The organism is Nocardia tengchongensis (assembly GCF_054781395.1).
Map to the genome: position 1 here is coordinate 732910 of NZ_BAAGUM010000015.1, position 56320 is coordinate 789229.

A 56320-nucleotide genomic window follows, 5' to 3' on the forward strand; every position below is an offset into this window, starting at 1 on the left:
TTTTACGTTCCGCCCGCGGTCCGTGCATGGGCCCGAGCCCCCCGGGTGCCGATCACGCAATGACTCGTCGGGTCCGGAACCATCGGCCGTGAATCTATGTGCGCTGCAAGATGCGCAGTGAACCAGTGACCGAAAGCTCGTGGAACATTCCGGAGTCCAGGGCGCGCCGGTAGATGTGGTACGGAGGGCGGCCACCGTCGGCGGGGTCGGGGAAGACGTCGTGGATGGCCAGGATCCCGCCCGGCGCGACTCGGTGAGCCCAGCCGTCGTAGTCGCGCTGTGCCGCTTCCTCGGAGTGGCCGCCGTCGATGAACAACATGCTCAGCGGGATGCCCCAGATCCGGGATGCGGACGCCGAGGAGCTGATGATGCCGATCACGATGTCGGTCAGCCCGGCCCGGACGATGCTGCGCCGGAAGGCGGTCACGGTGTCGAAGGCGCCCGTTTCCGGGTCCACCAGCGAAGCGTCGTGGTATTCCCAGCCGGGCTGATGCTCTTCGGAACCGCTGTGGTGGTCCACGGTGAAGACCATCGCACCGGTCTCCCGGGCAGCCGCACCCAGATAGATCGCGGATTTGCCGCAGTAGGTGCCTATTTCGAGGATCGTGCCCGCGCCGGCGTGCGTTCGCGCGGCCGTGTAGAGCGCGCGACCCTCATCCGGGGGCATGAACCCCGGAACCTGTTCGGCGAATGCGAACAATTCATCGGTCCTGGTGAACAGCTGCGTCACAGCACGACCACCGATCGCAGCACCAGTCCGGACTTCATGGTGGCGAACGCCTTCTCGACCTGATCGAGGCCGATGCCCGCCGCCTCGTGCCCGAGCAGGAACGGGTACTGGTCGTTGATCCCGCCTTCCCGATAGGTCAGGTCGGTGTGGCACACCCCGCACGCCAGCACCCGCACGACAACATCGTGGGGTCCCGGGTCAGGAATGGTGATCTGAGCCAGCTCGACGGGGCTGCCCATCTCGCGTGCGATGACACCACGCACTATCTCGGACATCGTCACCAGCCTTCCGGCATCGTCGTGAAATCGGGTTCGCTTCTTCGCACTCGGAGCCGGGTCAGGAAGTCTTGTGCGGAACCGCCGCCACCAGACCGCCGTCCACGACGAACTCCGAACCCGTCGCATACGACGATTCGTCGCTGGCCAGGAAGAGCACGAAGGTGGCGACCTCGGACGACTGCGCGGGCCGGCCCAGCGGGATGGTGACCAGATCATCGGGAATGCCCGCCGTCATCGGCGTGCGAATCAGCCCCGGGTGCAACGAGTTCACGCGAATGTTGTGCGGTGCGAGCTCGAGCGCGGCGGACTTGGCCAACCCGCGCACGCCCCATTTCGATGCCACATAGCCGTGCGCCCAGGGCGCTCCGCGCAGTCCCTCGATCGAGGAGACATTGATGATCGAACCACTCCCCGCGGCGATCATCGGCTCGACGGCGGCCCGGATGCCCAGGAAGGTACCGGTCAGATTGATATCGATGATCTGACGCCACTTGCCGATATCGAATTTCTGCAGGGGTCCGCCGTTGACGATCCCGGCATTGTTCACCAGGACGTTCAGCTTCCCGAACTCGCTCACCGCGGTGTTGACGGCGGTCTCCCAGTCGGCGGCCTCGGACACATCGAGGTGGACGAAACGTGCTGCGTCACCGAGTGACTCGGCCAGCGCCTTGCCCTCATCGTCGAGGATGTCGCCGATGACGACCTGAGCCCCCTCGGTAACCAGTAATTCGGTATGGGCGGCGCCCATCCCGCGTGCACCGCCACTGATGAGTGCAACTTTGCCGTCTACACGTCCCATGCCGGCCACGCTAACATACCGACTGGACCCATATCCAGACTAGTGTCCAGAAAGCTGGTCAGACGTCTGGACAGTCCATTGGGTCAGATCCAAACCTGCTATACACCAGGAGATTTCATGCCCATACGCGTCGCTCACGTCGGCACCGGAAACGTCGGCCGCCTGGCCCTGGCCGGACTGATCGACAGCCCTCCGTATGAGCTGACCGGGGTGTGCGTCTCGTCGCCCGGCAAGGTCGGCAAGGACGCCGGCGAGCTGGCGGGACTCGATATCAGCACCAGCATCACGGCGGTCGGTGACCTCGACGACCTGCTCGCCACCGAACCTGAAGTTGTCGTGTACTGCGCGATGGGAGACACCCGGCTGCGGGACGCGCTCGAGGACTGCCGCCGGATCCTCGCCGCCGGCGTTGACATCGTCGGTACGGCGCCCGGATTGCTGCAGTACCCCTGGCAGACCCTGCCCGACAAATACATCGCGCCCATCGAAGAGGCGGCGCGCCGAGGCGGCTCGAGCATCTTCATCACCGGTATCGACCCCGGATTCGCCAATGACCTGCTGCCGTTCACCCTGGCCGGGACCTGCCAGATCGTCGAGCGGATCCGCTGTACGGAGATCGCCGACTATGCCACCTACGACGGCGCGACCGTCATGTTCGACGTCATGGGTTTCGGCAAGCCGCTCGACGAGGTCCCGATGCTGCTCCAGCCCGGCGTCCTGAGTCTCGCGTGGGGACCCGCCATCCGGCAGCTGGCCGCCGGACTCGACGTCGAAATCGAGAAGATCACCGAAGACTACGAGCGGATTCCCGCGCCTGAGGCGTTCGAGATCGCCGCGGGGCACATCCCCGCGGGCGGTCTGGCCGCCCTCCGATTCGAGATCCGCGGGATCGTCGACGGACACCCCGCCATCGTCGCCGCGGCCGGCCGCATCGTGAACGCCATCCCCGCGGTCGTGGCTGCGCTGCCCGGAATCCGCACGACGCTCGACCTTCCCCTGGTGACCGCTCCCGGGCGCTTTCTCGCAGCAGCCCCACTGTGACAGCTATTGCGGACGGCCAGCCACTGGAATAGCATTCGGACACATGTCCGATCTCTTGTCTAGCGAAGGGCTCTCGCCGGATCATCGCCCACGCGAGACCGGCAGACTCGACCTGATTCTCGACTCCGCCCGCGCCCTTGTCGCCGCCCGCGGCTTCGAACGCCTCAGCGTGCGCGACGCCGCCGCAGCGGCAGGGGTGACCGCGTCGTCCGCCTACGTCTACTTCGGATCCACCGCCCAACTCCTCTCGGAGTTGTTGTGGCGCGGGCTGATCACGTTGCCGACCACGCGTTCGGCGGCCCGCCGGCGCAGGTCGAAGTCCAAAGCCGACCTGCGCACCGAGACCTTCGAAGTCCTCGGCCTGCGGTCGCGAACCGCCCGCGCCGTCCGTCACCGAATCCACGCCGCCCTCGGCCCCGACGCCGACAGCGCCGTCGTCCAACACCTCGAGGCGCTCTACACAGCCGCCCTGTTCGACGCCGGAGCCGGTTATGCCGCAGACTCATTCGGCGCACGTTCCCCCGAACAGGTAGTGCTCCGGATACTCGGCAGCATTGACCGAACCGACCAGAGACCGTCATGAAGGAGACCCCCATGAAGACCCGCCTCAACTGCCCCTGCGGCGAGTACATCCGTGGAACCGACGAAGACGACCTGGTGGGGAAGACCCAAGCCCACCTGGCCGCGAACCACCCCGATCACGACTACACCCGCGACGAGATCCTCTTCATCGCATACTGATTCACCAAGGGCGCCTCCACAGCTTCCGCCCCGCCGACATGGCGGGGCATCCCGGCGTGCGGGGTGCAGCGGCTACTTCGTGGGCAGCGCGTTCTGCAAGCCGCCCACCTCGGTGATCTTCCAGTCCGAATTGCTGTCGATGGCAAGGGAATAGGTGACGGTGGTCTGGGCGCCGTCGGGGGTCTGAGCGCTGGTCGATGCCACTGTGACGTAGGCGTTGACCTTGTAGATTCCGCCGGATTCGGACACCACCGCCGAGGACAGCGGGGTTGCCTTCGATGTCCATTGCAGTGGTAGCAGGATCTGCTCCAGTTGCGGGCCGGTGGCGTCGAACTTCGCCGAAAGTTGTGGTGAGGTGGAGGTTTTGAGGCGGCCGAGCCAGGCTTTGACGTCACGGTAGTCGATCGTCGATGCGCCGAGTGCGTAGTCCGACGCGATCTGCTCCGCGTGGCGGTTGTCGGTGGCCTTGGCGTCCCGGTCGGCGATCGTGGATCTGGCCGAGGAGTACAGGCTCGCGAAGGTCACCGTCGATGCGACCAGGGCGATCGCGGCGGCAGCGGTGAGCACGGTCGACAGCCTGATCGACAACGTGCGCGGGTCCTCGCCGCGGCGCTCCCGCACGATGCCGCGCGACCCGGCTTCTTCGGTGCCGGTGTCCGTTTGTGTCGTGTTCTCGTCTGTAGCGGTGGTCATTTCCTGTCCTTTCGCCGGATCTGCCTTCCGGGTCCGCTGCGCGGCTACTACTTCATGCCGATTCGGAAATGCAGTGCGCCGTCGGTTCCGGCGCCTTGGAGTGCTTGATCGATGAGAGCGCTGATGTCGAGAACAGGTGCTCGCTGGTCGATACCGGCGGTCAGCGGCGCCAGTGCCGGTCCGAGCGGAGCGAGATCGGGGCCGATCCGGTTCAGCAAGGCGGTCAGGTTGCCAAGGAACGGGACCAGGCCGTCGCCGGTGAAATAGGTTGTCACCGGGCGACTCTCGGCCAGGGTGGACCCTTGTTCGACGATCGCGCTGAGCGTGACACCGAAGTCGCCGAACCGTGGCCCGGCGGCGTCGAGTGAAGGTCCCAGCCAGTCCATGTTGCCGCCCAGCGCCTGGATGTCGCTGAACAGCTGGCGGATCGAGGCGGTGCGGCTGAGGAGGGCGGCCGCGAGCAGCGTCGTCGACCGCTGCAATGTCTGCATGGTGGCGTCGGTGCCGCTCAGCGCATGGTCGAAGGTTTCGACCAGACGTGAGATCGCCTCTGGATGAACCTGATTCAGCAGCTCGACCAGCTTCGCCGCCAGCGTCGAAATGGTCATCGGCATCTGAATCCGGCTCGTCGGAACCGTCTGTCCGTTCGCGATGTAAGGTCCACCGCCCGCCTTGGGGGCGAATTCGATGTAGGGCTCGCCGAGCGCCGACAGCTGCTCGATGCGCACGTCGCTGGCCACGGGAATGCGATACCGGTTGTCGATTCTGAGCCGGACGAGGACGCCGGTAGCCTCTTTGCTCACCGACTGGGTGCGGCCGACCTGCACGCCCGCCAGCAGTACGGGAGAGTTCGGGGCCAGTCCGCCCGAGTTGTCGAGGTGCATGTCGGCGGTGATGTAAGTGCGCCGCGGATCCAGGTGCAGCACGCCGACGGTCATGTAGACGACGCCGAGCACCAATACCGTCACGATGGCCGACAGTGACACGGCCGCACGGATGTTCACCGCACCACCCCGATCATCCGGAGCGTGTCGATGACGCGGCCGGTCTGCTCCTCTGCTGACATCGCCGGGGCCGCGCCGGGGGAGGTCACGCCGACATCCACCACGTTGACCTTGGGACCTCGATCGACGAACGGAATGATCTTGTTCTGAATCAGATCGACCAGCTTCTTCAGGTTCGACGGGGAATCGGTGTCGAGGGGGTGAGCGCCGAACAGCACCGGCACCAGCGACCGGGTCGCGCCGTCGAGCGATTTCAGCAGCGGCCCCAGCCATTCGGCGGCGGGCGCGACCGGGCCCAGCGCGGTCAGTACGAAGATGACGCCGATCTGAGCATTGACCGAGTCGGTCGTGTGTTGCACGCCCTCGTCGGTCAGCAGATCGTCGAGGATCGGCACATTCTTCTTCAGACCGTCGTCCACGGTGGCCTGCAGACCGTCGAGCAGGGAGTCGACGGAGTTCAGATGATCGCCCAGATCGGACAGATCCGCACCGAGGACGCCGGCGATGCGGGCCGTGTCCCGTGGGTCCTGGGGCAGAACAGCATTCATCTTGCGGACGATGCTCTGCATATCGGATATCGCGCCGCCGCCGACGAACGTGGCCAGCCCGGCCAGGATGTCCTCGATCGGCGGCGATTGGGTGGTGTCCGCGAGGGGGATGGTCCCGCCCGGCGCCAGTTCGGCGGCGGCAGCCTTCGCGGGTTCGGTGAGCGCGATATGGACATCGCCCAGCGGAGTCTCCTGACGCAGCTCCGCGGTCGTGCCCACCGGCAATCGAACGGAATCTCGGATAGCGACGTCGGCGATCACAAATCCTCTGTGCACCAACTGATTCGAAGTGCCGATTCCGGGGTCGACGACGGTGACTCCGGTCAGCTGCCCCACCCGGACCCCATCGGCTATCACCTTGGCGCCCTGCGGGAGGTTGAGGACATTGGTGAACTCGATCCGCAGGTGATAGGTCGGACCGCCGACACCGGAGCCGGGCACCGGCAGATCGGCGGGTTGGAGATCGCACCCGCCGACAGCCAGAACCACGGCGGAGATCAGCAGAGCGCGCAGGCCGATTCGGCCGGCCGGCCGGGAACGTCGTGTCATCGTGCGCTCACCGCCGCCAGCAGCATCGGTAGCGCCGGCACTGCCACGGCCCCGCCGTCGGACTTCTGGCATGAGCTCCCGGCCAGACTCTGCAATGCCGCGCAGATCTGGGTCGTATCCTGCTCGGCGAGAGCGAGTTTCGGCGGTGCGTAGCCGATGGTCAGCTGCTTGGACACCGGGTCGATCGCACCGGCGAATCCGGTCGCGACGGCCGGCGCCATGCGGATGACATCCGAGAGCGATCCGACGCCGGCGGCGATCAGATGCGACAGGTCGGCCGTCGAATCCAGCGCTCGCAGCGCGGGCGAACCGAACATCATGATGACGTCGTTGAGCTGCGGCAGCACTTCGGCGAGGGCTCCGACGAGCTGGACGATCGGCGGAAACGCGATCGTATCGATGTCGCCGAAGGTCTGCGGCAGCCCGGTGACGGATTCCTGCACCTGCGGCCATCCGTCGCGGGCCCGGTGGGCGAGCGCCGCCAGCGCGTCGAGAAGCTGCCCGAGATGACCGATCGCCGCGTCGGGCGCGGTGAGGGCCTTGCCGAGTTGCGTGATGAGAGCGTTGATCTGGCCACCGGATCCGGAGGTGGCGCGGTCGAGCGCATCGAGCCCGTCGCCGAGCGCGCTGTGCTGCCCCGGCTCCCCCGCACCGTTGAGCCGGTCGGCCAGGGTGGAGAGAGCGTCGAAGGTCTGCGTCAGGCTCTTGGGTGTCAGGGTCTTGCTGATGCACTGGCCCGCTTCCCATCCGGGGCCGGTCGGTTCAGCACCGATGAGGGCCAGCTTCCGATCGGCGACCAGCGTGTCGCTGACTGTCACCGCGCCGACGTCCGGGGGGAGCTTACGGTCCGCCCGCACGGTGAATCGGACCCGCGCCGACGTGCCCTCGGGCTGGATATCGGTGACCCGCCCGACCTCCACACCCATGATGGTGACCGCGCTGCCTGCGTACAGGCCGATACTGTCGGGCATTTCGGCGCAGTATCCGCGCAGTTGCGGGCTGGGCTTGCTCAATTTCAGTCCGATGGCCGCCCCGAGAACGAGCGTCACGACCACCGCCGCCGACATCGCTCCGCGCGATCCCAGAATCGATTTCAGCATCAACATCCTCCTCCCGGAACCGGAACGCACACCGCGGGAAGCGGGATCGTCGCGGCGGAGTGATCGACGCTCACCCCGCCGCCGGTCGGCAGCAGCGGAAGCAGTCTCTGCTCGAAACCGCGCAATGCATCGAGCAGTGTGCCCAGGCGTCCGCCGAGCTCCTGCAGCCGCGGTATCGCGTCTGCCAGCGGCTGTGCGCGGTCCTTCAGCGATGCGTCCCAGGCGCGCCCCAGTGGCGAGAGATCGTGCAGCACGGCCGCCAGATCGTTGAGGGACTGCGCGACCTGCGTCTTGTTGTTCTGCACGATCGTCTCGAGTGTTCCGAGATTGGTCAGCAACTTCGCCAGTACATCGGAGTTCGCCTGCAGCGCCGTCAGATACTCGTCGGCGATCGACAGGGTCCGCGACACGTCGCTGTTCTGCTTGTCGAGGATTCCGACGAGGTCACCGGCCGCCTTCACCGCGGTGCGGACAGCGTCGGGACTCTTGTCGATCGAGGTGGACAGCGCCGCGAGATCCTGGCGCAGGGTGTCGCCGCTGATCCGGCGAACCGGTTGGACGGCATCCTGGAATGCCTGAGTCAGGTTGTAGGGCAGGACGACTCGCTCTTGCGGGATCACCGTCGCACCGAGTGGCTTCGTTCCGGCCGGCTCGACGGCGACGTAGTAGCCGCCGACAACGGTAAGCATGCGGACGTCGAGCGTGGTCTGGTCGCCGACGAACGTGTTCCCGGCGACGGTGAAGGTCATTCGGACCCGGTCGGGAAGCAAGGTCAGTGACTTCACCTGCCCGACCGGTATTCCCGCGATGCGGACGTCGTCGCCGGTCCGAACAGCTCCGGCCTGCGCCAAGTCCGCGAAATACGTGCTCTCGGAGGATGTTCCGGAAACGTAGACCACACCGATGGCGATCGTGATGACCACCGCGGCGAGTATCCCCGCGATCCCCCAGCGCATGTCGTTCACCGAGGGGTTCGGGAAGACTCGCGCGCCTCTGCTCCCGCCCCGGGGGCGCCGGAGTCCTACGAGTGACATAAGACGATCCCCTGTCCGCCGATCAGCAGTCGGAGCGGCTCCGGCGCCGGTGCGGCGCCGTGCGAGCAGGTCAGTTTTGCGCCGGGACCGGTCTGCGGGACCGCGGCCGTCATCGCCTGGATCAGGCCCGGCAGTCGGTCGAATACCGCCACGGCCGCGTGCGGGTCCGGGAAGGCCTGGCGCAGTATGGCGTCCAGGTCGTGATCCCGGTCGCCGGTCACGCCGATGACGGCCAGCATGCTCCGAAGAGGCTGCAGCACCGGGGGAATCCGATTGGCGAAGTCGACCAGCCCGGGCAGCTTCTCGGTGATGGTGGTGAACAGATTCGTCAGGTTCGTCAGCAGCTTCATCGCGTTGCCGGACTTGCCGCCGAGGTGATCGGAGATCTGGGCGAGATTGCCGACCAGCATCGACAGCACGGCTTGCTGGTCGGACGCGTAGCGGCTCAGCTTGTCGATGGCGTCCAGCGCCGGGCCCAGACCTGTTCCGTCGCCCTGGATCACCGCGAGCATGCTGCTCGCGAACTGATTCAGATCATCGGGCGAGAGCTGTGCGAGCACCGGTTGCAGGCCTTTGAACAGGGTCGTGATGTCGAATGCCGGCACTGTCTCGGTCACGCCGAAGACGGACTTCGGATCGCGGCGCTCACCCGGCTGCTCCGCCTGCCCGATATCGAGATACCGGAAGCCGGTGAGGTTCTGATATCGGATGGCGATCGTGGAGTTGACGAACACCGGCCGGGTCCGGGTCACGGTGAAGCGGACACGCGCGAGCGTGCCGACCAATTCGACGTCGCGGACCTTGCCGACGCCGACCCCGTACATGCGCACGTCGTCGCCGAGTCGGAGCCCATTGGCGTCGGTGAACATCGCGGTGTACGTGGTGGTGTCGCCGCGGACGGGTCGCTCGACCAACCGGAAGACGCCGACGAGTACGAAGCTCATCAGTACGACCGCGATGCCTACACGCAGGAGAAGTGCACGGATCGCCATCAACGCCCTCCCGTCACCGGGCGCTGCCCCAGCAGTGCCGCGAGCGGCGCGGCGAGCCCCGGCACCACCTCGAGATCGACGCGAGCATCGAGCACGGGCCCGGCAGGTGTGTCGTGAAACGCGGCGCCGAGCCGGGTCAGGAGTTCGCTCAGCTGCTCCGCCGAACGCTCCGGCGTGCCGATCGACGCCGACACCTGGTCGAGAATGGCGCTGAGCACGGGCAGTGTTCCGGCGAAGTACTGCTGCGCGGTGCTGAGAGTCTGCGTGGCCACCGGCAGCAATTGGTTCTGCACGTCGGTCCACAGCCGACCGAATCGCTGAAGATGTTCCGGCGACTTCAGATACTGGTTCGTGTAATCCGCCTGCAGCACGGCCAGTCCGCCGGTCAGCATCGGCGGCAGCCCGGTCAGGGTCGAACCGAACTGGTCCAGCAGTACCGACGGCGGCAGCTGCTGCGTTTCGGCGAATGCGCGCGCCGTCGCTCCCAGCGCCTGCAGCAGCGGCGTGAAGGCGCTCAGGTCGCGCGAGGCCTTGCTCAGCAACTCGACGAGTTTCGGTGTGAGCACCCTGTCGGTGAGCTGACCCGTCGATTTCAGCAGAGCCGCCAGCGTCGCGTCCTGGACGCGGCCGGAATCGCGGTCGGTCAGATCGACGATCGATCCGTCGGCGAGCGCCGGACCGCCGGCGCCGGACCGCAGATCCAGCGCACTGATTCCGAAAAGATTGCCCGGCGCGTAGTCGACGCTCAGCGCGGATGTCAATCCGAACAGCTGAGATCCACGCAGTACCAACCGAATTCGCTCCCGACCGGACCCGATCACATCGATCGCGCCGACCGAACCGACGCGGACACCATCGAGGCGGACATCGGTTCCCGGTGCGATTCCTTCGCCGATCCGGTCGACGAGCAATGCGACGCGCATCTCGTCGGCCGGTCGGTTCTCCGGCATGACGCGCCAGCCGATGAGGCCGGCCACCGCGAGTAGAACGGCGGCGGCGCCGAGGATTCGTGCGCGCCGGGGTCCGACTTCGGTTCCCGGCAAAGCGTAAGGAGGCATGGTTTCACCCGGTGAAGGAAATGGGGGACTGAAATCCCCACAGCACGATGGTGGCGAGCATGTCGAGGGCGATGATCGACACCAAGCTCGCGCGTATCGCGCGCCCGGACCCGACTCCGACCCCTTCCGGGCCGCCGGTGGCGAAATACCCTTGGTAGCAATGGATCAGGACGACAGCGATGGCGAACACGATCACTTTGACGGTCGCCGCGATCACGTCCCAGCCGACGACGAACTGATCGAAATAGTGGTTGTAGGTTCCCGAAGGTGTCCCGTGGACGGTCGTGACGATCAGCGCGCAGGAGAAGTAGCTCAGTACCAGCGCGACGACGAATGCCGGCCCCACCGCGACGATTCCGGCGATGACCCGGGTGGTCACGACGAACGGCACCGACCGGATGCCCAGCGACTCGAGCGCGTCGATCTCCTCGGAGATCCGCATCGATCCGATCTCCGCGGTCATGCGGCAACCGGCCTGGGCGGCGAATCCGACGCCCGCGGCGATGGGTGCGAGTTCGCGGGTGACGCCGAATGCCGAGATGAGTCCGGTGAGCTGCCCGAGCGACAGCAGATTCAGCGCGCTGAACGCCTCGATGCCGATCGACGCGCCCATGGCCGCGCCCATCAACAGCATCAGCGGCACCACGCCACCACCGATGATCACCGACCCGCGACCCCAGGTCATGTCCGTGATCACCGAAATCGTCTGTCGGCGATAGTGCACCAGCGTGTACGGCACCGACGCCAGCACCTGCCAGACGAATCCGATCACGAATCCGATCGACTCGATCGGGCGCAGTGGATCCGCGTGGTGGCGCATCCGGCGTGCCCAGCGCAATCCGGCCGGGATGTAGGGGGCGGCCGCCATCATGCGATCCGTACCGGGAGGAACATGGCGACCACCTGGGTGATGACCGTGTTCAGCACGGTGACGGCCGCGACCGACATCACGACCGCGGCGTTCACGCCGTCCGCGACTCCGCGCGGACCGCCTTTGGCTTCCAGACCGCGCTGACAGGCGATCACGACGACGAGGAAACCGAAGATGATCGATTTCACCAACGACACCCAGATGTCGATCGGGGTCGTGAAGGAACCGAACGACTGCCAGTAGCTCCCCGGCGTGACATCCAGGGCGGACACCGCGACAGCGAAACCCGATGCGATACCGATGAAGATGATCAGAACGTTGAGCAAGGGCGCGACCAGCATCATCGCCGCGATGCGCGGCACGACCAGCCGCTGGATCGGATCGACGCCCATGACCCGCATCGCGTCGACTTCTTCACGGATCGTGCGTGCCCCGAGGTCGGCGGCGATCGCGGCGGCACCGGCGCCGCCGAGCAGCATCGCCGTCGCCAACGGTGCACCCTGTTTGATGACGCCCAGGCCGCCGGCGGCGCCGATCATCGAATCCGCACCCAACTGCGACACGATATTGCCGACCTGCGCTGACACGATCACACCGAACGGAATCGCCATCAGCACACTCGGTACCGCGGTGACTCTGATCAAAAACCAAGCCTGGCTGAGGGTTTCGTGGATCTGGAAGCGCAGCCGAAGCGCATCGTCGATGCCCGTGTAGGCCGCGTCGGCGCCCATGCGCAGGGCTCGCCCGAAAGTCGCCAGACTCGACAGGACGGTATCGGCGAAGTTCCTGCGCAGAATCTCTCCCGCGCCTGCCTCGCCATCCCCCGGCCGGGTCGAATTGTCGTCAATCGCCATCGAATCGCGTTGTTCGTCGTCCATGTCATCGCGTTCGGGGGTGTGCTGGGTCGCCGTCACAGGCGCTCCCTCCGCTCCGCACGGTCGCCTTCCGGCCGTGCCCCGCGGGGGACGCTACCATATGACATGGACCACATTCCAGACACCATTCCAGAAAGTTGCTCAGTTCTGCGGGACACGCTGAAATGGTGCACCGTCGCGACTCGGCGGTGCGCTGACAAGGCTCGGATTACCCTCTGTAGCAGTGCAATTCAGAAACTCATGGTGGTCAGAGTTTGAATCGTCCCGCGAAACTGCGCAGAGGTAGGTCGGCGCTGGTGATGATGCCCGGACGTGCCGCGACGACCGAGCGGAGTGCGTTGAGGACCGGCAGCCCGGTGACGGTCATGCCGATCGACGCGAAGTTCTCCGGCCGGGACATGTCGAACCCCTTCGGGGGAAAGATCATGTGTTTGCTGTAGACGCTCGGGTCGCCGGTGATCTGGTCGCCGGTCGTCGCGTCGCCGGTGATCTGGGTGATTTGACGTCCTCTCGGTCGCGGACGGCCGGGATTCCTCCTGAACCTCGCGGTTCTGCGGTGGGTTCCTGTTTCACAGGGACGTGCCTTCCGCTAAGCGGCTGGACTTACCGTCCCTCCGCAGGCGTTTATCCTCTCCGCCCGTCCGGCGGCGAGGATATTGTGTGCCGCGTTCAGATCGCGGTCGTGGATGGTTCCACAAGCGCACGTCCATTCCCGAACGTGCAAGGGTTTCTTCTCGCTCACAGCCCCGCACACCGAGCACATGCGGGTGGACGGGAAGAACCGGTCCACTTTCACGAACGTGCGCCTGTATCGGGCAGCCTTCTCTTCGAGCATGCGAGTGAACATGCTCCACCCGGCGTCATGCGCGGATTTGGCCAACCGGGTACGCGCGAGACCTTTCACGCACAAGTCCTCCACATACACCGCTTGGTTGTCGCGGATGATCCGTGTCGAATGCTTGTGCGCCCAGTCCCGGCGCTTATCGGTCACTTCGGCGTGTGCCTTGGCTACCTTGATCCGGGCCTTGGCCCGGTTGGCGGAACCTTTCTCCTTGCGGGACAACGCTTGCTGCGCCTTGCGCAAGCGGCGTTCGGCCTGCCGCAGGAACTTCGGGGAGGCGATCGTTGTGCCATCGGACAGGACGGCGAAGGTCGCCAACCCAAGGTCGATACCGACCTCGGTGTCGGTCTGCGGCAACGGCCGGTCGTCGACCGCCACGACGAACGACGCGAAGTACCGGCCCGACGCGTCCTTGACGATCGTCACCGACGACGGCTGCGAGGGCAGCTCCCGCGACCACACGACCTTCATGTCACCGATCTTCGGCAAACGCAGCTTCCCACCCGCCGTCACGGCGAAACGTGCGTTCTTCGTGAACCGGATCGTTTGCCGAGGGTCCTTGCGTGACCGGAAACGCGGCCGACCGACTCGGGCACCCTTGCGTTTGCTGGTGATCGAGGCGAAGAAGTTGCGGTAAGCGGTGCTCAAGTCAGCCAGAGCCTGTTGCAGCACCACCGAGGACACCTCACCGAGCCACTCCCGGCCGGGGTTCTTCTTCGCTGCCGTCAACGCCTTCGACAGCTGGCTGTCGCTCACGTAGGGCAATCCGGTCGCACGCGCAGCTTCTCGCGCCGCGAGCCCGTCGTTGTACACCACCCGAGCACAACCGAACGCCTTCGCCAGCGCGATCTGCTGGCCGGGCGTCGGATAGACGCGGAAGTTGTACCGCAGCTGCACACGATCGACCGTACCTAATGGTTTATGGCAGAGCACAACAATTTTCGTACTGGCAGACACGGTGTTTTCATCCGTCATGCTCACTACATGCGGGTGAACTCCGGCACGAACGGCGTCTTGTGCACGAACTTGAAGTGGGCGAAGTCGACACCGTTCTCCAGGACATACTGCGGATGCAGTTCCAGGTTCGGGCGGTAGAGGGTCGCCACCGGGACCGGCGGGTAGTAGTCGGCGGCGGTCTTGCCGTCGCCGAACGCGGCGAACAGATCCGGGACCTCGAAGTGCGGCCCCCGGCCCTCGACGTCGAACCAGATCCACACCGCCTCGTTGCGTTCCACCACCGGGTAGCTGCGGATGCGGCGGCCCTTGTTCGGGTGACTCTCGTAGGGAATGCACACATTTCGGCCCTCGCGGTTCCACTCCCAGCCGTGGAACGGGCACACCAGGTTCTCGCCCTCGACGTGGCCGCCGAAGCCGAGATGCGCGCCCAGATGCTCACAGTAGGCGTCGAATACCGAGATTCGCCCCGACGCCGAACGCCACGCCACCATCTCGCGTCCGAAGTACTTCATCGTGTGCACCGCCCCGACCGGGATCTCGGTACACCAGGCCACCTGGAACCAGCCGGTCGGCTCCATCGACAGGGGTGGTTTCGCCATCTCGATCCTCCATCTCCCCCAGGGGCGAGCTCAGGAGAGCAAGCGACGCAGCAGCCGGTTGCCGAACCCGTAGCGCAGCAGCCCGTCGAGGTCTCGAATCGTCTTCTCCGAGTATGGGTACCAGATGCTTTCGCGTGTGGGCTGCCAGCGGTCCAGCAGGATCGGCTGCGCGTGCGCGAACCCCCGCAGGGCATCGGTCCCGTTGACGTGACCCACCCCGCTTTCCTTCCGGCCGCCGAACGGGGCCTCGGGGACGCCGTAGATCACCGCGGCGTCGTTGTGGACGACCGAGCCCGTGGTGAGCCGGGCGGCGATGCGTCGCGCCTTGGCAGCATCCTTGGTGAAGACCGATCCGCTGAGGCCGTAACGGGAGTCGTTGGCCAGGCGGATGGCCTCCTCCTCGTCGCGAACACGCATGATGGCCGCGACCGGGCCGAAGGTCTCCTCGGTCATCAGGTCCATGCCGTGGTCGGCGTTGACGACCACGGTCGGCTGGAAGAACAACCCCTCCCCGGTGCCGGCGGCGCCACCCACGGGAATCTCGGCGCCTTTCGACTTCGCGTCGTCGACGTGCCGGGCGACGATGTCGAGTTGGCGATCCCAGAACAGCGGGCCCAGATCGGTATCGCCGGGACCGTAGCGGACCTCGGCGGCCTTGCGGGTGACCAGCGCGATGAACTCGTCGGCGACCGCGTCGACCACGTAGATCCGTTCGACGCTCATGCACACCTGACCGGTGTTGAACATCGACAGGTACACCGCACCGGCGGCGGCCCGTTCGAGATCGGCGTCCGCGCAGACGATCATGGCGTCCTTGCCGCCGAGTTCCAGCGTGCACGGCAGCAACCGCTCCGCGCAGGCAGTGGCGATCTTGCGGCCGGTACCGACGCTGCCGGTGAAGCACACCTTGTCGATCCGGGAATTCACCAGGGCGGCACCGGTTTCCCCATCACCCCGCAGCGCCTGCACCACATCCTCGGGCACTCCCGCTTCGTGCAAGACGCGAGCGACCCACGCGCCGGATTCGGGAGTCACCTCGGAGGGCTTGAACACGACGCTGTTTCCCGCGAGCAGTGCCTGCACCACCGGATTGAGCGTGAGGACGAACGGGGCGTTCCACGGCGTGATGACGCCGACCACGCCCAGGGGCTGGTAGTGGATATAGAGCTTCTTCGTCGGACGCAGGTAGCCATGCAGCCGTTGCCGATGCGGGCGCAGGGAGCGGCGGGCCCGCGTCGTCCAGTAGTTGAGAAAGTCGCAGGCGGGAACGATTTCCACACCGAGCGCCTCGACCAGTGGCTTGCCGGTCTCGGCGCGCACGGTTTCGGCGATCTCCGAACGACGGGCGACGATCACTTCGATCGCGGCGCGCAGGATCGCAGCGCGCTCACCGACATCACGAGCGGCCCACCCGGACTGGGCGGCCCGAGCACGGGCCACGGCTATCTCCACCTGCGCCGCTCCATCGACCTCGAACTCGCCGATCGGGTTGCGGTTCTCCGGACTTTCGAGTGCCAGCCGACGTCGTCCGGCCTTGGTGTCCGGGAGTGCGCGAACGATGGCCATGTCTATCTCCTACATCGCGATTCGGCGCCGGCGGCATTGCCGGCCGCCGCCTTCAAGCTCGCTCGGTGCCCGCCCCGGGCTGCGGAGCGTAGTACGTGCGAATGGCGTGCTGCAGCCAGCGTTCCCGCGAGCGGGCGGCGCGGCGGCTCACCTCGGCGGTGGGGACGATGCGGTCGAAGCCGTGCCAGCAGCCGGGGTAGATCTCGAACTCGACCGGCACACCAGAGGATCGGAGCCGCTCGACGTACTGGATCGTCTCGTCGCGGAATGGTTCGAGATCGCCGACATAGGTGAATGCCGGTGGCAATCCACGCAGGTCGCTGGCCCGCGCGGGTGCGGCGTACGCGGGCACGCGGTCGGTGCCGTACCGATCGCCGAGGTAGAGCTTCCACGCCGAGATGAGTGATGTGGTGTCCAGCAGGGGCGCGTCGTTGTCGCGGGCCGAGTCGGTCGCGATCCGGTCGTCGATCATCGGATAGATCGGCATCTGGAACGCGATATTCACCTGTCCCCGGTCGCGCGCCACGAGAGTCAGCGCGGCGGTGAGTCCGCCGCCCGCGCTCTCGCCGGCGACCGCGAGCTGGTCATCACGGATGCCCAGTCGAATCGCATTGTCGCGCAACCAGAGCAGCGCGAGATAGCCGTCATCGAGTGCCGCGGGATACGGCCGGTCCGTACTGAGCCGGTAGTCGGGTGCGACGATGACGCATCCGGTTCGCGCGACCAGTCGCCGATACACGGCGACGTCCTGCTCCGGGCGTCCGATCGCGTATCCGCCCCCGTGCAGCCAGAGCAGGCCGGGGGCGGCGGCGGTCGGTTCGACCGGACTGTAGGTCATCAGCCGCAGGCTGGTGCCGTCGCCTCGATGAACACGAAACTCGTTGATGCGCAGGCTCTTCGGCCGCCTTCTGGCAGGCACTCGCATCGCGAGGTCCAGGATCCGGCTACCGGCGCGCAGTCGCTTCTCCGAATGCCCCGAGAGCAGGCGTCGGATCCACAGGCCGGGACGCCGCAGCTGACTGTCGATCATGTCGCCACTGACGTTCATCACACCCCTTCCGGAGTCGAGGCGAACGTATCACAGAGATGGAATCCATTCCAGACACTAGTCCAGATTGGGTCGGTATTGATTCGATCGCATACCTGGAATACTATCCGGACACGTGTCTAGCGGATGGCTCTTCTGAGATCGTCGCCGAAACCGCACCCCCTGCTTGCCATCCCGAGAGGACGTGTCATGGCCTATGTCATCACCCAGCGATGCTGCAATGACGCCAGCTGCGTCACCGAATGCCCGGTCGACTGCATCCGGCCCCGCCCCGACGATCCCGGCTTCGCCACCGCCGAAATGCTGCACATCGACCCCGCCACCTGCATCGACTGCGGAGCGTGCGTCGAAGCCTGCCCGGTGGACGCGATCTACGCCGACGACGAACTCCCGCCACAGCTGGCCCGTTACGCCGACATCAACGCGGCCTGGTTCCAGCACCATCCGCTCGATATCGGGATAACCCCCGCCCCGGCCATCCAGCGCCTGCCCCGCGACCGCGGCCCGCTGCGCGTGGCCATCGTCGGTGCGGGCCCCTCCGCGTGCTACGCGGCCGAACAGCTGATCGCCCGTGGTGATGTCGAGGTCGAGATGTTCGATCGGTTGCCCACCCCGTGGGGACTGGCCCGGTACGGCGTCGCCCCCGATCATCCCGAAACGCGCGGAGTCACCGAGATGTTCGGGGCTGCGTTCAAACGCGATGCCGTGCGCTTCCACCTGAACGTCGATGTCGGACGCGATATTTCGCATCGCGAGCTGCTCGACTACTGCCACGCGGTCATCTACGCCGTTGGCGCCTCCGGTGACCGCCGATTGAACATCCCCGGTGAGGACCTCGCCGGAAGTCTGTCCGCTACCGAGTTCGTCGCGTGGTACAACGGGCACCCCGACTACGCGGACCTGCGGCCGGACCTGTCCGGAGAACGCGCGGTCATCGTCGGCAACGGCAATGTGGCGCTGGACGTGGCCCGCATCTTGACCGCCGACCCGGACATGTTGGCCCGCACCGACATAGCCGACCACGCGTTGGAGGCGCTGCGCCACAGCGGTATCCGAGAGGTCGTGATCCTCGGCCGCCGCGGCCTGGCACAGGCTGCCTACACCGGGCCCGAATTCCTCGCGCTCGGCCGGCTACTCGACACCGATATCGTCCTCGACCCCGCAGACCTGGATGCGGCCGTGCGTGAGGCGCTGTCGGCTCCGAGCACCGACCCGTCGACCCGATTGAAGCTGACCGTCGCCGAGGAATACGCCGCACGCGCACAGACCGGCGCCGCCAAGCGCATAGTCTTCCGGTTCCTCGCCTCACCCACGGCGCTCGACGGCCACACACAGGTGGAGACCGTGCGCGTGGTCCGCAACGAGCTCCGCGACACCGCGGATGGCGTCATCGCCGCAGCGACCACCGACAGCGAAACGATCGACGCCACACTCGTTCTGCGCGCCGTCGGCTATCGCGGCGCCCCCGTCCCCGACATCCCCTTCGACCCCGCCGCCGCAGTCATCCCGAACGATCGCGGCCGCGTGACCGACGCTGCCGGTCGCACGCTGCCGGGCGTCTACGCCACCGGCTGGATCAAACGCGGCCCCCGAGGCGTGATCGGCACCAACCGGCGCGACGCCGAAGACACCGTCACCGCGCTCGTCGAGGACTTCACCGCCGGACACCTCGACCACCCGAACCACGACCGGGAAGCCTTGGCGGCCCTCCTGCGACATCGCTGCCCGAACCTGGTCGATCGCACCGGTTGGTCGATGATCGACACCGCCGAACGAGCCAACGGAGCGAAGTCGCAGCGTCCCCGGCAGAAATTCACCCGCACGGACCAGATGGTCACGGTTGCCCGCGGCACATAGCTCGCACAGCTGTCGACACCGGTGGAAGGATCAGGACTGCCATGCCGGTCACATCGTGCATCCCGGTGGCACGCTGCCAGCACCTCCACCGGGTGGCGGACCTGCTGGCAGCGTGGGGAGCCGACACCGACGTGCAGTACGCCGCGGACTGTGTCATGCCCTGTACGGGACCGACGGGTTCAAACAGCCACCGGTCGAGCTCTTCGACCGGCCGAGAGCATGCTGCGGGCGTTCGTGGAGATCACCGCCGCGAACGAACTCGACGTCATGATCCACAACGCCGAACTCGCCGCGCAGCACTCGATGGCGCTCTAGCAGCTGTTGGATCGCGCGAAAGACCTACTCTCGCAGCCGGCGTGGCAAGCCTGGCGGAAGCTGGTGGATGGGGATCGTGTGCGGTGACCGTCAGGGGTTGGCGGTGTCTCGGCGGCCGATCATGGCGGCCAGCTCCTCGACCGACCAGGGTTCTTCCTTGGCGTGATCGCGGTAGCCCAGCGGCGACATTGCCGGGCGCAGGAACTTTCCGATGAATCCGCCCGCGGCGATGAAGATTTCGCCGGTGACCTCGCGGGCGGCGTCGGAGGCCAGGTACAGGTAGAGCGCGGCGGCGTGCTCCGGGGGTGGGGCGTCGAGTGACCCGTGCATGGTCGCTGTGTCGAGCAGGCCGCGGCGGTGGAGTTCACGGATGTGGGACTCGTAGTCCGGGCCGGTGGACAGGCGGGTTTTCGCGCCGGGGCACACGGTATTCACGCGGACGCCGGTTTCTCGGAGTTCGGCGGCCAGGGCCAAGGTCAGGCTGGCGACCGCGCCCTTGCCGGCCGGGTAGCCGGTGCCGCCGTAATCGCCGAGGTAGGCGAAGGAACCGGTGTTGATGATGGAACCCGTGCCACGGGCGGCCATCAGGGGCGCGGCGGCGCGGCAGGTGTTGAAGACCGTGGTGAGGTGGGAGTCGAGTTGTCGTCTCCAGTCGGCGGTGCTCACGTTGAGGATGGACGACCCGACCGGCTCGGCGATTCCGGCGCAGTTGATCAGGATGTCGACAGTGCCGAAAGTTGTCGCGCACGTGTCCATCAGGCGATCGGCGATCGTCTCGTCCGCGGCGGTGCCGGGTACGCCGACAGCCTTTCCGCCGGCGCGCACGATCGACTCGGTCGCCTGAGCGACCGAGCCCTCGTCGCGCGAGTTGACCACGACACCGGCGCCGTTGGCGGACAGCAGGTGTGCGACCGCCAGGCCGACTCCGCTGCCGCCACCGACGACGACGGCTCCGCGACCGGCCAGAATCTGTTCGTTGGACATGCCCGGCTCCTCGTTGGCGCTCGCTACCCGCACGGTGGTGAGATTGTCACGGCCATTGCAGATCGGAGAGCTTTCGGCGCAACCGATCGAGATAGTGCAGGACGTCGTCGGTGGATCGATCCGGCAGCCCGTACAGCACGTCGGTGACCCCTGCGGCCTTCCAGCGCACGAGCTTTTCGGGATCCGGTTTGAAATCCAGTGCCACCACGCGTGGGGTCCCGGGGCGTCCCGCGTCGGACCAGACCTTGTGCAGCAGCGCGAGTCTGGCGGTGATATCGGTTTCGGTCGGTGTAGTGATCCAGCCGTCGCCGGTTCGCGCGATCCACTGGAAGGTCTTCTCGGTGCCCGCGGCGCCGATGAGGACCGGGATGTGGGGCTGCGCCGGTTTGGGCCACGCCCAGCTGGGACCGAACTTCACGTGGTCGCCGCTGTAGCCGGCTTCCTCCTCGGTCCACAGCGCCCGCATCGCCTCCACGTACTCGCGCAACACCGTGCGGCGCTTGTTCGGCGGCACGCCGTGATCGGTGAGTTCGTCGGTGTTCCAGCCGAATCCCGCACCCAGAGTGACGCGGCCGCCGGAGAGGTGGTCGAGCGTTGCGATGGTCTTGGCCAGCGTGATCGGGTCGTGTTCGACGGGCAGGGCCACAGCGGTGGACAGTTCGATGCGCTCGGTTACCGCGGCGGCCATCGCCAGCGCCACCCACGGGTCGAGGGTGCGGGTGTAGCGGTCGTCGGGCAGGGAGGCGTCTCCGGTCGACGGATGGGCGGCTTCGCGTTTGACCGGAATGTGGGTGTGCTCCGGCACGAAGAACGACTGGAAGCCGCGATCCTCAGTGGCTTTGGCCGCCGTCGCCGGTGCGATGCCGCGGTCGCTGGTGAACAGTACGATTCCGAATCGCATTCGGGTGCTACCTCTTTCATATCTGTGGGCTCAGCTCAGCGCCGCGGCCCGGCCCGCTCGACGGCCGTAGAAGCTGCTGTCGCCCAGCGAGGCGCCGCTGGCGTAGCCGCCGGTGCAGATGCCGGCGGTACAACGACCCGCCGCGTACAGTCCGTGAATCGGCTTGCGGGTCGAGGCCAGAACGCGCCCGTCGAGGTCGGTTCGCAAGCCGCCCAACGGGAATCCGGCCGTGAATCCGCGCATGTCGAATGCCGCGACAGGCGAGCCGATCGGTTTCAGGAATTCGGGCTTCTTGCCCAGCAGCGGATCCGCTCCGGCGGCGGCATGCTCGTTGTAATACGAGACCGTCTGCTGCAGAGAGCTTTCCGGCAGCCCCATCTCGCCTTCGAGTTCGGCGACCGACTCGGCGACCCAGGTGGGCTGGGCGCGAAAGAACGGCGTCGACGTCACGGTCTTTCGCGCCGCTTCGTTGCTGTCGTCGTCGATGATCAGGAACGCCTGGTTGTCCTGCTCGATCAACGTCGCCTGCCCGATCCGACCCGGGTAGGTGTCCTCGGTGATGTACCGCTGCCCGCGACCGTTGACCACGATGCCCCGAGCCAGCATCTGCGGATCGCCGAAGAAGGCGACTTCGGTGGCGTCCATGGCGTCCACCTGCGCGCCGACCGCCTGTGCGACGCGGATGCCGATGCCGTCGTGCTCTTCGATCGCCGCCGCCGGGCGCCCGATCAGACGAGGCGCGTGGGCGGCGACCATCTCCTCGTTGTAGGCGAAACTTCCAGTGGCCAGCACGATCCCGCGGCGCGCGCGGACCGCCATCTCCTCGCCGTAGCGCCGGGCCGCCACCCCGACCACCCGGCCGGTGTCATCGAGGATCAGACGCTGGATGCGGGTGTCGTATTCGACTCGGACACCGAGCTTCTCGGCGGTCTCGACCAGCGGCTTCATCAGCATGTAGCCGCCGCCCTTCTCGCCGGTGCGCTTGTTCTGCATCTGCGGAACATGACCGCGTGGCGCGGGAGTCGCGATCGTGTTGAACGGGGCGGCGTTCTCGCCGCCGGAGTACATCAACCCCTCGTCGTGGGGAGGCTCCCAGCCGGGCTCGCCCCAGAACTCCTGTTTGAACTGGACACCGCAGTCGACCAGCCACCGATAGTGTTCGACGCTGCCGTGGGAATAGTCGGCGATCTTGGCGTGGTCGGCGTTCGGTCCCACGGCGGCCAGCAGAAACGCCTCCATGTTCTCGGGGGTGTCGTCGAAACCGAGCGCCTGCTGCAGTGGTGTGCCGCCGCCGAGGTAGACGAAGCCTCCGGCGAGGGCCGCGGCGCCGCCCCAGCCTCCGGTGCGCTCGAGGATGAGCACGTCGGCACCCGCGCGTGCGGCTTCGATCGCCGCACACACCCCGGCGATTCCGTAGCCGGCGATGACGACGTCCGCCTCAGCGTTCCATTCGGAAACGTCCGCCGCTCGTCCCGGCGCTACGTCTTGCACGTCGACCATGGTCAGTTGCCGCCTTCTCGCTGCTTGCGCCGCTCCTGGGCCAGCACGGTGCCGACGGCGGTGTCGAGCTTGGTTCCGGCCGCCCATCCGATGTAGTGGCACAGGAAGATCGCGACCTCGCGCAGCTGCTCCTCGGACAGCTCGGCGTTGCGTAGCGCAGCGCCGAGCTGGATCTCGGCGACGTCGATGTGGCCCTGCGCGGACAGCGCTCCGAGCAGTAGCAGTCGCCGATCGCGAATGGTCAGCCCGGGCCGCGACCAGATGTCGGCGAACAGGTGATCGGCGGTGATGCCGAAATGGTCGCCGGGGCCGTCGGAGAATTCCCAGCCGTAGACCTCGCTCATCTTCGCGAGCCCGCGGGTACGCGTGCTGTCGTCGGCGGTCGTGTTGTCGGTCGCGGTCATGATGCCTCCTTGTCGAACAGTTGCCGGCCCACACCCAGCCCGTCCCCGAGATGGGTCAGTGCGAGGCCGGCCAGCGGCAGCGGCAGGCCGAGCCGCTCGCCCAGTTCGAGAGCGAGCGAGAGATCCTTCTCGCCGAGATTTCGGACATGGGTGAGAATCGGCAACCAGAAGTCGCCCGCTGGGATCGCTGCGGTGGTCTCACGCAGCATGATCGCGCCGGGGCCACCGGTCACCGCATCGGAATGCCTGACGACCTTGCCCAACTCGGTGATGCTCAGCCCCGCAGCCTCGGCCAGTCGTTGCGCCTCGGTGGCCGCGGTGAACGCGACGAAGTGGAGCAGGTTGCGCGCCAGCTTCATTCGCGTGCCCGCGCCGACCGGGCCGGCGTGCACGATCAGATCCGAGAAGCATCCGAACGGCCCGCGGACGCTTTCGAGCGCGGCGTCGCTGCCGCCGACCATGACCGCGAGGGTGCCGCGGGACGCGGCGGGCGCACCGCCGCTGACGGGCGCGTCGACGAATTCGACACCCCGATCTGCACACACAGCGGCGAGGTTCTCCGCAGTCCGGTCACTGATCGTGGAGTGCACCGCGATGACCGTGCCCGGCGCGGCGGTGCTCAGAATGCCCGCCGGGCCGGTGACGACGTCGATGACCTGTGCGTCGTCGATCACGGTGACGCAGATGACCCGTGCGTGCTCGGCCAGCCCGGCCGGGCTGGCGGCCGAACCCGCGCCGGCCTCGGTGAACGGCAACGCTGCTTCGGCGCGGACATCGCAGACCACCAGACCGCCTGGCCATTCCAGCAAGCGGCGCGCCATCGGCGCGCCCATGTTGCCCAAGCCGATGAATCCGACAGGGGCGGGGCCGGTTTCGGTCATCGGATGATCTGCCCGCCGTCGACATTGAGGACCTGGCCGGTCACCCAGCCCGCGTCATCGGAAAGCAGGTAGAGGCAGGCGCCCACCAGATCCTCGGGGGTGCCCATGCGCTTGATCGGGATGCGCGACACCATGTCCTTCACGATGTTTCCCGGGGTGACGGTCTGGGTGGCCTCGGTGTCGATCGGTCCCGGCGCGATGGCGTTGATCCGGATCTTCGAGCCGCCGAGCTCGGTGGCCAGCTGCTGGGTGAGGCCGTTGATGCCGACCTTGGCCAGGCCGTAGAAACCCGAGTACACCCAGGCGGCGGTGGAGGACTGGTTGACGATCGAGCCGCTGCCCGCGGCCAGCATGGGCTTCCACACCGCACGGGTGACATTGAGCGCGCCGTCGAGGTTCACGCTCATGAACTTCTTGTAGTAGTCCCAGGGCACGGTGAGCAGCAGGTCCAGCTTCATGTCGCCGTAGATGGCGGCGTTGTTGACCAGATGGTTGATGGCGCCGAACTCGGCGACGGTGAATTCGGCCAGGGCCTCGGCGGATTCGGGGTCGGAGACGTCGACCCGGTGGAAGGCCGCGGTGCCGCCGTCGGCGGTGATCTGCTTGGCCACCTCCTCGCCGCGCTCGGTGTTGAGGTCGGCGACGACGACATTGGCGCCTTCGGCGGCAAGGGCTTTCGCATACGCCGCGCCGATGCCCTGTGCGGCGCCGGTGACGATCGCGGTGCGCCCGTTGAAACGTGTCATGGTGTGTTCAGCTCCTCGTGGTGGATGTCGTGAGTTCAGGCGGGGGTGGCGATCAACTTGGTTTCGAGGTACTCCTCGAAGCCGGCGACACCCATTTCCCGTCCGATGCCGGATTGCTTGTAGCCGCCGAACGGCGCGTCGGCGTGGTACCAGAGCCCGCCGTTCACGCTCAGCGTTCCGGTGCGGACCCCCGAAACCACCCGTTCGACGCGTTCGGTATCGACGCCCCACACCGAACCCGAAAGGCCGTAGGGGGATTCGTTGGCGAGCCGGATCGCATCGGCGTCGCCGTCGTGTGGAATCACGACGAGCACCGGGCCGAAGATCTCCTCCTGGGCGACCGTCGCGGTGTTCGCGACTCCGGTGATGAGCGTCGGTTCGATGAAGTAGCCGCGTTCGGCATTCGCCGGGCGCGTGCCGCCCATCTCGATGTGGCCGCCCTCGGCGCGCGCGATCTCGAGATAGCGTTCGACCCGTTCGCGTTGACGCGCGGAGATCAAAGGCCCGCAAACGGTTCCAGGGTTGGTGGGGTCCCCTGCCTTCATGCCGGCGAGCGTTTTGGCCGCGACCGCGACCGCATCGTCGTACGAATCCCTCGGTACCAATAGCCGGGTGGTGAGCGCGCACCCCTGTCCGGCGTGCACCGCGACCGAGAACGCGGTGTAGCTCACGGCCATGGCGATGTCGGCGTCATCGAGAACGATGGCGGCGGACTTGCCGCCGAGTTCCAGGAACGTGCGCTTGAGGGTGGCCGAGGCGGCGGCCATGACCGCTCGCCCGGTCTGGGTCGATCCGGTGAACGTGATCATGTCGACCCGAGGGTCCTCGACCAGCCGTGCGCCCAGGCTGTGGTCGTCGGAGGTGATGATGTTGACGACGCCGGCCGGGATGTCGGTGTGCTCGGCGATGAGCGGGCCGAGAACTGCTGCGCACCAAGGAGTATCGGGCGCGGGCTTCAACACGACGGTGTTACCGGCGGCGAGCGCGGGGCCCAGCTTCGCCAGGTTGATCTGGTGCGGGAAGTTCCAGGGCGTGATGGCCCCGACGACACCGACCGCCTCACGGCGGATCACGCGCCGGCTCGAGATGCCCATCTGCACCGCGCTGCCGAGATCGGTTTCCCACGTATAGGTTTCGGCCAGCTCGGCGGCGAAGGACAGATCAGTGATCGGCCCCTCCAACTGCGGTCCGCTGGTCAGCATCACCGGAGCGCCCACTTCGGCGACCGTGATCGCGCGCAGTTCCTCCACGTGTTCGCGCATGGCGTCGCGCAGCTGGCGCAGGCAGCGCGCGCGTAAGGCCGGATCGCGTGACCAGTCGGTCTCGTCGAACGCGGCGCGCGCCGCGGCGATGGCGGCGTCCATGTCCTCGGCAGAGGCATTGGCCGCGTAACCGAGGACCTCCTCGGTAGCCGGATTGATCGTCGCGAAGACACCCGAGCCGCCGGGCACCAACTTGCCACCGATCAGCAGAGGTGTGCCCTCTGGAGGGACGAGGCCATTCATCAGCAGACTCCGATACATGTCTGGACAGGTGTTCGGAATATAGTTCGGAAACCAGATCAAGCGCAAGACCGCCGGGAGGTGGACGGTGTTCTCCCGCTGACGGGCGCGACCCGTTTCCCGTTGTCGCCCGGTGTCATTCAGAGTTGCCGTTGTGGTGGACACAAGTCGGTGATACCGTCCAGACACATGTCCAGCTATGTGTCTTCCCGGCAGGCTCGAGCGGCCTGGTCACGGAAGTGCGCGCGACCGAAAGCGAGGTATGCGTGATGACTTCGGCCTCACTGGAACCGGTCACGTTCGACCCCTACGACTACGGATTCCACGACGACCCGTACCCCACCTACCAGCGGCTGCGCGCCGATGCTCCGCTTTTCCACAACCCGGAAGTCGGCTTCTGGGCGCTGTCCCGCCACGCCGACGTCATCGCCGGCTTCCGCGACAGCGTGCGGCTGTCCAGCGCCAACGGTGTGTCGCTGGACCCGGCGGCCTGGGGTCCGCACGCCCATCGGACCATGTCCTTCCTGGCGATGGACGATCCCCGCCACATGCGGATGCGCCGGCTGGTCTACAAGGGCTTCACGCCGCGGCGGGTCACCGAGATGGACAACCGCATCCAGGAGCTGACCCTCGAGCATCTCGAACCTGCCCTTGCACGCGGGACCTTCGATTGGATCGAGGACTTCGCCGGCAAACTGCCGATGGACGTGATCTCCGAACTCATGGGCGTGCCGGGTCCTGATCGCGCCGAGGTGCGGCGATTGGCCGACCTCGTCGTGCACCGGGAGGAGGGCGTGCTCGATGTGCCGATGCCCGCCATCGAGGCGGCGCTGCAACTGATCACCTACTACAGCGACATGGTCGCCGACCGGCGGCGCAACCCGACCGAAGACCTCACCTCCGCACTGCTGGACGCCGAGATCGACGGTGACCGGCTCACCGACGAAGAGATCATCGGCTTCATGTTCCTGATGGTGGTCGCCGGTAACGAGACCACCACCAAACTCCTCGGCAACGCCCTGTACTGGGCGGCACGCAACCCGGCGGAGTACGCCAAGGTCGTCGCCGATCCGGAGCTGGTCCCCGACTGGGTCGAAGAGACCTTGCGCTACGACACCTCCAGCCAGATCGTCGCGCGCAGCGCCGCGACCGATATCGACATGCACGGCGCGACGATTCCGGCCGGAGCGAAGGTACTGCTGCTGATCGGCTCGGCCAATCGCGATTCGGACGTGTTCGAGGACGGCGACAGCTACCGGATCGACCGCGCCGACAAGGGCAACCTGGCCAGCTTCGGGGCCGGTGTGCACTTCTGCCTCGGCGCCCACCTCGCTCGGCTCGAGACGACGATCGCGTTGCGCGCGTTCGTTTCTCGCGTCCGCGCGTACAGCCTGGTCGAGACCGGCATCGAAAGGGTGCACTCGACCAATGTCCGCGGCTTCGCCGCACTCCCCATCACCGTTGAGGTCCGCTGATGCCACGATTCGAACCGCACCCCGACCGCCGTCCCGTCCTGATCGCCGGCGCCTCCTCCGGAATCGGCGCGGCCACCGCGGAAGCCCTCTCCGAACTCGGCCATCCCGTGGCGTTGGGGGCCCGGCGGGTCGAGCAGTGCGAAGCACTGGCCTCGAAGATCGTGAGCAACGGCGGGGAGGCGTTCGCGCACCACCTCGATGTCGCCGACACCGGCTCGGTCGACGCCTTCGTCACCGCGGCCGAAACCGCCTTGGGCGCAGCCGAAATCGTGGTCTCCGGTGCGGGGGACCTGTCGTTCTCGCAGATCCACGAGATGGACCCCGATCATTTCCTGCGGCAGGTCGACGTCCATCTCGTCGGGGTCCAACGCCTGGTCCACCGTGTCATTCCCGGCATGATCGCGCGGCAGCGCGGCGATTTCGTCATCATCAGCTCCGACACCGCCGGCAATCCCCGGCCCCGGATGGGCGCCTACCCCGCCGCCAAATCCGCGGTGGAGACCATGGCCCAGCAGATGTGGATGGAACTGGAAGGCACCGGGGTTCGCGCCTCGTTGGTGCGGCCCGGGCCGACGATGACCGGCATGGGCCTGGACACGACCGCCGAGGTCATCGGCCCGGTCCTCGAAGACTGGTCGAAGTGGGGATTCGCGCGCCACCCCGAGATGCTGCGCGCGGCCAACCTGGCCAGCGCCATCGTGGCAGTCGTCTCCGCACCCCGTGGCGCGCACATCGCGGTCACCGAAGTGCAACCCGAGGCCCGCGTTCAGGCAACGGCCGCGGGGAGCAACCGATGAAGATCATCGCCGATCTCGATCTGTGCCAAGGCCACGCCGCGTGCCAGGCCGAGGCGCCGGAGGTCTTCACCGTGCCCAAGCACGGCCACGTCGAGATTCTCGACCCGAATCCGAGCCCCGACGCCCGCGCCGCCATCGAGCTGGCCGTCCGCTACTGCCCCACCCGAGCGCTGTCGGTCACCGACGGCGACGACTGACCACACACTGCGATACGAAGACCGAAAGGACACTGCCATGGCCGATTTCGACCGCGCCGAACTCGACGAGATGGTGCGCCGCTGGCTGCAGGCCAACAAGGACTGCGAAGCCGCTGGTAACTGGCGCCCCCTCGCGGAGTTCTACACCGAAGACGCCACCTACGGCTGGAACTACGGACCCACCCAAGAGTTCATGGCCGTCGGACGCGACGAGATCCGCGATATCGCCATCGGCTCGGAGATGGACGGGCTCGAGGGCTGGACCTACCCCTATCAGGACTGGGTCATCGACGAGCGCACCGGCAACCTCATCGGACTGTGGAAGCAGGTCTGCGAGACCAAACGCGCCGACGGCCGCAACTACTCGCCGGAGGGCATCGGCGGCAGCTGGTTCCGCTACGGCGGCAACTTCCAATGGTCCTGGCAGCGTGACTTCTTCGACTTCGGCAATGTCAGCTCGCTGTTCATGGAGATGATCACCGGCAATGCACTCTCCGACGGCATGAACAAGCGGATCCAGCGCGCCGCCTCGGGTGAGAAGCTGCCCGGCTGGTACCGCATCGGCGAAGCGCCGGTGCCACTGTGGTGAGTCCGATTTCGCCGTGGCCCAGCGGTTTCGAAGACCTCACCCGCGACGAGCTCGCGGTCCTGGTGCCCGAACTGCTGCTCAGCGGACACCTGATCGACCGGTCCGGGATGGCCTACAGCATCGCCGCCTTCGGCCGGGAAGGCATGGCCGCCGTCGCCATCGAGGAGTGGCAGGTGGCCAGCCCCGTCTACACCCGGCGGATGCAGCGCGCCCTCGGCTTCACCGGCGACAGCGTCGAGACGATCTTCAAAGGGCTGCAACTCGATATCGGCGCACCACCGCAGTTCATGGACTTCCGCTACCGGGTCCACGACCACGACCGCGGGGAATTCTGGCTCGACCACTGCGGCGCGCTGGCCGACGTCGAGCCGATGGGCGAAGACTTCGTGCGATCGATGTGCCACGACATCGAGGACCCGACCTTCGACGCCACCGCACTCGCCACCAACCCGCACGCGCAGGTTCGCCCGATCCACCGGCCACCGCGAGTACCGGCCGACCGGGTTCCGGTGTGTGCGTGGACGGTGACGATCGACGCCGCCCACGTTCCGCCGCCCACCCCCCCGAACTTCGAGATCGCGGCGAATTCCCGTGCCGCACAGCTCGAACTCGACTCGATCGACCCGCTCGACCCGGGGTTGGCCGACTACACCGGTCCCCTGCTGAGTGATCTGCGGTTCGCGGACTTCTCCCGGTCGGCACTGGTCCGCATGGCCGACGAGGTGTGCCTGCAACACCATCTCCTGACACTCGGGTTCCTCATCGCGGTGAACAGCCGCACCGAGCCCGCCGCGGCGATCGAGATCGGCCGCAAACAGTTCACCGGTATCGCGGGCCTGACCTCCGAACGCATCCGCAAAGCTCTCGATCTCGGCGATGACGACACCGCCCTGGCCCGGGTGATCGGACTGCACCCGGCGTGGAACCCGTTGCGCTACACCGGTGCTCGCATCGAGGTCGGCGAAGCCGGTGTCCAGCTGCGCATCCCGAAGCGCAGCGACGCCGTCGTGGATGGAACGTGGCCGGCGCTCATCGACGCGACGCACCTCGCACCGCTCGACGCCATGGCGCGCGGAGTGAACCCGCGCTACGCGGCGCAAGTTGTCGCCGACGACGAGAATGAGCTGACGATCGGTTTCGTGCGCGCCGCTGAGCCTTTCGCCGAAGCCGGCGAAGTCGCGATCACCCGATTCAGCACCGGCGCCGATTTCCGCTTCACCGACCGCGGCATTCCGCTGCCGCTGACCGTGGTCTGACCCTGGAGAGACGAACTGCTATGGCCTGCACCTTCGCTGACCTGTTCGAGCATGCCGCCGACGCCATGCCCGAGCGCATCGCGTTGATTCACGGTGACCGCCGCATCACCTACGCCGAACTCGACGCCCGAGCGAACCGGTTCGCCGATCACCTCGCCGGCCACGGTGTCGAGGCCGGAACCCATGTCGGGTTCCAGATGCACAACAGCATCGAGACCATGGAAACCCTCATCGCCTGCTTCAAACTGCGGGCGGTACCGATCAACATCAACTACCGCTACGGCGTCGAGGAACTGCGCTACCTATACAACAACGCCGATCTCGCGGTCCTGGTGTATCACCGCAGCTATGAGCCGAGCGCAAGGTCGGCGCTGGCGCTGGCACCCCAGGTGCGGCACGCGGTCGTCGTCGACGACGATCTGGGCAGCGGGCATCTCGACAGCGACGCGCAACCCTACGAAGCCGCGCTGGCCGAGGGCTCGCCCGCCCGGCAGCCGGTCGAACGCAGCGGTGACGACTGCTTCATGATGTACACCGGCGGCACGACCGGCATGCCCAAGGGCGTGATGTGGCGCCAGGAAGACATGTGGCGGGTACTCGGCGGGGGCGTCGACTTCTACACCGGCGAGCCGGTTGCCAATGAATTCCAGCAATCCCGGGTCGGCGCACAGAACCAGCCCAGCCCCTGGCTGCTGTTGCCACCACTCATCCACGCCGCGGGCATGATGCCCACCTTCACCGCACTGTGGACCGGCAATACGGTGGTGTTCGAATCGAAGTTCGACCCGCGGCAGATCTGGCGGACGGTGGAACGTGAACGCCCACAGGTCATGGTCATCACCGGAGACGCCATGGCCCGGCCGCTGCTCGACGCCTACCTCGAGGCCCCGGTGGACGCGTCGTCGCTGATGGCCATCGCCTCTGGCGCGGCACTGCTGTCCCAGCCGGTGAAGAACGCTCTCCTCGAATGTTTCCCGTCCTCGGTCGTCTCCGACTCCATCGGTTCATCCGAAACCGGTTTCGGTGGAATCGGTTTCGCGACCAAGGATGACGATCTCGCACGCGGTCCGCGTGTGCAGACCGGCCGCGGCGCGGTCGTCGTCGACGAATCCGGGCGGCCCGTCGCCCCTGGCGAAGAGGGCTGGCTGGCGAAAACCGGCTCGGTCCCCATCGGTTACTACAAGGACCCCGAAAAGACCGAGCGCCTGTTCAAATCCGTCGACGGCAAGCGAATGGTCGTCACCGACGACCGTGCCCGCGTCGAGCACGACGGTTCGATCACCCTCATCGGCCGCGGGAACATGGTGATCAACACCGGCGGCGAGAAGGTCTTCGTGGAGGAGGTGGAAGGCGTCCTGAAATCCCACGACTCCGTCTTCGACGCCGTCGTCATCGGCATCGCCCACGAACGCTGGGGCCAGCAGGTTGCCGCCGTCATCTCCGGAACAGGCGACACCGCACTCGATTTCGACGCCATGACCTCCCACGTCCGCCGTCACCTCGCCGGCTACAAGGTCCCCCGCACCATCTGGGTCGCCGACACCATCGTCCGCTCCCCCAGCGGCAAACCCGACTACCGATGGGCCAAACACTTCACCTCGACCCGCGAACCTGATCATCAGGTCACCGCGTCCAGCTGATTCGACACACCGTGCGTCGCGTAGGGAAGGAGTTCCCAACGCGACGTGGGCTCCTGGTGGCCGTTATGTCGCAAGCCGCCGCAAATAGCCTGTTCAGCGCTGTCTTGGCAACTTCTTGGCAAGATGGAGACCGTATCTGAGCTCGCCGAACAGAGACTCCATCGCGAGTTCACTCGTCTGCCCCAACCACCGAATGGTTGGGTTGAATCTGTACAAGCCCCGCAGCCCACGGTCGGCAAGCCAAGCCGAGTGCCAAGCGAGCAGTACCGGGCGAGGAGCCGACGCTGGGGCCCGTGGTGCCGCCACAGGCGCCGTTACAGGAGTTACTCCATGGCCCGATGACCGCACCGCCGTCTCCCCCGGTGCGTCCCTCGGACCTGGTCTACGGGCTCTCGACGGTCGGCGACGGCGGCCGGATTGTGGATCGGCAGGTTTTCGCCGCCCTGGCCTGGTCCGCAGGCGATCGCCTGAGCCTGCGAGTCGACGGCGCGGCCCTGGTAGCCGAGCCCACTACGGAGGCGAAAGCTTTTCTACCACCACCAGCGGCATGCTCCGGGTCGAAGAGCCGGCCATGTGCACTATTCGGCCCGCGGCCGGGGGAAGCGATCTGCGCCAGGGACTGAAAGCGGCGCTGACCCGGCCGCTAGCTTGACTCTGCCGGTGATCTTGTGAATTTCCAGTTCAGCTGCTGACTGCGCGCCAGGACCGCAGCCGGGGAATTCCCTACGGGTCCAGGTGGTTTTGGAAGGCCGTTGGTGGCAGGGCCGGGACGTAGCGCTCAGCAGTAACAGGATCTTCTGTTCTCACCCCAAACCGATTTTCGAGTTGCGCCATCGGGCGAACCGTCCACGGCGCATACCCGCCCCCGGCGCCACTACCCGGCGGCGATCACTATCGCCCAGTAGCGGTTTCGTCCATGTTTCGTAGCGAGGGAGGCACTGGTCGCGGCGATTAACAGAACACCGAAAAGCCCAGGACGACGATTACACCGCATCGACTTCGCACCCACCCAGGTAGGCCGCGAGACGCCAGATGCGCAACTAATTATGTTGTGCCACAGTATGATTCGTGAGCCGATCCGCACACGTGCGTGGTGAACACCCGGAAACGTCAAATTTTTCCGCAGGCGACCAACCGGAAACACACCGAGCGTGAACTTGGTCCATCGGTGACCACCCGGACACCAACGGGCGCACTGCCGATCACCGAATTCACACCGACCACGCCCAGGAGACGAACCATGTCGGCACCCACCACATCGACCTCCGAGATCGACAAAGCGATCGAGGAGAACATCGTGAAATCGCTCGCCGAAATCCCGCACCCGGCCCTGCCGAAGGGCACCAGTATCTACGGCGGCACCAAGATCTTTCCCGACTATCAGGCGGAGGCGGGTGAAACCTATTTCACGCTGGTTCACGGTATCGCCCATGAATCGTCGGTGAGTTTCGTGGCCATCCTGCAGGCGACGCGCGCACTTCGCAAAGGTTTCGAGTCCGCCATCTACTTCTACGGTCCCGGCGCGATCAACTGCCTTGCCACCCGCGGCTTTCCGACCACCGGCGACAGCGGGTTCCCCGGCGAGCAGAACATCAACGAGGCCCTCGCCACCTTCATCAAGGAGGGCGGGAAGGTGTTCGCCTGCCGGTTCGGTCTCGCCCTGCACGGTGCACGCGAGGAGGACCTCATCGAAGGTGTGATCCCGGCGCATCCCCTGGACGTGCAGGACGCGCTGATCCACTACGCCCGCAAGGGCGCCATCATCAACTCCACCTACCAGCTGTAGGCCGACCGTCATGACCGAGGTATCCACGCGAGTAGATCTCGCACTCTTGGGCATCCGCGTCGATGTGCCGGTGCAGCGCCGTTCCGGTGCCGGCCCCAGCGACGACGGTCATGTGCTGTTCGGGGGTGCCGGCGCTGCCATCCCCCTCCGCCCTGAGAGCCCATACACGATTCGTGCCGATCGGCTGCTCTACGAGGGCACCGATCTCGGCGTGACCGTCGAGCCGGTGCGCCGACCCCGTTTCTACGACCTGCGCACGGCCGACGGCCTGACGTACGAGCAGATCGCCAGGCTGCACGGCAAGGACGTGCTGGCGACCACGGTGGTGCAGACCTGCATCCGCTACGGCGAAGACCAACGGTGCCGGTTCTGTTCCATCGAGGCATCTCTCGCGGCCGGCAGCACGATCGCCGTCAAGCGACCCGATCAGATCGCCGAGGTGGCCGCGGCGGCGGTGCGGCTCGACGGTATCCGGCAGCTGGTGATGACCACCGGCACGTCGGCCGGAAAGGACCGTGGCGCAAGGCATCTCGCCCGCTGCGTGCGGGCTGTGAAGCAGGCGGTGCCGACCCTCCCGATCCAGGTGCAGTGCGAGCCGCCCGGCGATCTGGCGACGCTGACCGAGCTGCGTGACGCGGGAGCCGACGCGATCGGCATCCACGTCGAGTCACTCGACGATCGAGTGCGGGCTCGTTGGATGCCGGGAAAGTCCACCGTGCCGCTGTCGGAGTACCGGGCGGCCTGGGCCGAGGCGGTGCGGGTGTTCGGCCGTAACCAGGTCTCCACCTATCTGCTGGTCGGCCTGGGCGAGGACCCGGACGAATTGGTCTCGGGTGCGGCGGAACTCATCGCCATGGGCGTGTACCCGTTCGTGGTGCCGTTCCGGCCGCTCGCGGGAACCCTGGCCGTCGATGTCGACGGTGCGAGCCCACCGTCCGCGGCGCTGCTCGAGGACGTGACCCGCCGAGTGGCGGCGGAACTGCGCCGGGCCGGCATGCTCGGCACGGACCAGAAGGCCGGGTGCGCGGCCTGCGGGGCGTGCAGTGTGCTGCAAACCGCGGGAGGCTGAGATGACGACCACCGAATCCACTGCCGCACCCCGATCCTGGCTCGACGAACTGTCCGGGGCGCGTGCCACATCGCCGGATTACTGTGTCCTGTCCGGACATACGGCCCCGGCCGAGCCCGAGGACGGATTCCTCATCCGGCTCGCCGAGTTCCGGCAGGTCGCCGCATATCACGCCTTGCGTAGGAAGAATTTCGTCGTCGAGCAGGGCTTGTTCGCCGGCAGCGACACCGACGACATCGACGATGATCCCCGGACCCGGATCCTGGTCGCGATCGCACCAGACGGTGCCGTGCTGGGCGGAGTCCGCCTGGCACCCGCCACCGCCGAGGATCTCGGGTGGTGGACCGGCAGTCGATTGGTGGTGGACTGCGGGCGTCGCACCCGTGGTGTGGGCGGCGCACTCGTGCGAGCGGCGTGCGCTTATGCCGAAACCCATAACGTGCTTCGGTTCGAGGCCACGGTGCAGACCCGCTACGAGTTGCTGTTCACCCATCTCGGGTGGGTCGCGCTCGCCGAGACCAACGTGGCCGGTGCGCCGCATGTGCGGATGCGCTGGCCGATCGACCGCATCGAGCGGCTGGCGCGCTCCACCAAGGCGATGCTCGGGCAGACGCTGTCGGAGTTGGGCGATACACCGATGACGCTGGGAGGCAACGGGTTCCGGGGTGATGACGGCGCACCGGTACCGGGCTCGGACCTGGTCGCCGCGTGCGACGCGATCCTGCCGTCCATGGTCGAACGGGACCCGGAATGGGCCGGATGGTGTGCGGCCCTCGTCAACCTCAACGATCTCGCCGCGATGGGCGCAGAACCGATCGGCCTTCTCGACGCGGTCGCCGCGCCCACCCGGTCGCTGCTGACCCGGGTGCTCCGGGGCCTGGGTGCGGCCAGCCGCATCTGGGAGGTGCCGGTGCTGGGTGGCCACACCCAGTTGGGTGTCCCGGCGGCGCTGTCGGTCACCGCGCTCGGCCGTACCGACCGGCCGGTGCCCGGAGGAGGTGGCGAGGTCGGCGACGAGCTCCGGCTCACGGCTGATCTGGGCGGCGGCTGGCGGCCCGGATATACCGGGCGACAATGGGATTCGTCGTCACACCGCAGCGGCGCGGAATTGCGGGCACTGGGCCGGTTCGTCTCGGACACCGGTCCGAAGGCCGCGAAGGATGTCAGCATGGCCGGCGTCGCCGGGACCGCGGGCATGCTCGCCGAGGCCAGCGGTGTCGGGGTCGAACTGGATGTGGCGCGCATCCCGCGCCCGCCGGGCGTCGAGTTGGCCGACTGGATCACCTGCTTCCCCGGCTTCGCGATGCTCACCGCCGATCGCCCCGGCACCCCCGTCAACCCCGTAGGCCCGGCGACGACCGCCGTGTGCGGCGTGCTCAGCGCGACTCCCGGCGTGCGGCTGCGCTGGCCTGACGGAGAAGTCACTCACGCGCTCGACAGCGCGGTAACCGGATTGGGACACTCATGACCGAACTATCGATCTCTGTGGCCGCCGCCGAATTCGGCCGCGACATGGAGGCGTGCTACGCCACCATCGGCTCGCTGATCGAACAGGCGCGCGAACGCGGTAGCCGACTGCTGGTGCTGCCCGAGGCCTGCCTGGGCGGCTATCTGCCCAGCCTGGGCGGCGGTGGGGAGAGCGAGGAGGCCAAGCAGCGTCGTCTGCGCAGTCTGCCGCCGGCTCTCGCCCTCGACGGCCCGGAACTGCGCCGTATCGCGGCGATGGCAGGTGAACTCGTCGTCACACTCGGATTCTGTGAAGCCGATGGCGATCTCCGCTACAACGCCGCCGCGACCGTCACCGGCGACGGGGTGCTCGGCTCCTACCGCAAGGTGCATCAGCCCCTCGGCGAAAACCTTTGCTACGCTGCCGGATCCGAATACCGCGCCTTCGACACCCCGGTCGGCCGCATGGGCATGCAGATCTGCTACGACAAGGCATTCCCCGAAGCCGCGCGAGCGCTGGCACTGGACGGCGCGCAGATCATCACCTCGCTCTCGGCCTGGCCCACCGCCCGCACCGCCACCACCGAACGACTCGAGGACGACCGCTGGACCCAGCGCTTCGATATCTTCGACCGCGCTCGCGCAGTCGAGAACCAGGTGGTGTGGGTCGCGTCGAACCAGGCCGGGACGTTCGGCTCGTTGCGCTTCGTGTGCAGCGCCAAGATCGTCGGCCCCGGCGGCGACGTGCTCGCCACCACCGGTACCGAACCCGGTCTCGCCACCGCGACCCTCGACGTCGATCACGCACTCGAATTGGCGCGCGGCGGCGGCATGTACAACCTGCGCGACCGACGCCCCGAGCTCTACGGCAGCGTCGTCGCCCGCCACGGCGTGGTCGGGCAGTCCGCGGTGCCCGAAGAGCTGGAGGCGATCCATGCCTGAGATGACATTCGACATCCGCTGGCCGGACGGCAATGTCCAGTCCTGCTATTCGCCCTCGCTGGTGATCCATGATCATCTGGCCACCGGCGTCGACTATCCGATCGACGACTTCCTGACCCGTGTCTCGAGCGCTTTGAACATCGCGGCCGAGCGGGTGCGCGAGAAGTTCGGCTTCTACTGCACCTCCGCCATGCAGACCCTGGACGCCATCCAAGCAAGCGCAGCACAGGCCCGGACATCACCGGGCACGGTACGCGTGCTGTCGATGACTCCGCCGTCGGTCGAGGCGGCAACCACCGGAGGAAAACCATGACCCCCCAGGCAGACTCGGGTACCGCCGTGGAACACCGCGACGTCGTCGTGATCGGCGCAGGACAGGCCGGGCTCTCGATCAGCTGGCATCTGACCGCACGCGGCATCGACCACGTCGTCCTCGAGCGCGACACCATCGCCCACGAGTGGCGCGACACCCGCTGGGACAACTTCACTCTCGTCACCCCCAACTGGCAGTGCGTGCTGCCCGGATACAGCTACAACGGACCGGACCCGCACGGCTTCATGAAACGCGACGAGGTCTACGCATGGGTCCGCGCCTACGCCGACACCTTCGATCCGCCGGTTCGCGAACACGTCGCCGTCACCGCGGTCACGGTAGCGGTCGACGGCGGCTTCGACATCCAGACAACATCGGGCCCATTGCATTCCGATCAGGTGGTGGTCGCAGTAGGCGGGTATCACACGCCGAGCGTGCCCCGCTTCGCCGAGCGGTTGCCGAGCTCGATCCGGCAACTCCACTCCGCCGAATACCGTAGCTCCGCGGACCTGCCCGACGGCGCCGTCCTCATCGTCGGTACCGGCCAATCGGGAGCACAGATCGCCGAGGACCTCCAATTGGAAGGTCGGCAGGTGCACCTCGCGGTCGGGACCGCGCCCCGCGTCGCCCGTTTCTATCGGGGCCGCGATTGCGTCGCGTGGCTCGAGGACATGGGCCACTACGACATCCCGATCGAAGATCAGCCGGGTGGGCTGGGCAAGCGGGAGAACACCAACCACTACGTCACCGGTCGAGACGGCGGCCGCGATATCGACCTGCGCCAATTCGCGGTCGAGGGTATGGCGCTCTACGGCCGGATGGTCGATGTCGCCGACGGCACAGCGCATTTCGAGCCGTCGCTGGAGCGGGACCTCGATGCCGCCGACGCCGTCGCCGAGAGCATCAAGGACTCCATCGACGCCTATATCGCCCGTGCGGGGATCGACGCGCCCACCGAACCGCGCTACCGCCCGGTGTGGCGTCCCGAGCACGAGATCACCGAAATCGATTTGTCGGCAAGCGGTATCACGTCGATAGTGTGGTCGATCGGGTTCCGCACAGACTACCGGTGGGTGCGCGTCGGCGTCTTCGACGGTGAGGGCCACCCGTGCCACAACCGCGGCGTCACGACCACGCCCGGGCTGTACTTCCTCGGGCTGCCCTGGCTGCACACCTGGGGCTCGGGCCGCTTCGCCGCCATCGCCCGCGACGCCGAGCACCTCGCCGGGCAGATCACCGCCATCTCCCGCACCACCGCGGCGGCCTGAGGCGCAACCCATGGCCGTCACCCGAATAGCCGCCGTCGCAGCACATTTCGGCGCAGACATCGCCCGCGCCCTGGACAAGATCGCCGGGATCGTCGACCGGCTCACCCACGACGGCGTCGACCTGCTCGTGCTGCCCGATGCGAGCCTCGGCGGCTACATCGGAGACCTCCGCAACCCGGACCCCGCCGCCGGGCCCGAGGCCATCGACCCCGATGGACCCGAATTCCGGCTGCTGCGCCGGTTGGCCGGGGACATGACGATCTGCGTCGGCTACGCCGAACACGCCGACGGTGCCCGCTACAACGCCGCAGTGTGCCTCACCGGCGACGGGGTGCTCGGCCGCCACCGCAAAGTACACCAGCCGGCCGGGGAGCACCTGGCGTACGCAGCCGGAGATCGCTTCGCGGCCTTCGACACCCCGGTCGGCCGGATCGGCATGCTCATCGACTACGACAAGACGTTCCCGGAATCCGCGCGCGCTCTCGCTCTCGACGGTGCCCGCACCATCGCGGCGCTGTCGGCCTGGCCCGCCAGCGTCACCGATCGCGCCTCCCGAATGCCCAACGACCGGCAATCCCGTCTCTTCGACCTGTACGACCAGGCCCGCGCCGCCGAGAACCAGGTGGTGCTCGCCTCGTCCAATCAAACCGGAATCACCGGCAACCTGCGTTTCCTCGGCCAGGCCAAAGTGGTCGGCCCCGGCGGTGACATCCTCGCCAAAACCTGGTCCAAGGGCGGCCTCGCGGTGGCGGAGCTCGACATCGATGCCGAGGTCGAGCGAGCCCGGCGCGTCCTGCGGCACCTGGAGGAACGCCGCGTCGACGCCTACCACAACCTGATGACCGAAAAGAGCGGCTACTGATGCGGATCGCACTCCTCACCTACTCCACCAAACCCCGTGGCGGGGTGGTGCATACGCTCAATCTCGCCGAAGCGCTCGCCCGGCTCGGCGCCGATGTCACCGTCTGGACGCTCGGACGTGGCGGTGATGCCGCCTTCTTCCGCCCCGTCGATTCCTCTGTGACAGTTCGCGTCGTTCCCTTCACCAGTGCCGACGGCGAGCAGGTCGGGACGCGAATCATGCGCTCAATAGACGCATTGCGGCAGGCGTTCACTCCCGAGGACTACGACATCGTGCACGCCCAGGACTGCATCAGCGCCAACGCCGTCGACCGTCGCATCCGCACCATTCACCACCTCGACAACTTCACCACCCCCGAACTCGCCCGCTGCCATGAGCGCGCCATCGTCGAGCCCTACGCACACATCTGCGTGTCGAATGCTGTCGCGGCCGAGGTCCAGGCCGGTTGGGGCCTGCGCCCCACCGTGATTTCCAATGGTGTCGAATACGACCGCTTCGCGGCCGCCGCAGACGACTCTCCCGACGCCACGCGTGCTCGCGCCGCCTGGCGACGCCGACTCGGACGGTACATCGTCGCCGTCGGCGGCATCGAACCCCGCAAAGGCAGCATCGACCTGCTCCAGGCGTTCGCCCTGCTACGGCGCGATCATCCCGACCTGCACCTCGTCTTCGCCGGCGGCGAAACACTCTTCGACTACCGCGACTACCGCGCCCAGTTCGATGCTCGCGCAACCGAACTCGATATCCGCCCCACCATCCTCGGCACCGTCCCTCACACCGAACTCCCCGCACTCGTGGCGGCGTCGGCCCTCCTCCCGTTCTTCTCCGCCAAAGAGGGATTCGGGCTGGCCGCCATGGAAGCCCTTGCCACCGGAATCCCCGTCGTAGCACGCGATCTCCCGGTGCTGCGCGAGGTATTCGGCGACACCGTCAGCTACGCGGCCACTCCCGCCGAGCTGGCCACGGAACTCGCGCGAGCATTGGTTCCCGACCCGCGCCGCACCGAGCAGGGCAAAGCCCTCGCCGCGCAGTTCAGCTGGGACCGAACGGCCAGAGCCCACCTCGAATTCTACCGCACCCATTCCACAGCAGTACCGCCCCGAATGCTCACCACACACCACTGAACCGCAGAGAACACGGAAAACCTCCACCAACGTCGCGCACATCCAGTCGGTCGACTCGGCCAGAATCCCCAGGGGCGCACTGCTCGTCGAACAGACCGGCGCGAAAATACCTGTCAAACCCCTCTTCTCCGATCCCGACACCGAGATGTCCGTACATATCATCGGATTCACGAACATATGGCAGTCCCATCCCTGCGGCCACGGAATGCACGTCCTCGACGAGGACCTGAAAACAAAGGAAAGTCAATCGATTTGGTTTCGGAATTTTGCCGAAATCCGGCGCCCCGAGGCCCGGATTCCATGAGCCCGCCCGCCGCCGGGAACGTTAACCGCACAGGGCTATGCGGGATCGGGGCATTCGAGTACCTTCAGCCAACCGATCGGCTCCCAGTAGACCCGAAATGCGCTCGCTCACCCACCTGATTCGCGACCGGGAAATCCGGTCCGGATCAAGACCCGCTGGGCGCTGGGGCGCCGGGGCGACGGCGACCGCTGTTGTCGACCACGGCACTCAGGTAGTCGATGCCCGTCAGGTAACTGGGCTCGAACCTGTCGGGTTCCTTCTCCATCAGAGCCGGCTTCCAGGTGCCGTTGGGGTTCCTCGACGGCGTGCCGAGTCTGTAGCCGCCGGACACCCAATGGCCGGTGCACCCGACCTGCAGCTGTTCGGTGGTGCGGCTGTTCACCCAAACCGACGTCTCGTACCCGTCACCAAAGCCCAAGCAGTGCACCCGCACCTGGATGCGATAGATGTCGTCGGTGTCGTTGCGGCAGCTGCGATCACTGCACGAAACCCCCTCGGCCAGATCCGTCGCGAACGCCGCCGGGGCCAGTGCGCAAGCCGCGGCGGTGATCAGGGCCGCAGCACCCAGACCGACCGGCAACCGTTGAGACATGTGTGAATCAACTCCTATCGACTATGACCCGACCCGAGATTCAGCTTGCCGCACAGGAGGTTTCACGCATATCGGGGTAAACCCGGAATTCGCTCGCTCAGGCACCCTGATTCGTGGCAAGTGCCGCGGCGAAGATTTGGAATGCCTCGTCGCCGAAGAGGATGAACCGCACCTCCCCCATATGGCGTTCTGCAAGTCGATGATGACCAGCTCGCCAACGCTCCTACGGTCCCCTACACCGGCTCCGAGGTCGCGGCCCGGGCAATCGAGCTGGCCTCGGTGCGGGAATCGGTCCACTCACGCTGCTAGCCTGGCCAAACTGAATGGCGGGTTCATCGAAGCGGGGCAGAAGGATCTTCGCTAGCCGGACCTCGCCGCGACCAGCGGAGTCCGTCGTCGCCTAATGGCCATCACCGTGGGCCGGTTTACAATGGACATCGTTCTGCCCGACGGCATTCCGGTCACCGCGCCCGGCCAAAGCACCGCCCGAGACCGCCGACGCACGATCAACCTGCCCCAAGGCTGGGAAATATCCAGGATTGACGCGAGACAGCCCGGCCCCTGGCAGCAGCTCGCCCGTGGTTGGGCAAGGAGGGCCGATGAGACCGGAGACGTACATGCGAAGCTGATCGGGCGGAACGGCGGGCATGAGATCCCGCGCGCCAGGCACAAGGCCGTTCTTCCGATGCAGCGCGACGCTTTCCGAGACAGACACGGATCAAGATCGCGGTGCCAGACAAGAATCGGGTACCACCGAGCGCGCGCACTCAGTACGTCCAGACCCGCAGAAACCAGATGAATCAGGCCATCCCGACCAGTTAGGACGCCCCTTTGCTGCAAACTGCCTTGATCGTCGGCGATCTCCAGCGAGGGATCACCGCCAACTATCCATTCGCCAGAAGCCCCCTGGCGCCGCTGACCGAACTACTCCCCCGCGCCCGCGCGGCCGGCGCGTTGATCGTGTTCGTGCGCTTCGCATTCCGGGCCAGCGGGACCGACTGTCCGCCACACAACAAACTGCTCAGGACGTTCTACGAAGACGGGCAGACCTTCCACGAGGACTCAGCCGCAACGGAAATCGATCTACCGACCATCAGCACGGATGTCACCGTACTCAAACGACGTGCCAGTGCCTTCGAAGGCACCGATCTCGACCTCGTCCTCCGCGCTCGCGGCGTCAGCGCCCTCACGATCGCCGGTGTCGCCACCTCCGCGATGGTAGCCGCGACCTGCTATGCAGCGGCGGACCGAGACTATGACGTCACCGTGCTGCGTGATGGCTGCGCCGACGCCGACCCGGAAATACACGACTTCTTCATGGACTCGGTGTTTCCCAGCCGAGGGTTCGACGTGGTGTCATGTGCCGATTGGTGTGGCTGAAGGCGCTGCCTGCCACGACACGGCATGTGGGGTCCAGTTGAACGGAAACTGGCGTTAGCGAGTGCTCGGTTCGGGAATGGGAGCCGTTCGCGTGGAAGGGTTTTCGGTGCCTGCCCAATTTCGTGGAAACTGGCGTTAAGCACCTACCGCGCATAGCGACGTACTATGTGCGGGCTGCTGCGGTTCCAGGCCGACAGCGGCCCGGCCGCCCGCCGCCGGCCGGGCCGCTGAACGGTTCGGCCAGAGCGTGCGCGGCCAATGCGGTGTCCAGGCTCGCCAAGGCTGTCGACCTCTTCTTGAAGATTGTCTATCCCGCGTCAACGGAAGAGAGTCGGGACACGTCAACGGAAGGCCGTGGCGTTCTCCGCAACCCACTGACCAAACGGTCTGGCAGGGGAGTCGGTGATCCGCGAGGCCGTGTCGCGCACCTCGAGCAGTTCATCGTTGACATCCCCGCCCGTCACATCCAGTACCGCATCCGCGGCCTCTTCGCCGAAGGCGGCCACCATATTCGAACGCGCCTGTTCCCGGCTGATCTCGGCGAATTCGATCTCCCGGCCCAACTCAGCGGCGAGCATCGCAACCTGCTGACGCGCTGTCACCTGTTCGGGACCGGTCGGGGCATATCTCTGGCCGCGGTGACCTGGCTCGGTGAGGGCAACACGCTCCACCGACGCGATGTCCGCAGGATGGATCGTGGGAAGCCCGATGTCGGCGAAGGGGGCTTGGACGGGCTGGTTCCCACGGATCGCTGCCGCCCACAACAGGGGGTTTGAGGCGAACTGGGTCGGTCGCAGAATTGTCCAATCCATACCGCTGGTTTCGAGCAACTGCTCGACGGCCAAGTTTTCTGCAGCAGGTCCGAGGTGAGGATGCGTCTGGACGGTAATCGATGACACCAGCACCACATGCTCGACACCTGTTTGGTGGGCGGCATGGAGAACGTCGACATCCGGGCCCAGCCGCGACACGAGAAACATCGAGCCCACCCCGTCCAGCGCTTGCTTCAGCGAAGCGGCATCGGCGAAGTCGCCCTCGGCGGCCTCGACCCCGTCAGGGAACGAGACCCGGGTACGGTCGCGAGTCAAAGCTCTCAACGGTCCGGCGCCAAACGCATGCAGCTCCTCAGTAGAGCGCTTCCGACGTTCCCGGTGGCCCCTCCACACCTGCCGCAACAACAGCGACGATATCTATCGCGTGCAGATCCGGGTGCACTGCTCGAATCCCGGGTCCCCGTACGAGATGTCGGTCTGGGTGAACAGCCACTCGACCGAGGAAGTCCAGGTGGGGTGCAACGGCCGGTGGGAGCAGGACCCGACTCGGCTGGGAACGCCGAGCAGGTATGTGCCCAGCTCCGTGACCGGCATCGACTACCTCAGCGCCTCGGTCGACAACAGCGGTCGGCGCCGCCCGGGCCCGGCGCCCAGCGGTTCCTGATGCCAGTTCGGGACTTGCGTCATGAGCCCTTCGCGTAGGGGATCGGCCTGGACGAGGAGGTTACGGAGGCGGCAGGGGTGACCGGCCCGGCTGTCAGAACCTGCAGGCCGCGATCGACGGACGCCACCGCCGGAGATCCGGGCGGGCCGATCAACATGTCATCGGTAGTGACATACAGTGCAGTGCGAGGGCGTCGATGTCATCGTTCACACCCTTGATCTACGGCGCTCTCACCTCGGTAGTCACGCTGGAACGCCTCTCACTCGTACCCGGCCCGACGCCGATAGCCGACGAACTAACCGAGCGGATCCGCGCGAACGGCTGGGACCACACCCTGAGGTGGGTAGATGCAAAGGCTGAACAGCACCGTCGACGACACCTCAAAGCGGTGGAATAGGGCCACCTCGAACAGCAGCCCGAAAACCGTCGCCGAGCGGTGGGCGACGCCCGCGTGCGCAACGCAGTGATGCCCCGGGCCGCTAGATCGGCGAAGGCACGTTCCGGTCCGCACTGTGGGCAAACGGACCGCAGTCGAAGGACCTGTGCTCCTGCACCGTCTCGAACTCGACATCCAGCACAAGCCGCAGCAGGAGGTCGGCGTGCCGCATGCTGTCGCTGACGTTTGAGATTGCAAGTGCAACAACAGTTTTCGTTGTCGCTAACCGGGTGTTGTTGTCGGACGGTGGTGACATGCTGGCGAGATACCCGCGTGCAGGGGCGGGGGTTCGCTAGCAGGGAGGATCGAGTGACCGACGTCGACGGGGACACTGCGTGGGTGCGGCAGGGGGCGCGCTGGAGCGCGTACGACTACCGCGTGATGGTCGCGGGAATCATGGCGGGAAACGGGTGGGACGAGATCGCCGACGACATCGGCCGCAGCGTGAAAACGGTCAAGGGCCGCGCGAACTTCCTGCTCACCTGGTGGATGCAGGTTATCCGGTTCTGGAACGCTGGTCGAGGTGTGAGCAGTGTGTTTGACAGCTGTGGTTCTTCCGGGCTCACCCGGCCCTTTCCCTTCATCGACCACGACCGACACGAGGAGGGCAGAGCAATGAGCAGCACCGCGACCTTCGCCCCGGCAGGCAGCGACTTCGACCGCGCCGAACAGAACCTTCCCGTCGGCGACAGTGACCGCGACATCGGCCTGGACGCCGCCGCGCTGCACCCGCTGGCCGAACGGGTGCGCGCCGCTTTCGACGCAGCCACGATCGCCGACCGTTTCGACCAAGCCTGGATCACCCCACTCGACCGCGATGACGACTATGACCACGACCGCGCCAACACCGACTGACCGCAACCCCGCTACCGCAGCCGATACCACCCGCTACGACCCACACACGCGCGGCAAGGGAGAACCGCGCTGGCAGCACGGCCAGTGCGCCTGGTTCAACACCGAGAAAGGTTTCGGGTTCCTGACCCCCGATACCGGTCCCGCGGTGTTCGTCGACTACCAGGTGATCGACGTCCCCAGGTTCAAAACCCTGCGCGCCGGACAGTCGGTGGTGTTCACCGCCGCCGACACCGGCCGCGGCCCCGAAGCCACCCGAGTCGTGCCCTACACCCGCGCCCACACCACCGCACCCATCCCGTCATACCGCCCGCACCGCGCGCGACAACATCGGTCGCGCTGCCGCCACCACACGCCATAACCCTGGTCCCGCGGCCACAACCCGACAGGCCCTTGCCACCCGCCCCCGATCCGACACCCGCGAGCAGCACGCGCGCCAAGCACACCAGCACGAGGATCATCATGGCTCCCCGAGCACATCCGCACGCCTCGCCGAACATTGTCTCGTGGGCCACATGCTCACCACCGCAACAGATTCCGGCAACTCACCGGTGGTGCACTGGCCCGAACCCAGCCCCCTGCGATCCTGGTGGAGCACCATCATGGCTCCCACCCAGCCGCCGGATGCGACACTGAGGCCATGATCGAGGACGACGATGGCACTGGTGAGGTGCTGGCCTCGGTGGAGAAGGTGCTCGGTGCCGGCAACGCACTGGCGGCGGGCTGGTTCCGGTTCCAGTTCGCCGACCAACGCTGGGAGTGGTCCGACGAGGTGGCCCGCATGCACGGCTACACGCCCGGCGAAGTGACCCCGACCACCGAACTGCTTCTGTCGCACAAACATCCCGATGACCGCGACCGGGTGGAAGCGGCACTGGTCACCTCGGTGCACGACCACGCCCCGTTCTCCAGCCGCCACCGCATCATCGACACCCACGGCATCGAGCACCATGTCGTGGTGGTGTCGGACTCGGTCACCGACGACGCCGGCACCGTGGTCGGCACCGAGGGCTACTACATCGACCTGACCGACCGCGACCCCGCACAAACCCACGCGATCCTCGACGACCTGCTGCCGCAGATACTCCAACATCGGGTGGTGATCGAGCAGGCCAAGGGAGCGCTGATGCTCGTCTACGGCATCAGCGCCGAGCAAGCATTCCGGGTACTGGTATGGCGGTCACAGGAAACCAACATCCGCCTGCGTGAACTGGCCGCCCGGCTGATCGGCGAAATCGCGACCATCCAAATGTCACCGGCGACACGCTCGCAATTCGATCACCTGCTGCTGACCCTGCACCACCACGCCCCTCGCCAGCCCGTCGAACAGAGCCTTGAACCCTGAAACTCCGCCCCGCACGGCGGTGTCCCGTAAGCCGAACCGCCAATCGAACAGCTTCGGCGATACTGCGCGGTCTCTGATGTACCTCAATGGCACCCCTGGCTGGCCGCGCCGGCGCTGGTGATCACCGGGCCGGTCGACGAGACCGGGCGCACCATCCCCTCGACGGTTCCAGGAACGAAGTCTGCGCCCGGGTTTGTCCGCGGTCAGTCTGAATTCGGCCGCAGCACCGCGGCGCCGTACCAGTGGCAGATCAGCAGCGCCAGCTCGACGTCCAACCGGTCGTCGGTGATCGGCCGCCCGCGTCGCGCAACTGCCCGCCCGACCCGGTATTTCACCGAATTGGCATGGAGATCGAGCTCCGCGGCGGCCGCCTTGTAGCTGCATCCGGTGCGCAGGAACACCCGCAGCGTCTCGCGTAGCCGGGCATCGTTGTCGTTGTCGGCAGCCAATTCGCCGAGCATCTCGCTCACCCATTCGCCGACCTCGGCGCCGGCGCCGAGCAGCGCCGCGGTCGTCAGCCCCGGATCGCTCGCGGCGATGATCCTCGGTTCGACGTCGGTGCGCGCGAGCGCGACCGAGCGCGCGCGCAGCGCCTGCCGATGGGACCGGCGGAACCCTGATATCCCCTGGCCCAGGATGCCGATCGCCAAACGCGGCGCGTCCAGCCGCATACTCGCGAAATCACGGACCTTGGCCACCGCATCGGGCTGCTCGGATCGATATGGCAGCCAGGCCCATGCGCTCGTCCGGTCCGCGGCCCCGAACAGCGGCGCGGCCTCGGTGCCGACCGCCTCGGCCAGCTCACGGGCGAAGCGTTGCAACCGGGTCAGCTCGTCGCTGCTGGCGCTGGTGTCGGGATACCAGAGGATCAGCGCCAGGTGATGCCAACTCAGCGGGTAGCGGATGGATTCGGTCGCGGCATCGATATCGACCGGCTTACTCCCGGACAGCACCTCACGCACGAGCAGCGCGCGGGTGCTGTTGCGGCTCTCCAGCCACTGCTCGCGCTCGGTCTCGTACACCGCGACGACCTGCATGGTGATCCAGTCGACGTACTCGAACGTCGCGGTGGTGATCGCCTCAGCGACAGCGACACCGTCGGCGGGCGCGATAGCGCCGGCCCGCAATTCCGCGAAGACCAACTCGGTCATCCGCCGATGCCCGACCCGATAGGCACGCACCAGGGCCTCGACCGGAACTCCGTGCTGGGCAAGGCGTCTGGCGTATTCGATGGCCGCGGTGGGAGCGTTGATCCGTGCAACTGGTATGTCGTGCTGCAGCGCGTGCAGGATAGTGTCGACATTGCCTTCGACGCTGGCACCAAGCAGTTCGATGGTGCGGGGGTCACCCCGCAATTCGGGGATCTCGTCCTCGAGACCGCGCCGCACGATCGCGGCGATATCCGTCACCCGCTTGTTCATGCGGGCGGCGATCTCCGCGACAGAGCGGCTCACTTCGACATCACCGCCGCGACGAAAAGTCGTCACTCCCCAACGGTAGTACTGCGCCATTGCCGCGCGCGAAATCGCGGGCTTGTTCTGCGGGGCAGCGGTCCGAATCAGCTAGCTGGCCTGGCGGGAGTATTCCGGCGGTGTCCATCGTGCGGGTGACGGTGCGCGGCGTGCTCGCACCGGAACTTCGGAGACATAGCCGTCGATAATCGGAATTCCGTAGCGGCGTTGGAATTCGGTCAGCAGTTCGGCGTTTGCCGGGGCCGCGCCGCAGATGGCGAACCGCACAGATGAGGTGTTCGGCCGGATGTGGGCGGGCAGGTCCGTCAGCAGTGCATACGTGGCCGGGACAGCGCAGATGCATGTGGCACGGCTGCGCTCGATCCGGTCGAAGAAAGTCTTCGGGCTCGAGGCCACGGTGGCGCGCCCACCGGCGAGCAGCGGCGACACAGTGCCGACAACGATGCTGTTGACGTGGAACAACGGCAGATGCAGCAGGCTGTGGTCGGCTGCGGTGAGTTCGAATGCCTCGATTGCCACCGAGCACATGGCGTTGAGGTTGGCGTGGTCGACCGTCACGCTGTGGGATCTGCCCGTGCCGTGGGTGCGGAACAGCAGCGCCAGTGTGTCGTTGCGGGGCCGTGCGGGTTCGGCGACATCAGGGTCAGCGGCGGTGAGATCGTCGGCGGGAATGACGACGTGGACCGCCGCGTCGGAGGTGGGCCGCTGCGCGGTGATCAGGACCTTGGCGCCGGTATCGGTCAGCTGACAGTCGGCTTCTGCGGAGGTCAGTGACGGGTCGATTGGGCTGACCGTGGCACCCACACGCCAGGTAGCGAACAGGGATACGACATAGGCGGCAGTGTTGGGCAACATGATCGCGACCACGTCGCCGCTCGATACTCCCGCGGCGCGCAGGGTAGCGGCGGCACGCCGCACAGCGTCCAGGAATCCTGCATTGTTCAGGTCAGTGCTGTCGTCGGCGACGGCGGCCGCGTCCGGTGCGGCAGCCGCACGACGGTCCGGCAGAGTCGAGAAAGGGTTCATCAGCGGTCCTCAGAATGGGTACAGGGAATGACGACAACAGTAGAAATCACGCCGCCGCCAGACACCGTCGTGCATCAACAAAATTCGCCGCGGGCATTGTCACCGCAGGCCAATTCCGACCTCACATACGCCGTTGTGGTAACCGGGATGTAACCATCGCCTCCGCCGCTTCCTCGCTTCCCCAGAGACCGATTGCGGGTTGACACAGTGTTGAAGCACGTCGATCGCGGTACCGCCATCGAGAGCGCAGGATCGCCTCCACTCAGCTCCGATAGGCTGCGGATTCGACGGTCGGGGACCCATCTGCCAAGGATCCATCATGAGCCAATTCCCGCGCTCTGCAACAGAATTCACACCGCCGCAGACCCCCGCGACAGCGCCCGATAGGGTCCTTGTCGTCGAGAGCAACCCGGTGATGGCAGAAATCGCGATCGACTCTGCTCAACTGAAAGTCGTTGAGTGCGTCGACATCACATTCGGAGCGAAGATGTCGGGGTGGCTTGGCATGGATCCACATCCAGGCATACAGCCCCACCGTCTGCTGTGCGATGCTTCCCGCAAAAGAACCTTGCAGTCCTCCGACTGCTTCCCAGGCACTCAGATATAAGGATTCGCCATTGTTCCGGCGGATTCCCGGGTTGAAGGTGGCCTCTGGGCCTCGGGTTCGTGCTGCTCGAGCGTTGTCCCGTGTGCGGCGCTCCAGTGGAGGTCGACCATGTCGGTGCACAGCTGTGTCAGCTTGCTTCCGGTTCGCTGGATGGTCCCATCCGGACGGACCAGGGCGGCGGTGGTGCGCGCATCGCGAAGCCAGCGGTGCAATTCGCCGCCGTGCTCGGCGGTGAGCAGAATTCCGCCGCGTTGTTCGATGCACTCACCTTGCGCGGCTGTCGGCGCGGCGGTGGTGATGACCGCGTAGCGACCGGCGATGACGTCGTCGACACGGCGACCATCGGCGAGCCGACAATTCGGGACGAGTCGGCCGGCCAGACCACGCCGGAGCAAGGGCGCCGTAACCAGGCCGCCGCGACGCAGCGGTGGTGTTTCGCCGCTGGTGATCTGTGCGGTGAGGCCGGGAATGCGGTGCAGATGCGGGGCAAGCACGCCGCGCAGTCGATTGCCCAGCTCACCGCCGTCGGTCATGATCATGCCGATCAGTTTGGCGAGGCGGATCATGCTGCGCGCGTGTGGTTTTCGCTCAGCCTCGTAGGTATCGAGCAGGTCTGCGGGCAGGTTGCCGGCCAGGACCGCCGCCAGCTTCCAGGTGAGGTTCGCCGCGTCGCGCAGTCCAGCGCACAATCCCTGCCCGATGAACGGCGGGGTAAGGTGGGCAGCATCGCCGAGGATGAAGACTCGTCCGCGCTGCCAGCGGTCGGCCGCCTGGGCGCGGAAGGTGTATTCGGCGACCCGGACCAGGTCCAATTCCTCGGCGGGGGTGTCTGCGGTCCAGGGGCGAATCAGTGGGTGCAGTCGGCTGATATCAGGGTAGTCGTCGGCGGTTTCGCCGGGCCGCAGGCGGAATTCCCAGCGGTGGCGGGTTTTCCCGATGCGCATGTAGGTGGCGGCGCGTTCGGGGTCGCAGACTTGGTGGACCCCCTCCCATTGGTCCAGTTCGGCGGTGGTGGCGACATCGACGACCAGCCAGCGTTGTTCGAATCTCATGTCCTGCATGTGTGCGCCGATGGCGGCGCGGATCAGGCTGTTGGCGCCGTCGCAGCCGAGCAGGTATCTTGCGCGCACGGTTCCCGCTGATCCGGTGAGGCGGTCGGTGTAATCGATTCGCACGCAGTCGGTTTCGGCGGTGATAGCGGTGACTTCGGCGTTGCCGTGCACGGTGACGGATCGGTGGTGTTCGAGGTTGGCGCGCAGCAGCGCTTCCAGTTCGGGCTGGTCGAACAGGTTCGCTTCGGGGTAGCCGTTGCGCCCGCCCGCCGGGTCGCGGTCGATCTGGCCGAGCACGCGTTGATCGCGGTCGAGCAGGCGCAGTCCCAGCGCGGGACGGGTGATGGCGTCGAAGGCAGTCCCGATTCCGAGTTTGGCCAGGATGCGGCGTATTTCGCCGTCGAGGTGCACCGCGCGGGGCTGCGGGAAGACACCGTCCCAGCGTTCCAGCACGAGGACCTCGATGCCGTACTGAGCCAGCAGGGTGGCCGCGGTGAGCCCGGTCGGGCCCGCGCCGACGATTACCACCGGAACGATCGAGCTGTTCATCGGTTGGCTCCGATCAATGTGGCGAGGTAAGCCGCGCAGATCAGCCCGGCGACCACGGCCGGTGCCAGCTGCGGCAGTGGGTCACCGGTGCGCGCGTGCACGATGGCGGCGCCGGCCATGAGCAGGATCAGACCAGCCGCGGCGGCCACACCGAGCGGCCACCACACCAGTGCGGCCAGCACGCCCAGCGCAGCGGCGAGTTCGAGCACACCGATGGCCCGATACGCGGCGACCGAGAAGCCGACATGGGCGGCCCGCTCGCGCATGGCCGGTACCGCGAGCACCTTGGCAGCTCCGGCGGAAACGAAACACAACACGAGCACACAGGCGAGTGCGATCGCCGCGATCTTCATTGATCAACCTGGACTTTCCATGAAATTGCGTATCGACCGAGCACTGCTTCCACGGCCGCGGCGTCCGCGCTCGCAGCGAGTACGACCGTGGCCAGCACCGATCCGTCCTCGATCGACACCGACACGGCACCGATTCCAGCGGTCGTGTCGAGCGCGTCGAGCACCTCGCGGCGGGTGGCGTCAGCACGCAGCGCGAGCTTGTAGGGTTTGCCGACGTCGGTAGTCGGCAGCGAGTCGAGCACGATGATCGATTTCGGTGCGGCGGCCCGCTCAGGGACCCGCTCGCCGGCCCAGGCGAGCAGATCGGTCTCGGTCACTTCGGCGCCCGCGGCCAGCGTGACATAGGCGACGGGCACCTCTCCTGAGTGGGGGTCGGGCCGACCGACCGCGCCGGCACCGGTGACCTGTGGATGAGCCAACAGGGCGTCCTCGATGGTGGCGGGGTCGATATTGTGGCCGCCGCGGATGATCAAATCCTTGGCACGGCCCTGTAAATAGATGTAGCCGTCGTGGTCGACGCGGGCGAGATCACCGGTGTCGAGCCAGCCGTCGACCAGTTTGCCCGACCCGTCGAGCAGATGACCGTGTTCGCCACGCCCGCTCACATAGCCGGCGAACAACGTGGGACCGGCGACCGCCAGCACTCCGAGATGATTGCGCGGCAGGTCGTTCCAGCTGCCGTCGGGCCCGATGCGGATGACCTTGACCTGTTGGTAGGGCATGCGCTGGCCGACCGCACCCGGCCGGGGCGCGCTGGGGAAGGTGCGGGCGCTGGCGCAGGTCGCCTCGGTCAGGCCGTAGCCTTCGATGAGCGTGATTCCGGTGTGGGCCTGGAAATTCTCGCGGACGGCCGTAGGCAGCGGCGAGGCGCCGACCATGGCGTATCGCAGGCTGGAGATGTCGGCGGTGACCGGGCATTGCGCCAGCGCCGCGTACACGGTCGGCACGGCGCTCATCGTGGCGATCCGGTAGTGCTCGACCAGCTTCCAGAACTGGCCGTACAGTGCGGGGTCGCGGTAGCCGAGCGGCCCGGCCCAGACCACCGGCTGTCCCTTGAACAACGGTGCCAGCAGCGTGACCACCAGGGCGTTGACATGGAACAGCGGCAGCCCCGCGAACACCACCGAATTCGTGTCCAGCAGGGAGTTCGCGGCGATCATCCACGCATTGGCGACCTCACCGGAGTGGGTGTGCGCGGCCAGTTTCGGTATGCCGGTGGTGCCGCCGGTGTGGAAGAGCGCCGCCAGATCCGTGGCGGCTGGCGGCCGGCCGGCGAAACCGGTCGAATCCTGGTCGGCGGCAAGGTCGGTGAGGTATCCCACCTCGATCCCGTCCAGGCGCGGGAGCGGGTCCGCGGCGGCGTCCGACGCGGTCGGGCGCAGCACCAGCAGCGCCTCGATGTGGCCTCCCAGCACGGATTCCCTTGTCGAGCACCAGGTTTCGGCGGCGAGTTCGGGACCGGCGGTGATCACGATCCGCGCGCCGGAGCGGCGCAGTAGTTCGGCGATGTGCCGCGGGGACAGAGCGCCGTTGATCGGCGTGGCGATTCCGGCGAGTTGGGCGGCCAGGGTCGCCGGAATCAGCTCAGCGCAGTTGGGGGCGATGAGCGCGACCGCGTCACCGCGCCGCACGCCCAGCCGGTGCAGCAGATTCGCGTAGCGGTGGACATCGGCCAGCAGTTCGGAGAAGGTGCGGCACACCGGTTCTCGCCATCGGGTCGCCTCCGGCAGCACGGTCAGCGCGGTGCGGTCGGGCCACAGCCGCGCCGCCCGAGTCAGCAGCGCGTAGGTCGATTCCGGCAGCCCGCGTGCGGCCAGCGGGACGGATTCGATCTCGGCCAGGTCGGCCGGCGACTCGTACCGTGGCCACATCCGGTCCGCGTCGACGGGAGAGGCGGGTATCGTGCCGGTCATCGTGCGTATCTGACGACGGTGCGCTGGCGTCCCAGATCGAGTGCGCCGTCGTCGGTGCCGATGGCCGCTTCGACGACGTCCCCGTCCTGCAGGTACTTCGGGTTCTTGGCCTGGCCGGCGAAGAACAGCTTCCATTTCACCGCCGGTGGCAGCAGGTTGGTGATCAGCGCGACCGGCTTCGGCGGGGCGCTGATGGCGGTGCCGATCGGGGTGCCGGTGAGCAGCAGGTCCCCGGCGTCCATGCGCTGGAAGCGGGTCAGCTCCCGCAGCGCCTCCACCGGCCGGTAGATCATGTCGGCGACCGTCATGTTCTGGCGGAGTTCGCCGTTGACCCACAGCCGCAGCCGCAGATCGGTGAACCGCTTCAGTTCATCGGCGTCCAGCAGCACCAGCGCCGGCCCGACCGGAGTGAACGTCGGATACGACTTCGCCTCGTAGAATTGGGTTTTCGGCAACTGCACATCCCGGGCGGACACGTCATTGGTGACGACCAGGCCGGTGATGTAGTCGGCGAGGTTGTCGGCGGTGATCTCGGAGCCGACAGGCATCGGTTTGCCGAAGACCAGGCCGATCTCCACTTCGTAGTCCAGCAGCCCCACGTGGGCGGGCCGGATCACGTCGTCGTAGGGCCCGCTGATCGATCCGGAGGTCTTGCGGAAGAAGGTGAGTGGCACCGTCTTCGGATCACCGCCCGAATCCCGCACGTGGGAGGCGAAATTCGTCATTTGCGCCACTACCCGGCAGGGCGCGGTCACCGGTGAGCACAGGGTCAGCTCGGTCACCGGCGTGGTGTCGCGGCTCGCGGCCGCGGCGGTGAGGGCCGCGCGATCGGCCAGCAGTTCACCGGTGGTCGTGGCAGTGGTGTCCACGCGGGCGGCCCCGGTGGCGGTTTGCACCCACCAGGCGTCGGCGGTGCGGAGTACGGACATGCTCATGAGCGGGCTACTTTCATCATGCCGCGCAGGCGGCCGAGGTCGAATTCGTTGTCTTCGCGCAGCGCGCAGGCCATCGCGCGCAGTTCGCGCAGCGCTTCGCGGCCGGGCGCGATGCCGAGGAAGTCCTTGGTCGCGGGAGGGCCCCATTGCGCGAGCCCGGACGCCGACATCGGCGCCCAGCCTGGTTCGAGGGTGTTGTCGAACAGGTCTCCGTCACTGAAGTGCTCGACGATGAACCCGTCGGGGTCACGCCAGTAGTCGAAGATCTGGCTGCCCTGGATGTGGCGGCCGATCCCCCATGAGCGCTGATATCCCTGCTCGCGCAGGTATTCCCCGCCCGCGGCGAGCGCGTCGAGGTCGGCGACCTGGTAGGCCGAGTGCACATAGCGGTTGGACGGTCCGAGCATCAGTGCCAGGGTGTGGTGGTCGGTCGGGATCGAGCCCTGGTCGCAGCGAATGAAACTCATAGCCGGTCCGCGCTCACGGTGGCCGGGGTGGTACAGGAAATCGCTGACGATCAAGCCCAGATGCTCCAGATACCAGTCCAGGGTCTGCCGGCATCGGGTCGTCTGGAAGACCACGTGCCCCAGCCGCTGTACCCGAGTCGGTTCGCGGGGCGGGCGCTGGGTGCTGTTGGTCCGGGCCGTGCTGTGCCCGAAGTTGAACGTGTGCGGTTGCTGAGCGGGCAGCGCGCCGAACACCTCCATACCCGCGGTGACGCGCACTCGCAGCCCGTTCGGGTCGGCGAGATCGACGACGAGCCCACCGAGACTCTCCGGCAGCGGAGCCACCCGAGACCCGGTGCGGTCCGCGAGCCGCGCCAGATCGGCGGCCTCGGTGGCCCGGAATGCCGGGCCGAGAAAACTCGATCGCGGTCCGCGGCGGATCA

Annotated in this window: 54 protein-coding genes and 3 pseudogenes (2 of these 57 running past the window's edge); 23 read left to right on the forward strand and 34 right to left on the reverse strand. The window is 66.8% G+C overall.

Annotation, left to right across the window (positions count from 1 at the left end; translation table 11 throughout):
- A protein-coding gene (locus tag ACYVKL_RS30040) for a class I SAM-dependent methyltransferase (RefSeq protein ID WP_379166509.1) crosses the window boundary here: on the forward strand, positions 1-63 show its end. 756 nt of this gene lie to the left of the window's left edge; only the last 63 of its 819 coding nucleotides appear in the window; the start codon falls outside the window, past its left edge; it ends in the stop codon at positions 61-63.
- Positions 64-94: 31 nt separating this feature from the next.
- Here ACYVKL_RS30040 and ACYVKL_RS30045 read toward each other — a convergent pair whose 3' ends face one another.
- The 3 genes and pseudogenes from ACYVKL_RS30045 to ACYVKL_RS30055 form a co-directional block, all read right to left on the reverse strand.
- A complete protein-coding gene (locus ACYVKL_RS30045; RefSeq protein WP_379166723.1) occupies positions 95-667 on the reverse strand; it encodes a class I SAM-dependent methyltransferase in 573 nt (190 codons plus the stop codon).
- 134 nt (positions 668-801) lie between these two features.
- Positions 802-1005: pseudogene (locus tag ACYVKL_RS30050) on the reverse strand (alcohol dehydrogenase catalytic domain-containing protein); the annotation flags it as partial.
- 61 nt (positions 1006-1066) lie between these two features.
- The gene (locus ACYVKL_RS30055; protein ID WP_379166510.1) at positions 1067-1807 is read right to left on the reverse strand and encodes a glucose 1-dehydrogenase; all 741 of its coding nucleotides are present in this window, start codon (positions 1805-1807) and stop codon (positions 1067-1069) included.
- A 117-nt stretch (positions 1808-1924) separates the two neighbouring features.
- Here ACYVKL_RS30055 and ACYVKL_RS30060 point away from each other — a divergent pair, with 117 nt between their 5' ends.
- The 3 genes from ACYVKL_RS30060 to ACYVKL_RS30070 are packed head-to-tail and all read left to right on the forward strand — an operon-like array spanning position 1925 to position 3589.
- Positions 1925-2848 (forward strand): NAD(P)H-dependent amine dehydrogenase family protein, encoded by a 924-nt coding sequence (locus tag ACYVKL_RS30060; RefSeq protein ID WP_379166511.1) that lies wholly within the window; start codon positions 1925-1927, stop codon positions 2846-2848.
- A gap of 43 nt (positions 2849-2891) precedes the next feature.
- Positions 2892-3431, forward strand: coding sequence for a TetR family transcriptional regulator (locus ACYVKL_RS30065; RefSeq protein ID WP_379166512.1), 540 nt, complete (start codon positions 2892-2894; stop codon positions 3429-3431).
- A gap of 11 nt (positions 3432-3442) precedes the next feature.
- Entirely contained in the window at positions 3443-3589 is a 147-nt protein-coding gene (locus ACYVKL_RS30070) for a DUF1059 domain-containing protein (RefSeq protein WP_379166513.1), read from the forward strand.
- 72 nt (positions 3590-3661) lie between these two features.
- On the opposite strand, the gene ACYVKL_RS30075 is transcribed toward ACYVKL_RS30070, so the two are convergent.
- The 14 genes and pseudogenes from ACYVKL_RS30075 to ACYVKL_RS30140 form a co-directional block, all read right to left on the reverse strand.
- Positions 3662-4282 (reverse strand): hypothetical protein, encoded by a 621-nt coding sequence (locus tag ACYVKL_RS30075; protein WP_379166514.1) that lies wholly within the window; start codon positions 4280-4282, stop codon positions 3662-3664.
- 47 nt (positions 4283-4329) lie between these two features.
- The gene (locus ACYVKL_RS30080) at positions 4330-5286 is read right to left on the reverse strand and encodes an MlaD family protein (protein ID WP_379166516.1); all 957 of its coding nucleotides are present in this window, start codon (positions 5284-5286) and stop codon (positions 4330-4332) included.
- A complete protein-coding gene (locus ACYVKL_RS30085) occupies positions 5283-6383 on the reverse strand; it encodes an MlaD family protein (protein ID WP_379166518.1) in 1101 nt (366 codons plus the stop codon). The genes ACYVKL_RS30080 and ACYVKL_RS30085 overlap by 4 nt, the downstream gene beginning before the upstream one ends.
- Positions 6380-7483 (reverse strand): MlaD family protein, encoded by a 1104-nt coding sequence (locus tag ACYVKL_RS30090; RefSeq protein WP_379166519.1) that lies wholly within the window; start codon positions 7481-7483, stop codon positions 6380-6382. The genes ACYVKL_RS30085 and ACYVKL_RS30090 overlap by 4 nt, the downstream gene beginning before the upstream one ends.
- On the reverse strand, positions 7483-8439 hold the full coding sequence (locus ACYVKL_RS30095) for an MlaD family protein (RefSeq protein ID WP_379166520.1): 957 nt from the start codon (positions 8437-8439) through the stop codon (positions 7483-7485). The genes ACYVKL_RS30090 and ACYVKL_RS30095 overlap by 1 nt, the downstream gene beginning before the upstream one ends.
- A gap of 65 nt (positions 8440-8504) precedes the next feature.
- Positions 8505-9461: an MlaD family protein gene (locus ACYVKL_RS30100; RefSeq protein ID WP_379166521.1), complete on the reverse strand. Its 957-nt coding sequence runs from the start codon at positions 9459-9461 to the stop codon at positions 8505-8507.
- 47 nt (positions 9462-9508) lie between these two features.
- Positions 9509-10567 (reverse strand): MlaD family protein, encoded by a 1059-nt coding sequence (locus ACYVKL_RS30105; protein ID WP_379166522.1) that lies wholly within the window; start codon positions 10565-10567, stop codon positions 9509-9511.
- A 4-nt stretch (positions 10568-10571) separates the two neighbouring features.
- Positions 10572-11435: an ABC transporter permease gene (locus ACYVKL_RS30110; RefSeq protein WP_379166524.1), complete on the reverse strand. Its 864-nt coding sequence runs from the start codon at positions 11433-11435 to the stop codon at positions 10572-10574.
- Positions 11435-12292 carry an MlaE family ABC transporter permease gene (locus ACYVKL_RS30115; RefSeq protein ID WP_379166725.1) on the reverse strand — a complete coding sequence of 286 codons (858 nt, stop codon included), beginning with the start codon at positions 12290-12292 and terminating at the stop codon, positions 11435-11437. The genes ACYVKL_RS30110 and ACYVKL_RS30115 overlap by 1 nt, the downstream gene beginning before the upstream one ends.
- Positions 12293-12560: 268 nt before the next feature.
- Positions 12561-12776: pseudogene (locus ACYVKL_RS30120) on the reverse strand (dihydrodipicolinate reductase); the annotation flags it as partial.
- Between the two features lie 126 nt (positions 12777-12902).
- Positions 12903-14129, reverse strand: coding sequence for an RNA-guided endonuclease InsQ/TnpB family protein (locus tag ACYVKL_RS30125; protein ID WP_379166525.1), 1227 nt, complete (start codon positions 14127-14129; stop codon positions 12903-12905).
- An 11-nt stretch (positions 14130-14140) separates the two neighbouring features.
- Positions 14141-14710: pseudogene (locus tag ACYVKL_RS30130) on the reverse strand (Rieske 2Fe-2S domain-containing protein); the annotation flags it as partial.
- A 30-nt stretch (positions 14711-14740) separates the two neighbouring features.
- Complete coding sequence (locus ACYVKL_RS30135) at positions 14741-16276, reverse strand: aldehyde dehydrogenase family protein (protein WP_379166526.1); 1536 nt, start codon at positions 16274-16276, stop codon at positions 14741-14743.
- Positions 16277-16328: 52 nt separating this feature from the next.
- Positions 16329-17324, reverse strand: a complete 996-nt coding sequence (locus ACYVKL_RS30140; protein WP_379166527.1) for an alpha/beta hydrolase — start codon at positions 17322-17324, stop codon at positions 16329-16331.
- A gap of 189 nt (positions 17325-17513) precedes the next feature.
- Between ACYVKL_RS30140 and ACYVKL_RS30145 the strand changes: the two genes are divergently transcribed.
- Positions 17514-19181 (forward strand): FAD-dependent oxidoreductase, encoded by a 1668-nt coding sequence (locus ACYVKL_RS30145; protein WP_379166528.1) that lies wholly within the window; start codon positions 17514-17516, stop codon positions 19179-19181.
- A gap of 405 nt (positions 19182-19586) precedes the next feature.
- Here ACYVKL_RS30145 and ACYVKL_RS30150 read toward each other — a convergent pair whose 3' ends face one another.
- Genes ACYVKL_RS30150 through ACYVKL_RS30180 form a run of 7 tightly spaced genes read right to left on the reverse strand, consistent with a single transcriptional unit; the run spans position 19587 to position 26417 of the window.
- Positions 19587-20480, reverse strand: a complete 894-nt coding sequence (locus ACYVKL_RS30150; RefSeq protein WP_379166529.1) for an SDR family NAD(P)-dependent oxidoreductase — start codon at positions 20478-20480, stop codon at positions 19587-19589.
- Positions 20481-20526: 46 nt separating this feature from the next.
- Complete coding sequence (locus ACYVKL_RS30155) at positions 20527-21381, reverse strand: LLM class F420-dependent oxidoreductase (protein ID WP_379166530.1); 855 nt, start codon at positions 21379-21381, stop codon at positions 20527-20529.
- 30 nt (positions 21382-21411) lie between these two features.
- On the reverse strand, positions 21412-22881 hold the full coding sequence (locus tag ACYVKL_RS30160) for an FAD-dependent oxidoreductase (protein WP_379166531.1): 1470 nt from the start codon (positions 22879-22881) through the stop codon (positions 21412-21414).
- Positions 22882-22883: 2 nt separating this feature from the next.
- Positions 22884-23285, reverse strand: coding sequence for a carboxymuconolactone decarboxylase family protein (locus ACYVKL_RS30165; RefSeq protein ID WP_379166532.1), 402 nt, complete (start codon positions 23283-23285; stop codon positions 22884-22886).
- Positions 23282-24166, reverse strand: coding sequence for an NAD(P)-dependent oxidoreductase (locus tag ACYVKL_RS30170; protein WP_379166533.1), 885 nt, complete (start codon positions 24164-24166; stop codon positions 23282-23284). Before ACYVKL_RS30170 ends, ACYVKL_RS30165 begins: the two co-directional genes overlap by 4 nt.
- Positions 24163-24912 (reverse strand): SDR family oxidoreductase, encoded by a 750-nt coding sequence (locus ACYVKL_RS30175; protein ID WP_379166535.1) that lies wholly within the window; start codon positions 24910-24912, stop codon positions 24163-24165. Before ACYVKL_RS30175 ends, ACYVKL_RS30170 begins: the two co-directional genes overlap by 4 nt.
- A 35-nt stretch (positions 24913-24947) precedes the next feature.
- Positions 24948-26417, reverse strand: coding sequence for an aldehyde dehydrogenase (locus ACYVKL_RS30180; RefSeq protein ID WP_379166536.1), 1470 nt, complete (start codon positions 26415-26417; stop codon positions 24948-24950).
- A gap of 266 nt (positions 26418-26683) precedes the next feature.
- On the opposite strand from ACYVKL_RS30180, the gene ACYVKL_RS30185 reads away from it, so the two are divergent.
- The 14 genes from ACYVKL_RS30185 to ACYVKL_RS30250 all read left to right on the forward strand — a co-directional run bounded on the left by ACYVKL_RS30185 (position 26684) and on the right by ACYVKL_RS30250 (position 41178).
- Positions 26684-27889 carry a cytochrome P450 gene (locus ACYVKL_RS30185; protein ID WP_379166537.1) on the forward strand — a complete coding sequence of 402 codons (1206 nt, stop codon included), beginning with the start codon at positions 26684-26686 and terminating at the stop codon, positions 27887-27889.
- Positions 27889-28686 (forward strand): SDR family oxidoreductase, encoded by a 798-nt coding sequence (locus tag ACYVKL_RS30190; RefSeq protein WP_379166538.1) that lies wholly within the window; start codon positions 27889-27891, stop codon positions 28684-28686. The genes ACYVKL_RS30185 and ACYVKL_RS30190 overlap by 1 nt, the downstream gene beginning before the upstream one ends.
- Positions 28683-28883, forward strand: a complete 201-nt coding sequence (locus ACYVKL_RS30195) for a ferredoxin (RefSeq protein ID WP_379166539.1) — start codon at positions 28683-28685, stop codon at positions 28881-28883. Before ACYVKL_RS30190 ends, ACYVKL_RS30195 begins: the two co-directional genes overlap by 4 nt.
- Before the next feature lie 37 nt (positions 28884-28920).
- Positions 28921-29472, forward strand: coding sequence for a nuclear transport factor 2 family protein (locus ACYVKL_RS30200; protein ID WP_379166540.1), 552 nt, complete (start codon positions 28921-28923; stop codon positions 29470-29472).
- A complete protein-coding gene (locus ACYVKL_RS30205; protein WP_379166541.1) occupies positions 29466-30728 on the forward strand; it encodes a hypothetical protein in 1263 nt (420 codons plus the stop codon). Before ACYVKL_RS30200 ends, ACYVKL_RS30205 begins: the two co-directional genes overlap by 7 nt.
- Positions 30729-30748: 20 nt before the next feature.
- Complete coding sequence (locus ACYVKL_RS30210; protein WP_379166543.1) at positions 30749-32368, forward strand: acyl-CoA synthetase; 1620 nt, start codon at positions 30749-30751, stop codon at positions 32366-32368.
- 1240 nt (positions 32369-33608) lie between these two features.
- Positions 33609-34154, forward strand: a complete 546-nt coding sequence (locus ACYVKL_RS30215; protein ID WP_364613046.1) for an MSMEG_0572/Sll0783 family nitrogen starvation response protein — start codon at positions 33609-33611, stop codon at positions 34152-34154.
- A gap of 10 nt (positions 34155-34164) precedes the next feature.
- Complete coding sequence (locus ACYVKL_RS30220) at positions 34165-35223, forward strand: MSMEG_0568 family radical SAM protein (protein WP_379166545.1); 1059 nt, start codon at positions 34165-34167, stop codon at positions 35221-35223.
- A 1-nt stretch (position 35224) separates the two neighbouring features.
- Complete coding sequence (locus tag ACYVKL_RS30225) at positions 35225-36691, forward strand: MSMEG_0567/sll0787 family protein (RefSeq protein WP_379166547.1); 1467 nt, start codon at positions 35225-35227, stop codon at positions 36689-36691.
- Positions 36688-37611, forward strand: a complete 924-nt coding sequence (locus tag ACYVKL_RS30230) for a carbon-nitrogen hydrolase family protein (RefSeq protein ID WP_379166549.1) — start codon at positions 36688-36690, stop codon at positions 37609-37611. Before ACYVKL_RS30225 ends, ACYVKL_RS30230 begins: the two co-directional genes overlap by 4 nt.
- Positions 37604-37924 carry an MSMEG_0570 family nitrogen starvation response protein gene (locus tag ACYVKL_RS30235; protein WP_379166552.1) on the forward strand — a complete coding sequence of 107 codons (321 nt, stop codon included), beginning with the start codon at positions 37604-37606 and terminating at the stop codon, positions 37922-37924. The genes ACYVKL_RS30230 and ACYVKL_RS30235 overlap by 8 nt, the downstream gene beginning before the upstream one ends.
- Positions 37921-39192 (forward strand): MSMEG_0569 family flavin-dependent oxidoreductase, encoded by a 1272-nt coding sequence (locus ACYVKL_RS30240; protein ID WP_379166554.1) that lies wholly within the window; start codon positions 37921-37923, stop codon positions 39190-39192. Before ACYVKL_RS30235 ends, ACYVKL_RS30240 begins: the two co-directional genes overlap by 4 nt.
- A gap of 10 nt (positions 39193-39202) precedes the next feature.
- Positions 39203-40054, forward strand: coding sequence for a carbon-nitrogen hydrolase family protein (locus tag ACYVKL_RS30245; RefSeq protein ID WP_379166556.1), 852 nt, complete (start codon positions 39203-39205; stop codon positions 40052-40054).
- Positions 40054-41178: an MSMEG_0565 family glycosyltransferase gene (locus tag ACYVKL_RS30250; protein ID WP_379166558.1), complete on the forward strand. Its 1125-nt coding sequence runs from the start codon at positions 40054-40056 to the stop codon at positions 41176-41178. The genes ACYVKL_RS30245 and ACYVKL_RS30250 overlap by 1 nt, the downstream gene beginning before the upstream one ends.
- Before the next feature lie 449 nt (positions 41179-41627).
- Here ACYVKL_RS30250 and ACYVKL_RS30255 read toward each other — a convergent pair whose 3' ends face one another.
- Positions 41628-42074, reverse strand: a complete 447-nt coding sequence (locus ACYVKL_RS30255) for a hypothetical protein (protein ID WP_379166560.1) — start codon at positions 42072-42074, stop codon at positions 41628-41630.
- Between the two features lie 831 nt (positions 42075-42905).
- Between ACYVKL_RS30255 and ACYVKL_RS30260 the strand changes: the two genes are divergently transcribed.
- Positions 42906-43454 (forward strand): cysteine hydrolase family protein, encoded by a 549-nt coding sequence (locus ACYVKL_RS30260; RefSeq protein WP_379166561.1) that lies wholly within the window; start codon positions 42906-42908, stop codon positions 43452-43454.
- A 341-nt stretch (positions 43455-43795) separates the two neighbouring features.
- Here the strand turns inward: ACYVKL_RS30260 and ACYVKL_RS30265 are convergent, their stop codons facing one another.
- Positions 43796-44620: an NAD(P)H-binding protein gene (locus tag ACYVKL_RS30265; protein WP_379166727.1), complete on the reverse strand. Its 825-nt coding sequence runs from the start codon at positions 44618-44620 to the stop codon at positions 43796-43798.
- 24 nt (positions 44621-44644) lie between these two features.
- On the reverse strand, positions 44645-44821 hold the full coding sequence (locus ACYVKL_RS30270) for a hypothetical protein (RefSeq protein WP_379166563.1): 177 nt from the start codon (positions 44819-44821) through the stop codon (positions 44645-44647).
- Between the two features lie 815 nt (positions 44822-45636).
- Between ACYVKL_RS30270 and ACYVKL_RS30275 the strand changes: the two genes are divergently transcribed.
- The 3 genes from ACYVKL_RS30275 to ACYVKL_RS30285 all read left to right on the forward strand — a co-directional run bounded on the left by ACYVKL_RS30275 (position 45637) and on the right by ACYVKL_RS30285 (position 47524).
- Positions 45637-46182 carry a hypothetical protein gene (locus ACYVKL_RS30275; RefSeq protein ID WP_379166565.1) on the forward strand — a complete coding sequence of 182 codons (546 nt, stop codon included), beginning with the start codon at positions 45637-45639 and terminating at the stop codon, positions 46180-46182.
- The gene (locus ACYVKL_RS30280; RefSeq protein WP_379166567.1) at positions 46154-46540 is read left to right on the forward strand and encodes a cold shock domain-containing protein; all 387 of its coding nucleotides are present in this window, start codon (positions 46154-46156) and stop codon (positions 46538-46540) included. Before ACYVKL_RS30275 ends, ACYVKL_RS30280 begins: the two co-directional genes overlap by 29 nt.
- Before the next feature lie 279 nt (positions 46541-46819).
- Positions 46820-47524 (forward strand): PAS and ANTAR domain-containing protein, encoded by a 705-nt coding sequence (locus ACYVKL_RS30285; protein ID WP_379166569.1) that lies wholly within the window; start codon positions 46820-46822, stop codon positions 47522-47524.
- Between the two features lie 203 nt (positions 47525-47727).
- On the opposite strand, the gene ACYVKL_RS30290 is transcribed toward ACYVKL_RS30285, so the two are convergent.
- The 7 genes from ACYVKL_RS30290 to ACYVKL_RS30320 form a co-directional block, all read right to left on the reverse strand.
- The gene (locus ACYVKL_RS30290) at positions 47728-49011 is read right to left on the reverse strand and encodes a PucR family transcriptional regulator (protein ID WP_460773471.1); all 1284 of its coding nucleotides are present in this window, start codon (positions 49009-49011) and stop codon (positions 47728-47730) included.
- Between the two features lie 75 nt (positions 49012-49086).
- Positions 49087-50022, reverse strand: coding sequence for a class I adenylate-forming enzyme family protein (locus ACYVKL_RS30295; RefSeq protein ID WP_379166571.1), 936 nt, complete (start codon positions 50020-50022; stop codon positions 49087-49089).
- A gap of 597 nt (positions 50023-50619) precedes the next feature.
- Positions 50620-52230, reverse strand: coding sequence for a bifunctional 3-(3-hydroxy-phenyl)propionate/3-hydroxycinnamic acid hydroxylase MhpA (gene mhpA / locus ACYVKL_RS30300; protein WP_379166573.1), 1611 nt, complete (start codon positions 52228-52230; stop codon positions 50620-50622).
- Positions 52227-52583 (reverse strand): DoxX family protein, encoded by a 357-nt coding sequence (locus tag ACYVKL_RS30305; protein ID WP_213555473.1) that lies wholly within the window; start codon positions 52581-52583, stop codon positions 52227-52229. Before ACYVKL_RS30305 ends, mhpA begins: the two co-directional genes overlap by 4 nt.
- Entirely contained in the window at positions 52580-54496 is a 1917-nt protein-coding gene (locus ACYVKL_RS30310; protein ID WP_379166576.1) for an acyl-CoA synthetase, read from the reverse strand. Before ACYVKL_RS30310 ends, ACYVKL_RS30305 begins: the two co-directional genes overlap by 4 nt.
- Positions 54493-55431 (reverse strand): fumarylacetoacetate hydrolase family protein, encoded by a 939-nt coding sequence (locus tag ACYVKL_RS30315; protein WP_379166578.1) that lies wholly within the window; start codon positions 55429-55431, stop codon positions 54493-54495. Before ACYVKL_RS30315 ends, ACYVKL_RS30310 begins: the two co-directional genes overlap by 4 nt.
- On the reverse strand, positions 55428-56320 hold the 3' portion of the coding sequence (locus ACYVKL_RS30320; RefSeq protein WP_379166580.1) for a VOC family protein. The gene runs 241 nt beyond the window's last position; 893 of the gene's 1134 nt are visible here — the last part of the coding sequence; its start codon lies beyond the right edge, outside the window — the gene reads right to left on this strand; its stop codon occupies positions 55428-55430. The genes ACYVKL_RS30315 and ACYVKL_RS30320 overlap by 4 nt, the downstream gene beginning before the upstream one ends.

Coding starts and splice junctions, on each gene's coding strand:
- ACYVKL_RS30045 (WP_379166723.1), bottom strand. CDS start 667: ATGCCCCCGGATGAGGGTCGCGCGCTCTACACGGCCGCGCGAACGCAC.
- ACYVKL_RS30055 (WP_379166510.1), bottom strand. CDS start 1,807: ATGGGACGTGTAGACGGCAAAGTTGCACTCATCAGTGGCGGTGCACGC.
- ACYVKL_RS30060 (WP_379166511.1), top strand. CDS start 1,925: ATGCCCATACGCGTCGCTCACGTCGGCACCGGAAACGTCGGCCGCCTG.
- ACYVKL_RS30065 (WP_379166512.1), top strand. CDS start 2,892: ATGTCCGATCTCTTGTCTAGCGAAGGGCTCTCGCCGGATCATCGCCCA.
- ACYVKL_RS30070 (WP_379166513.1), top strand. CDS start 3,443: ATGAAGACCCGCCTCAACTGCCCCTGCGGCGAGTACATCCGTGGAACC.
- ACYVKL_RS30075 (WP_379166514.1), bottom strand. CDS start 4,282: ATGACCACCGCTACAGACGAGAACACGACACAAACGGACACCGGCACC.
- ACYVKL_RS30085 (WP_379166518.1), bottom strand. CDS start 6,383: ATGACACGACGTTCCCGGCCGGCCGGCCGAATCGGCCTGCGCGCTCTG.
- ACYVKL_RS30090 (WP_379166519.1), bottom strand. CDS start 7,483: ATGCTGAAATCGATTCTGGGATCGCGCGGAGCGATGTCGGCGGCGGTG.
- ACYVKL_RS30095 (WP_379166520.1), bottom strand. CDS start 8,439: ATGCGCTGGGGGATCGCGGGGATACTCGCCGCGGTGGTCATCACGATC.
- ACYVKL_RS30100 (WP_379166521.1), bottom strand. CDS start 9,461: ATGAGCTTCGTACTCGTCGGCGTCTTCCGGTTGGTCGAGCGACCCGTC.
- ACYVKL_RS30105 (WP_379166522.1), bottom strand. CDS start 10,567: ATGCCTCCTTACGCTTTGCCGGGAACCGAAGTCGGACCCCGGCGCGCA.
- ACYVKL_RS30110 (WP_379166524.1), bottom strand. CDS start 11,435: ATGGCGGCCGCCCCCTACATCCCGGCCGGATTGCGCTGGGCACGCCGG.
- ACYVKL_RS30115 (WP_379166725.1), bottom strand. CDS start 12,292: ATGGCGATTGACGACAATTCGACCCGGCCGGGGGATGGCGAGGCAGGC.
- ACYVKL_RS30125 (WP_379166525.1), bottom strand. CDS start 14,129: ATGACGGATGAAAACACCGTGTCTGCCAGTACGAAAATTGTTGTGCTC.
- ACYVKL_RS30135 (WP_379166526.1), bottom strand. CDS start 16,276: ATGGCCATCGTTCGCGCACTCCCGGACACCAAGGCCGGACGACGTCGG.
- ACYVKL_RS30140 (WP_379166527.1), bottom strand. CDS start 17,324: ATGAACGTCAGTGGCGACATGATCGACAGTCAGCTGCGGCGTCCCGGC.
- ACYVKL_RS30145 (WP_379166528.1), top strand. CDS start 17,514: ATGGCCTATGTCATCACCCAGCGATGCTGCAATGACGCCAGCTGCGTC.
- ACYVKL_RS30150 (WP_379166529.1), bottom strand. CDS start 20,480: ATGTCCAACGAACAGATTCTGGCCGGTCGCGGAGCCGTCGTCGTCGGT.
- ACYVKL_RS30155 (WP_379166530.1), bottom strand. CDS start 21,381: ATGCGATTCGGAATCGTACTGTTCACCAGCGACCGCGGCATCGCACCG.
- ACYVKL_RS30160 (WP_379166531.1), bottom strand. CDS start 22,881: ATGGTCGACGTGCAAGACGTAGCGCCGGGACGAGCGGCGGACGTTTCC.
- ACYVKL_RS30165 (WP_379166532.1), bottom strand. CDS start 23,285: ATGACCGCGACCGACAACACGACCGCCGACGACAGCACGCGTACCCGC.
- ACYVKL_RS30170 (WP_379166533.1), bottom strand. CDS start 24,166: ATGACCGAAACCGGCCCCGCCCCTGTCGGATTCATCGGCTTGGGCAAC.
- ACYVKL_RS30175 (WP_379166535.1), bottom strand. CDS start 24,912: ATGACACGTTTCAACGGGCGCACCGCGATCGTCACCGGCGCCGCACAG.
- ACYVKL_RS30180 (WP_379166536.1), bottom strand. CDS start 26,417: ATGAATGGCCTCGTCCCTCCAGAGGGCACACCTCTGCTGATCGGTGGC.
- ACYVKL_RS30185 (WP_379166537.1), top strand. CDS start 26,684: ATGACTTCGGCCTCACTGGAACCGGTCACGTTCGACCCCTACGACTAC.
- ACYVKL_RS30190 (WP_379166538.1), top strand. CDS start 27,889: ATGCCACGATTCGAACCGCACCCCGACCGCCGTCCCGTCCTGATCGCC.
- ACYVKL_RS30195 (WP_379166539.1), top strand. CDS start 28,683: ATGAAGATCATCGCCGATCTCGATCTGTGCCAAGGCCACGCCGCGTGC.
- ACYVKL_RS30200 (WP_379166540.1), top strand. CDS start 28,921: ATGGCCGATTTCGACCGCGCCGAACTCGACGAGATGGTGCGCCGCTGG.
- ACYVKL_RS30210 (WP_379166543.1), top strand. CDS start 30,749: ATGGCCTGCACCTTCGCTGACCTGTTCGAGCATGCCGCCGACGCCATG.
- ACYVKL_RS30215 (WP_364613046.1), top strand. CDS start 33,609: ATGTCGGCACCCACCACATCGACCTCCGAGATCGACAAAGCGATCGAG.
- ACYVKL_RS30220 (WP_379166545.1), top strand. CDS start 34,165: ATGACCGAGGTATCCACGCGAGTAGATCTCGCACTCTTGGGCATCCGC.
- ACYVKL_RS30225 (WP_379166547.1), top strand. CDS start 35,225: ATGACGACCACCGAATCCACTGCCGCACCCCGATCCTGGCTCGACGAA.
- ACYVKL_RS30230 (WP_379166549.1), top strand. CDS start 36,688: ATGACCGAACTATCGATCTCTGTGGCCGCCGCCGAATTCGGCCGCGAC.
- ACYVKL_RS30235 (WP_379166552.1), top strand. CDS start 37,604: ATGCCTGAGATGACATTCGACATCCGCTGGCCGGACGGCAATGTCCAG.
- ACYVKL_RS30240 (WP_379166554.1), top strand. CDS start 37,921: ATGACCCCCCAGGCAGACTCGGGTACCGCCGTGGAACACCGCGACGTC.
- ACYVKL_RS30245 (WP_379166556.1), top strand. CDS start 39,203: ATGGCCGTCACCCGAATAGCCGCCGTCGCAGCACATTTCGGCGCAGAC.
- ACYVKL_RS30250 (WP_379166558.1), top strand. CDS start 40,054: ATGCGGATCGCACTCCTCACCTACTCCACCAAACCCCGTGGCGGGGTG.
- ACYVKL_RS30255 (WP_379166560.1), bottom strand. CDS start 42,074: ATGTCTCAACGGTTGCCGGTCGGTCTGGGTGCTGCGGCCCTGATCACC.
- ACYVKL_RS30270 (WP_379166563.1), bottom strand. CDS start 44,821: ATGCCGGTCACGGAGCTGGGCACATACCTGCTCGGCGTTCCCAGCCGA.
- ACYVKL_RS30280 (WP_379166567.1), top strand. CDS start 46,154: ATGACCACGACCGCGCCAACACCGACTGACCGCAACCCCGCTACCGCA.
- ACYVKL_RS30285 (WP_379166569.1), top strand. CDS start 46,820: ATGATCGAGGACGACGATGGCACTGGTGAGGTGCTGGCCTCGGTGGAG.
- ACYVKL_RS30295 (WP_379166571.1), bottom strand. CDS start 50,022: ATGAACCCTTTCTCGACTCTGCCGGACCGTCGTGCGGCTGCCGCACCG.
- mhpA (WP_379166573.1), bottom strand. CDS start 52,230: ATGAACAGCTCGATCGTTCCGGTGGTAATCGTCGGCGCGGGCCCGACC.
- ACYVKL_RS30305 (WP_213555473.1), bottom strand. CDS start 52,583: ATGAAGATCGCGGCGATCGCACTCGCCTGTGTGCTCGTGTTGTGTTTC.
- ACYVKL_RS30310 (WP_379166576.1), bottom strand. CDS start 54,496: ATGACCGGCACGATACCCGCCTCTCCCGTCGACGCGGACCGGATGTGG.
- ACYVKL_RS30315 (WP_379166578.1), bottom strand. CDS start 55,431: ATGAGCATGTCCGTACTCCGCACCGCCGACGCCTGGTGGGTGCAAACC.